Origin of the sequence: Collinsella sp. TF10-11AT (genome assembly GCF_003437565.1) — a bacterium.
GTDB lineage: Bacteria > Actinomycetota > Coriobacteriia > Coriobacteriales > Coriobacteriaceae > Collinsella.
Genome location: NZ_QSQW01000005.1, coordinates 52,092 through 109,762 on the forward strand (window position 1 = coordinate 52,092; position 57,671 = coordinate 109,762).

Below are 57,671 nucleotides of genomic sequence, written 5' to 3' on the forward strand. Positions count from 1 at the left end.
GGCTGTTTGCAGGCGATTGGGGCCCCGTTTTTGTGTTGCGTCACTCGAAAGGATGGATATGGAGAAAACCGCAGAGCAGCTGCGCCGCGAGCACATTGCCCTAGAGGGCGATACCCATGGCAAGAACAAATGGGCGATTCTGTTTACCGTGCTCATCATGACGTTTATGGCGTGTCTGGATTCGACCGTCGTGACCGTGGCACTGCCCGTGATGCAAAAGGAGCTGGGCGTGGGCCTCGACCGCATCCAGCTGGTGAGCTCGGTGTATCTGCTTGCGACATGCGTGGCTATGCTGCCGTTTGGCCGTCTGGGCGACGTGCGCGGCAAGGTGGGCGTATTCCAGCTGGGCGTCATCGTCTTTACGGTCGGCTCGCTGCTGTGCGGCCTTTCGGCCTCGCTCGAAGTTCTTATCCTGGCACGCATCGTTCAGGGCGTCGGTTGCGCGGCGGCCATGGCTAACAACATGGGTATCATCACCGAGTCGTTTCCGGCGCGCGAGCGCGGTCGTGCTATGGGTATCCTCGCGACCTTTGTGGCCCTCGGCATGACGTGCGGCCCCGTGCTGGGCGGCATGCTGGTGGCAAGCTTTCCCTGGGAGAGCATCTTCCTCATCAACCTGCCCATTGGCGTCATCTCGTTTATCGTGGGGCTTTACACACTGCCGCATGTTAAGCCGGAGGCCGGCGAGCGCCCCATGTCGCTGGCGGAGGCCGCGCGTCGCTGCTTTGCGAGTTCGGCTTTTACGATTAACTTGGCATGCATGCTTATCGTGTTCATCGGCATCGGTGCATCTGAGTTTGTGCTGCCGTTCTATTTCCAGGATGCCCATGGCTTTAGCTCCGATATTTCCGGACTGCTCTTTTTGGCGCTGCCGATGGTGAATGCCTTTATCGGCCCGCTTTCGGGTACGGTTTCGGACCGTGTTGGCTGCGAGGGTCCCACGGCGGTCGGCCTGGGTGTGTACGTATGCGGTCTCTTTGCGGTAAGCACGCTCAACGAGCATTCCTCCATCCCTGTGATCGTGTGCTGTGTCGCGTTTATGTCGTGCGGCACGTCGATTTTCCAGAGCCCCAACAACTCGCTGTACATGGGCTCGGCTCCGCGCGAGGCACTTGGCCTTGCAGGTAGCTTGGGCAGCTTGGCGCGCTATGCGGGCATGGCGCTGGGTATTACGGCAGGTTCGCATATCCTTTATGGGCAGATGAGCGTGGCGATGGGCGAGGCCGTGACCAGTTTTGTTGCAGGCCGTCCGGATGTGTTCCTATTCGGCTTTCGCTCGGTGTTCTACGTGCTTATGGCTGTGGCCGCTGTGGGCTTTGCGCTTGCCATGGTGCGTTTGGTGAAGATGCGCGCCCGCCATTAGCGTGTTGGGAGGCTGTCTGCCACGATTCGCGCCGTCCCAAAAAGACTGGTTTGTGGTGCGATGCGGCTTGTGGGGCGGGCGGGGGTCGGTCCGTGGTAGACTATCGAACAACGTTTATTAATCGCGCGGTATCGTTGCCGCGAGAAGGGGTTGCGCCATGCAGGAGCTTGAGGATCGTATTCGCCATGACGGCATCGTAAAGGCCGGTAACGTCCTTAAGGTTGATGCCTTCCTCAACCACCAGTGCGACGTTGAGCTGTTCGACCACATGGGCGCCGAGTGGGCCCGTCTGTTCAAGGATGTCGAGATCAACAAGATCCTGACGATCGAGGCTTCTGGCATTGGTATGGCTTGCATCGCGGCTCAGCATTTTGGCGGCGTGCCGGTGGTCTTTGCCAAGAAGGCACAGTCCATCAACCTCGACGGCGAGCAGTACGCCACGACCATCTACTCCTTTACCAAGCAGAAGGAGTACCCGGTCATCGTTGGCAAGCGTTTCCTGTCTGAGGGCGACAAGGTTCTGATCATCGACGACTTCTTGGCCAACGGCTGCGCGCTCGAGGGTCTTATCAAGATCTGCGAGGCTGCGGGTGCCGAGGTGTCCGGTATTGGCATTGCGGTGGAGAAGGGCTTCCAGGGCGGCGGCGATAAGCTCCGCGAGCGCGGCTTTCGCGTCGAGAGCTTGGCCCGTATCGCCGATATGGACTGCGAGACCGGCGAGATCACCTTCGCCTAAGCGCGCAACACAAGCGATTGGTATGCGATGTGACAAAGGGACTGTCCCTTTGTCACATTTTTTGTATGAGGGGAGGTGTTGATATGGATGAGAACAAGATGGGATGGCGCGAGTATGCGCTATGCCGAGATGTCGGCCGAGGAGTTGGCGCGCGATTGCGAGGTGCAGGTGTTTCGCGCGACGGGTCCGGGCGGGCAGGGCGTGAACACGACGGACTCGGCGGTGCGCATGAAGCATATCCCTTCGGGAATTACCGTGACGGCGCGCGAGAGCCGCAGTCAGTTCCAAAACCGTAGTAGCTGCCTGCGTAAGCTGCGCGCTGAGCTTGAGCGTCGCGGGCGTCCACCGCGCCGACGCGTAAAGACCAAGGTGCCTCAGCGCTCGCGCCAGCGGAGGCTCAATGACAAGCACTTCAACGCGATTAAAAAGGCCAACCGTCGCAAGCCGGGGAGCGACGAGTAGCCGATTGTTTCGCTGGTCTTGCTAGCGGGTGGGGTGCCAGACCTGGAGGGCGCCGGCGAGGATGTCGACCTCAATGCGCGAGGCGACAACGGGCTCGCCGTCGGCCTGGATGGGGTAGTCGGGCCCCTCAAAGGTGAGCTCGGCATGGCGGCAGCGGCGCATGCGTACCGGCGGAAGCTTGGTGTGGTGGCCGTCTTTGGCCGAAAGGAACATAGGCAGGGCAACCGCGCGAGGGACGGGGCCACAGGCGTAGCAGACGTCGAGTATGCCATCGCAGGGATCGGCATCGGGGCAGATGCGATAACCCGAGCCATACGTGGGGCCCAGCTGAATCGCCATGATGATCGCCCTCACGCGCTCGGCGGGCGCGCCGTCAAAGCTGACCGTCATGGGGTAGTTGCGATAGCGCAGGCCAAACTGCTCAAGTCCCGAGAGGGTGTAGAGCGGAGCGCCCGTCAGGCCGGTCTTTTTGCGCAACTCGGTGGTGCCCAGGCCGATGGCGGCATCGATGCCGACCGAGAGCGTCTGGTCGTAGTACTCAACCGAAGCCTCGCCGCTTCCGCTTGCGGGGTTCCATGAGCGAATGCGCCCGATATCCTGGTGCTGCAGCTCGCAGGTGAGCAGCGCGCCAAAATCCTTACCGGAGAAATCGTCGATTCCGAGCGTCTGGGCAAAATCGTTGCCGGAGCCCACGGGCAGGACGGCAAGGGCGGGGCGGGCGTCCTCCTTTTGCGTCATAAGCCCGTTGACGACCTCGTGAATCACGCCGTCGCCGCCAAGGGCGATAACGGTGCGGTATCCCTGAGCCTGTGCGGCAAGCTCCTTGGCGTGCCCCATGCACTCGGTCAGCACTAGGTCAAACTGGGACGGGCGCGCCGTCATGTCCAAAAAGCGTTGCAGGCGCTCGGCAACCTCGCGCGCGGCGCCCGACTGGGCGACAGGATTGGCGATGATGATCGTGCGACCAAAGTCAGTTGCGTGCATGGGGCGACTCCCGGCGTGTGGCATGACGGTGCGGTCGCGCTCGGGTCGAATTGCCCCCGATTGTGGCTGCACGGCGATTACTTACGTCTACTCTATCAGGTCGTTGTGGCGCTCGATAGCCTCTGCCACCGTTCCGCCCTCGTCCACGATAAGCGAGCGGCGCTTGGGCGACACGATGCGCTGCGCGGGGTACACGCCACGGTGGCCGCCGACGAGATAGCTAATAAACGAGACGATGACAAAGAAGCCCGCGGCTGTTCCATGGAACAAGTCGATAGCCATCATGCAGGTGGTGATGGGCACGTTGAGGCCGGCACAGAAGACGCCGAGCATGCCGAGGGCCGCCATAAAGCTCGGATCGAGTCCAGCGAGGCAGCCAATCCATCCGCCGAGCGCCGCACCGATGCCAAACAGGGGCGTGACCTCGCCGCCTTGGAAGCCCACGCCCAGGGTAAGCGCCGTGACGACCAACTTGATGGCTGCGTCCGCCAGGGTGGTGTTGCCTGCAAATCCGGCGCCGGAAAGCCACGTGGAAAGGCCGTCGTAGTCCCAGGCGTCAAGGAGGGCATAGGCGGCCAAAACCACGAGTGCGCCTATGAGTGCGCGGACGAGGTAATTGGCGATAAAGCGACCGTACAAGCTTTTGACGGTTCGAACCGACCAGGCAAAGAGGCGTGCCGTCAGGCCGAAGATAATGGCGCTGATAACAACGATGACAACCGTCCGTGGTGTCATGTTGGGAACGCTGGCGATGACATTCGCCTCGTACTCGGTTCCCAAGGCAAGCGACGTAAAGTAGCCGGTAAACGAGGCGACGAGGCAGTAGAGGCCCGCGGTGTAGTCGATTTTGCCGATAAAGCACATCTCCATACCAAAGAAAGCCCCGGCGAGAGGTGATCCGAACACGGCGCCAAAGGCAGACGAGATACCGGCGAGCATGAGGTCGTGGTGGTCGTGCTTTTTGAGATGGGCAAGGCTCGAGACATTGCTGGCGATGGTACCGCCGATCTGCACCGCGGCGCCCTCGCGGCCAGCCGAGCCGCCCGTCAGATGCGTGAGCGTGGAGCACACAAACGTGAGGATGGCCATGCGCGCATGGATGAGTCGTGTGCCCAGGGCAGAGTCGATGACCAAATTGTTGCCGCGTTTGGCGGCGAGACCGTGGTTCTTGTAGACCCACGCGGTGGCCACGCCCACGACGGGGAGCAGGGCGTAGATCCACGCATGGCTCTCGCGATAATCGGTCGCAATATCCAGTGAGGCCAAAAACGCCCAAGCGGCAACGCCCATGGCGAGCGAAACGACAACGACGAGCGCGAGCAGCTTGGCGCTCGCGAGCATGTTGTGGGCATTGCGGCGCGTGTCGGCGGCCAAGAGCTGTTCGGAGCGGGTGAGCTGGTTGCGACCGCTGATGATCAAGTCGGCCGGAGAGAAGGACCTGCCGTCTGTGTCCTGACGGGTGTCATCAGACGGGTCGAGTGTATTTTCACGTTTATCGATAAAAGCCATAACGTCCTCTTTTTTGTTGCGATGCATGCATTATAAGACGGCACCCCGTGCCTTAAGGCAATTGACAGGTTTCGGTTCTGTTACGAAAGGCGCATGGCCGACAGGTGTATTTGCCGTTGCGGGCCATGTCTTGAGCGGGCACCGGGGGATTATACTGAACCAAACATAAAGAATCGGCGCCACTGTTGCGCGCCGTGGCATGTAAGAGGTGTATATGGCTAAGACGCTCATCCCGCTGGAGGACGCGCAGGCAATCGTCCTTTCGCAGGTGCGCAGGACCGAGCTCGTCGAGATCCCGGTTTGGCAGGCGGCCGGTCTTCCCCTGGCTGAGGATGCCACGGCCGATATCGATATCTCGCCGTTTGCCAACAGCGCCATGGATGGATATGCCGTGCGTGCCGACGACCTCGCCAAAGCGTCCTCCGATACGCCCGTGACGCTTTCCGTCGTGGGGCACGAGGCGGCGGGCCATGTGTTTGAGGGCGCGATTGGCGCGGGCGAGACCGTCCGTATTATGACGGGTGCACCGGTGCCCGAAGGTGCGGATGCCGTTGTGAAATACGAGGTCGTCGAGGTGCTCGACGGCGACGGCAACGAGGGCTCACACGTGAGCTTCTCGGCACCGGCTAAGGTGGGGGAGAACGTTCGAGCTGCAGGCGAGGAGGCCCATGCCGGCGATGTTGTGATGCACGCTGGCGAGGTTGTGGCCCCGGCCGGCGCCGGTTTGCTGGCGAGCGCCGGTTACGCGAACGTTAGAGTGCACGCCGCCCCGCGTGTGGGCGTTATCTCGCTGGGCACGGAGCTGGTCGCGCCCGGCCAACTGCCGGCGCGTGGGCAGATTCGCGATTCCAATTCCTCGGCGTTAATGGCCGAGGCACTCGATGCTGGGGCCGACCCGGTGTTCTACGGCATTGCGCCCGACGACGAGCGGGCGATTGCCGAGCTGGTGCACCGCGCCGCGCAAGAGTGCGATTTTGTCATTACGAGCGGTGGCGCCTCGGCTGGCGACTACGACTACGTGACGGCGCTGGTTCGGCGCGAGGGTGAGGTGCTGTTCGATCGCATTTCGTTGCGTCCCGGCAAGGCCATTACGTTTGGCCTGCTCGGCGGCAAGCCCTATCTGGGGCTTTCGGGCAACCCCGCGGCGGCCTATGTGGGCTTTGAGATGCTCGCCCGCCCGGCGATTCGCAAGATGCGCGGCTTTGCCGAGGGTGCGCGTCCCGTGCAGCAGGCGGTTCTTATCCACGGCGTGAAGAAGCGACAGGACCGACGCTTCTATGATCGCGCCACGGTTGCGCGCGATGCGCAGACGGGTGAGCTTACGGTCACCGAGGCGCACAGCCAGAACTCGGCGCTGCTCGGAACCATGCAGCGTGCGAACTGCCTGTTGCGCATCAACGAGGGTCCGTGCGATCTTGAGCCGGGCGACGTCGTGGATGTCGTCCGAGTCGATCTGCCCGAGGGCACCGTGCTGTAGGAGGAATGCTATGGAGCTGAAGATATCGATCGTGATGTGCTCGGATACGCGCGATCTTGCCCAGGACGAGGCTGGAGCCGCACTCGAGGAACTTATCGAGGCGCAGGGCTGGACGGTCGCCTCGCATGTGGTCGTGCGCGACGACGTCAGCGAGATCGGTGATGCCATTGTGGAAGCCGCCGATGAGTGCCACGCCAATGTCGTGCTCACCTGCGGCGGCACGGGGCTTTCGATGCGCGATGTGACGCCCGAGGCGACGCGTGCCGTCTGCGAGCGCGATGTGCCGGGTATTGCAGAGGCAATCCGTGCGTACTCCATGACCAAGACGCGCCGCGCCATGCTCTCGCGCGCCGTGTGCATGCAGCGTGGGTATACGCTTGTCATCAACTTTCCGGGATCCACGAAAGCGGCCCGCGAAAGCTGGGAGGCCGTGAGCGATCAGCTGGAGCATGCGGCCCAAATGACGGCGGGCGGCGGGCATGCCAAATAAGCGCACTACCTGCGGCGGAGTAACCCTACGGGCTGCTCCGCCTTTTTTATGCAGCGACGGTGCGGGCCGTCTCGCGGTTATTGGTAAAAGAAAATTATCGGGCGAGAGCTATTCATCATAAACACTATTCGCGTGAAAGTATAATCTAGTAACAGAACAAAGCTCGCGGCGGGGCGCCCGGGTGTAGTCTTCGAAAGGGTTGAACATGTTCGATATGGTTTCTCGCCGCGGATTCGTCTCGCTTTCTGCTGTCGCCGCTGCCGGTCTTGGGCTTGCCGGCTGCTCCGGCAACAAGGAGCCTGAGTCGACCGGTTCCGATGCCGGCTCCGCCAAGATTTCGTCCAAGAAAGCTGTCGAGCTGCAGGTATTTGCCGCCAACTCGCTCGAGAAAGCTCTGCCCGAGGTTCAGAAGCTCTACACCGATCAGACCGGTACCACCTTTGCCGACACGCAGTTTAAGGCCTCCGGCGACCTCGTCGAGCAGATGCGTGCCGGCGCCACGGCCGACGTGCTCATCACTGCTTCCAAGGGCACCATGGATGACGCTGAGACCGCTGAGCTCGTCGACGCCGACACGCGTGAGGACATGTTCGTCAACGACCTCGTGATTATTCGTGCCGAGGGCTCCGGCACCAAGGTCGAGGCCATCGCCGACGTCGCGAACCTGGACGGCAAGATCGCCATTGGCGACGCCAAGACCGTCCCCGCCGGCAAGTACGCCAACCAGGCCTTAGCTTCTGTGGGTCTCTACACCGGCACCGAGGGCGACGACGGCGAGTATGCACCCGAGCTTGCCGACAAGGTGGCCCTGGCCGACAAGGTCGGCACCGCTGCGTCTTACGTCTCTACGGGCGACTGCGTGGCCGGTTTTGTCTACAGCTCCGATATCTTCCGCTATGACGGCATCGAGGAGGCCTTCGTGTGCCCCGAGGATTCGCACAAGCCCATCGTGTACCCGGGCGCCGTTGCCGAGAGCTCCGAGCACGCCGACGAGGCCAAGGCGTTTATCGACTTTTGCCTGTCCAACAAGAAGGCTCAGAAGATTTGGGCTAAGTACGGCTTTGAGCTTTCCGAGTAGTGCGGCTTGGCGCGATAATCCCATCGTTTTGTGTTTCACTCCGTCCTTGTATTCGCTTGGAGCTTTTCGTGCTTAAAAGATTCCGCATGCTTGTCGCCTGTGCTTTGACCTTCGCGCTTTGCTGGGTGCCGGGATTTGCGTTTGCTGGGGACGCTGAGGACGGGGCCCAGGTTGCTGCGACCGCTCATGGGCTTCCCTATGGAATCGAGGGTTTTGAGCGGTTGGCCAAGGGGACCGCTCGTGCCATGGAGGGCCAGCCAGAGGGCTACCGGTTTCCCGTTGACGAGGACGTGGACCTTGTAGTGGCGCCTGCTGCCGATCGCGTTGTGGTGTGGATATCGCCCAAGGCGGTCGAGAAGTACGGATTGGATCCGCAGGATAACGAGTGCGTATTGGGTCTCAAGGCCCTCGTCTGTGAGCTCGACAGCGCAAACTGCATGGGAGGTGCGCGGCTGGGGGACGTGGATCTTCCTTGGTATGTCACGGCGGAAACAACGTTTAATGCCGGCGGGTATACCTATGGCTTTGATGTGCGTGGTGCGGATGGGGACCGCTATGTGGTGATTGCATCGGCCTCGGGTGATGCCAAGGGCGGCGCGCGTTGGCTTGATAGCGCTCAAATGGTAGAGGCATCGTCTGTCGTGTTGCGGGATGAGCAAGGGCCGTTGACCTCTCTGGCTTCCTTTTTGGGCGACATCGACTATCGCCCGTTTTGGGTGTCCATTAAAACGAGCGGCCTTGCCCTGCTGATCTCCTTTGCGCTGGGCTTGTTTGCCGCGTGGAAGACTATGGGTACCTCGAGTCGCATCAAGGGCCTGCTCGATTCGGTCTTTACGATTCCTATGGTGCTGCCGCCCACGGTCTGCGGCTTTCTGCTCCTCATGCTGTTTGGCCGCTCGACCGGGGTGGGCCAGTGGCTCATCGCACACGGCATCTCGATCGTCTTTACCTGGCCCGCGGCGGTCATTTCGGCCGTCGTTGTGTCGTTTCCGCTGGTCTACCGCACGGCGCTCGGAGCCTTTGAGAGCCTTGACACGCAGATGCTCGATGCCGCGCGAACCCTGGGATGGTCCGAGCGTCGCATCTTTACCAAGCTTATGATGCCGCTTGGCTGGCCCTCGATTGCCGCCGGCGCGGTGCTTGCCTTTGCCCGCGCGATGGGCGAGTTTGGCTGCACCCTGTTCTTTGCAGGCAACTATGCCGGCATTACGCAGACCATTCCCATTGCGATTTACTTTGAGTGGATGGGCGGCAACACGTCGGTGGCCCTCTTTTGGGTCGTGGTCGTAATTGCGTTCAGCTTCCTGGTCATTCTGTTCATCAACATGTATACGGCGCATTCGCAAAAGTATCGCGAGCGTGGTCTCTCCCGTGCAGAGCGCAAGCAGGCCAAAGATCTCGCCGGACAGGGCGATTCGCTCGACCCGGTCGGCGGCGATGCGCTGCGTATCGATCGCGAGGCGTTGGCCGAGCTTATGCGCGATGACACGGTCGCAAAGGGAGGTCGATAAGCCATGTCGCTCGTTTTGGATATTAAGAAACGTTATTCCGGGTTTGTGCTCGACATGCAGCTTGAGGCCGGCGAGGAGCGCGTGGCGCTGCTGGGCGCCTCGGGTTGCGGCAAGAGCTGCACGCTGCGCTGCATTGCCGGTGTGGAGACGCCCGACGAGGGCAAGATCGTCGTCAACGGCGTGACCTTTTTTGACTCGGCCGCGGGCATTAACCTGTCGCCCCAGGAGCGAAAATGCGCCCTACTGTTCCAAAACTATCAGCTGTTTCCCAACATGACGGTGGCCGATAACGTGTGCGCCGGCGTAAAGGATGCGGGCGACGCTGCGGCGCGCAAGCAACTTGCCGAGCGCTACCTGAGTATCTTTGGACTGGCCGACTTTGCCGACCGCTATCCCGCGCGCCTCTCGGGTGGCCAGCAGCAGCGTGTGGCGCTTGCCCGCATGGTGGCGGCGCATCCCGGCATCTTTATGTTCGACGAGCCCATGAGCGCACTCGATTCCTATCTTAAGAGCGCCCTCGAACAGAACATGCTCGACCTGTTCGATGTATGCAACCGCACCGTGCTCTACGTGAGCCACGACATCGACGAAGCGTGCCGCCTGTGCGAGCGTATCTGCGTGATGCATGACGGGCATGTTGAGGAGATCGGCTCCGTCGAGGACGTGGTCCGCCGTCCGCAGACGCTGGCGGCGCTGCGCCTGACGGGCTGCAAGAACACAAGCCGGGCGCGCAAGATCGGCGACGAAGAAGTTGAGGCCCTCGACTGGGGCATGACCTTTAACGTGGGTCGCGAGGTTCCCGATAATGTGGCGTACCTGGGCATTCGCGCAAGCTACTTCCATGTTGACAATCGCGCGGAGCGGGGTCGCAACAGCTATGATTTGCACGTGGCCCGAGTGAGCGATTCACGCTTTGAGCGCCTGGTGCTGTTGGACGTGCCGCGTGCTGATGCGCCCACGCGTCTGCAGTGGAAGGTCAACAAAGTGAACGTAGCTGCCGACGGGCTGCCGCAGGCCGACGAGACCCTGCGCATGCACTTCGATGCGAGTAAGATCCACTTGGTTTGTCGATAGCGCCGGGTAATGCCGTCGGGGATATAAGCCTCGGCGGCTTTGTCTTGCCGTTCGCCGAATGAAGGATGACAAACTCTTATCAATCAAGATAATTATTTATTAAACGACGGCACACGAGGCTGTCGTACGAATGTCAACGGTGTTCGCATGGTCGATGACCGTTGATATAGTTGACCTTATCTTGTAAAGGAGGGTGCGCACATGCCGCAGACGACATACATTCGCCGCGTTGCCGCGCGTGCCCTGTATATGGCTCGGAGCCGCATATGAGCAGGTATGTTCACGGCTCCGGGAGAGACGACGCACAACTAAATAACCGTCCGCAAGGCAGGTTCCCTAAAATTCCGGGTTTAAGCACGGCCGGGCAATCGCCGTCCGTCGTGCATCGATACCGCCGTTATCCGTTTTTGGTTCGAGAGGGGAACCGTCATGGCTGAAGAATTCGATTTCCATCCGATGTGGGAGAGCCTCGGCATGAATCTTGCCGACCACGACATGCTGCTGGGCGCCGTGGGCCAGATGTACGGGGACATGTTCCTGTCGCAGAACAACCGCCCCAAGTCCACGTCCTACCTGGATTTTGTCGCCACCAACATCCACAGCGGCCGCATTAAGGAGATGCTCGACAAGAAGGAAGCCGGCGAGGCCACCAAGATCGTGGGCTCGTTCTGCGTGTACGTGCCCGAGGAGATCGTGCTTGCCTGTGACGGCATTCCCGTTGGTCTGTGCTCGGGTGCCGATTGGGCAACGGACAAGGTCGAGGAGCACTTGCCGCGCAACACTTGTCCGCTTATCAAGAGCTTTGCCGGCTTTAAGCTGGGTGAGGTCTGCCCCTACATTGAGTCGAGTGACTTGGTGGTAGGCGAGAACACCTGCGATGGCAAGAAGAAGGCCTACGAGTTCTTTGCAACGCAAAAGAACATGTACGTCATGGATATTCCCAACGTGCACGACGAGTCGACGCTCGTGACCTGGAAGGCCGAGGTCAAGAAACTCGCCGCCAAGATCGAGGAAGAGTGCGGCGTCACGATCACGCCTGAGCGTCTGAAGGCCGCCATCCACGCCGTCAATGAGAAGCGACGTGCCCTGCAGCGCCTTGCTGCCACGCGCGCTGCCGACCCTGCACCTATTAGCGGTCTCGACAGCCTACTGACCGTTCAGGCCGCCTTTATGGACGACACGCCGCGTCTGACCGGAGCCATCAACGATATGGCGGCTGAGTGCGAGCAGCGTGTCGAGGCTGGCGAGGGCGTGGCGCCCAAGGGGACCAAGCGCATCCTGTACACCGGCACGCCCATGGCCGTACCCAACTGGAATCTGTTCAACCTCATCGAGAAGGCCGGCGGCGTCGTGGTGGGCGAGGAGTCCTGCACGGGTTCGCGCTATTACAAGGACTTGGTCGATGAGTCCGGTGAGACGGTTGACGAGATGCTCGATGCTATCGCCGAGCGCTACTTTAAGATCAACTGTGCCGTCTTTACGCCCAACGACCAGCGTATGAAGGACATTGTCCAGATGGCCAAGGACCTGCACGCCGACGGCATCGTCGACGTGGCCCTGCAGTTCTGCACACTCTACGAGATGGAGTCGTTTGCCGTGGAGAAGGCCGCCGAGGAGGCCGGCATTCCGTTTATGCACATCACGACCGACTACGCCGGCGAGGACGCAGGCCAACTGCAAACCAGGATCGAGGCTCTCTTGGAAACCATTTAGGACTATCCGTCCTGGTGGCTTCCCCAGGCACCCGATCTTGCCGTTCAAACCGTTGATTGCGTACCAGAAGTACGCGGCGCTCTTCTTTCACGGCAACCTCGGGCACCTGGGAAAGCCGTTTCCTTGGTTGGTTAAAAGGTTTGTTAAGGAGTTATATGTCGGAAAAAACTGAGCAGCCGTTGCCGCGCACGTTTGAGGAGTTCAACGAGCAGCGCAAGGCCGCGTTTATTCGCGTCAAGGATTACAAGCAGGCCGGTAATCGCCTGATCGGGTATCTGTGCAGCTATACGCCGCTCGAGATTATCGATGCCGCGGGGGCTGCGAGCGTGGCGCTGTGCGGCACGTCCGACGAGGTGATTCCCGAGGCCGAGAAGGTGCTGCCGGCAAACCTCTGCCCGCTCATCAAGTCGACCTACGGCTTTGCCTACTCGCAAAAGTGCCCGTTTACGTACTTCAGCGACATGATTATCGGTGAGACCACCTGCGACGGCAAGAAGAAGATGTACGAGCTGCTGGGGGAGCTCAAGCGTACGTACATTCTGCACCTGCCGCAGGGTCGCGATCGTGCCTATGAGCGTGAGGGCTGGTACGAGGAGTGCCGCCTGCTCAAGGAGGAGCTCGAGGGTTTCTACGGCATCACGATCACCGACGACGACCTGCGCGCCGCCGTGCGTCGTCGCAACCGCCTGCGTGCCGCCCAGCTCGAGATGTTTGCGCTCCAGGCCAACCAGCCGGCGGCCATGAGCGGCGTCGACCTGATGAGCACCATGTTCGCCGGTACGTTCAGCTTTGATATCGAGGCCTATACGGACCAGCTCGAGCAAAAGGTTGCCAAGCTGCGCGAGGCCTACGAGGCTGGAGAGCGCCCGGTCGCGGCAGATGCTAAGCGCATCCTGATTACCGGCTGCCCCGTGGGCGGCGTGATCAACAAGATCGGTCGCACCATCGAGTCTAATGGCGGCGCGGTCGTGTGCATGGACGATTGCTCGGGCGAGCGCACGGCGGCCATGATGATCGACCCGGACGCGCCCGATATCCTGCGCGCTATCGCCGACCGCTACCTGGACATTAACTGCTCGGTCATGACACCCAACGACGGCCGCATGGAGAACACGCTGGCCATGTGCGAGAAGTACCACGTCGATGGCGTGGTGGAGAGCGTGCTGCAGGCGTGCCATACCTTTAACGTGGAGAGCGCACGCATGCAGGAGGCCGTCGAGGGTGCGGGCATTCCGTACATGAAGATTGAGACCGATTACAGCAACGGCGACATGGGCCAGATTGAGACCCGCATCGCTGCCTTCATCGAGACCCTCTAGCTTCCTCAGGCACCGGATCTTGCCCCTCAAACCGTCGCTTGCGTACCAAAGTACGCTGCGCTCCTCTTTCGGGGCAACCTCCGGCACCTGAGAAACCTAGAGCTAAGGCGCCTGAATGCGCCGCTGTCTTTGATGTTTGGATTAGGAGAGAGCCATGATAGGGATCGGGATCGATATCGGGTCTACGGCGGCTAAGGCTGCTGTGGTCGATGGCGCGGGTTCGGTGACGTGGACGTGCGTGCAGCCAACCGGGTTCTCCTCGGTCGATGCGGCCGAGCGTCTGCGCGGTGAGCTCGCCGCAGCCGGCTATGACGTGGCGGGCGACGATGCTCGCGTGGTCGCGACTGGCTACGGCCGTGTCGCCGTGCCCTATGCGCATAAGGTCGTGACCGAGATTACCTGCCACGGTACCGGTGCCGTGCACCTGTTTGGCGATCACGGCACGGTGATTGACGTGGGCGGCCAGGACACCAAGGTCATTCAGCTTAAAAGTGGCCGCGTGGCCAAGTTTGCCATGAACGACAAGTGCGCCGCCGGCACGGGGCGCTTTTTGGAGATCATGGCCGACCGCCTAGGCATTTCCCAGCAGCAGATGGCAGACCTCGCCCGCACCGGCGAGCCTACCAAGATCAGCAGCATGTGCACGGTGTTTGCCGAAAGCGAGGTTATCAGCCTGATCGGTCGCGGTGAGCCGCGCGAGAACATTGCGCGTGGCGTGATCGATAGCGTGGTCTCGCGCGTGGCGACCATGGCCGGGCAGGCCGCGGGCGCCCCGTACTACCTGACCGGTGGCCTGTGCGAGAACGCCTTCGTGGTGGAGCGGTTGGGCGAGCTGCTGGGGTCGCCGGTGACCACCTCGCCCCAGGCTCGCTTTGCCGGTGCCATCGGCGCGGCGATTCGCGCACAGGCGCTCGATTAATGCATCGGCCGTGGGCCTGCATTCATGCGTATACTGGGAGGAAATGATTGACCGATGAGAGGAGGTATCGATGGCTGACGATCAGATTAAGCTCACGTCTATGACTGCCGCGAGCGGTTGAGCCGCTAAGTTGGCTCCTGGAGCCCTCGCCCAGGTCCTGGGCGACTTACCCAATGTGCATAACGACAACCTGCTCGTGGGGTTCGATACCTCCGACGATGCTAGTGTTTTTCGTGTTGGCGAAAACCTGGGCCTCGTGCAGTCCGTCGACTTCTTCCCGCCGATGGTCGACGACCCGTTCCTGTTTGGTCAGATCGCGGCGGCCAACTCGCTGTCGGACATTTATGCCATGGGTGGACGACCGAGCCATGCCATGAACCTGCTGTGCATTCCCAGTTGCCTGGGCGTCGAGGTCGCAGGTGAGATTCTGGCGGGTGGCGCCGATAAGTGCGTCGAGGCGGGTTGCTCCATCGCGGGCGGCCATACCATCAACGACGACGAGCCCAAGTACGGCCTGTCCGTGAGCGGCTTTGTCTCGCTCGACCGCATGCTCGCCAACAGCGGCGCGCGCGCTGGCGATGTCCTGCTGCTGACCAAGGCGATCGGCTCTGGCATCATCACCACGGCCATTAAGGGCGAGCTCATCGAGCAGGACGAGGCCGCAGCCATGTTCGACTCGATGCGCACCCTCAACGAGGCCCCGATTCGTCTGGCCGAGGGCCTCGAGCTTCACGGCTGCACCGATGTCACGGGCTTTGGCCTGATCGGGCACGCGTGCGAGATAGCCGAGGGCTCAGGTGTGCAGATTGAGCTTGTGTCGGGGGCGGTGCCGCTCTTTGACCAGGTGCTCAATATGGCGCGTCTGGGCATTATCCCTGCCGGCGCCTACCGCAACCAGGATTTCTTTGGCCCGCGCGTGGCGGCCGACGATGACCTGGAGCCGGGAATGCTGGATGCGCTGTACGATCCGCAGACCTCGGGCGGCCTGCTCATCGCAGCGCCTGCTGCCGATGTGGATGAGCTCGCCCGCCGCCTGCATGCCGAAGGTCGCGTTGCCGCCACAATCGGCCGCGTGTGCGAGGCGGTGCCGGGTGGTCCTGCCGTTCACGTTGTGCATTAAGGAAAACCGTTTATGCGACCGTCTACTGTTCTGGGCGGTCCCTTTTGAAAGGATTTGCTATGTCTACCAAAATTGAAGTCAATGCCATGGGCGATGCCTGCCCGCTGCCCGTCGTCAAGACGCTCAAAGCTCTGAAGCAGCTTGATGGCGAGGGTGCTGTGGTGACCTCGGTCGACAACGAGACGGCCGTCAAGAACATCTCCAAGATGGCACAGGAAAAGGGCTGCACGGCCTCGGTCGAGAAGGTCGCCGATGCCGAGTGGCACGTGATCGTGGCGACCGCCGGCGCCGTTGCCGTGGCCGATCCTGAGCAGGACGGCGCCGCTTTCTGCGACGCCAGCGCCGGCAAGGGCAAGCTGGTCGTGGCCGTCTACACCGATTGCATGGGTCGCGGCGACGATGAGCTGGGCCACAAGCTCATGAAGGCCTTTATCTTTGCCGTGACGCAGCAGGAGGAGCTGCCCGCCACGATGCTCTTCTACAACGGCGGCGCCAAACTCACCGTCGAGGGGTCGCCGGTGCTTGACGACCTCAAGGGCCTGGCCGAGCAGGGTGTCGAGATCCTTACCTGCGGCACCTGCCTCGACCACTTTGGCATTAAGGACCAGCTTGCCGTGGGCGATGTCACGAACATGTACGTGATCGTCGAAAAGATGGAGCAGGCCGGCCGCGTCGTGCGTCCGTAGCGCCTGGGTGGGATTGCCATGAGAGAAAAGCGCCCGGCGCTTGTCATCACGTTTCCCACCACGGCGGCCGCCATGGGCTGCGAGTCTCTGTGCCGTGAGCGTGGCCTTCCCGGGCGAACGATTCCCGTACCCGGAGAGGTTGCTGCCGGCTGCGGCCTGGCATGGAAAGCCCTGCCTGAAAATGAACCACTGCTGCGAAGCGAGCTTGCCGCGGCGGACGTTCCCACCGAGGGCTTTACTGTGATCGATATGTGGGAGGTCGTGCGATGATCTACCTGGATAACGCGGCGACGACCATGCACAAACCTCAGGCGGTCATCGATGCCGTGGTGCAGGCGATGTGCTCGCTCGGCAATGCTGGGCGAGGCGCCACGTCGGGTGCGCTCGACGCGGCGCGCACCATCCACAGCTGCCGCACCAAGCTTGCGCGCTTGCTGGGCTGCCCGCGGGTGGACCATATTTGTTTTACGCCCAACTCCACGGCGGCGCTCAACACCGCCATCAACGGCGTGGTGCGCCCCGGCGATCGTGTGGTCACGACGGTGCTCGAACACAACTCCGTGCTGCGTCCGCTCAACCGCCTGGCGGCAGAGCAGGGCGTGACTGTTGAGCATGCGGGCTGCGACGCGAACGGCGTGCTCGACTACGACGAGCTCGAGCAGCTGGTCACGCCGGGCACGCGTGCCGTGGTGGTGACACACGCCTCCAATGTGACCGGCAACGCGGTCGACATTGCACGCGTGGCTGCCATGGCCCATGCGGCCGGCGCGCTTGTGATCGTCGATGCCTCGCAGTCTGCCGGCACGGCGCATATCGATATGCAGGTCATGGGGCTCGACGTGGTGTGCTTTACCGGCCACAAGGGGCTCATGGGCCCGCAGGGGACCGGTGGCCTAGCCGTGGCGGAAGGCATTGACGTGGCTCCTTGGGCCATGGGTGGCACGGGCGTGCGCAGCTTCGATGCGCTGCAGCCGCAAGAGTGGCCCACGCGTCTTGAGGCGGGCACGCTCAACGGTCACGGTATCGCCGGCCTTTCCGCCGGCCTCGACGTTATCGAGGCCCAGGGCGGGGTAGAGGCGATTGCGGCACGCGAACGTGCGCTTGCCGAGCGCTTCCTCGTCGGCGTTCGCGACATTCCCGGCATTGCGCTCTACGGTGCGTTTGACCAGCCCGTGCGCTCGGCGATCGTTTCGCTTAACGTGGGCGATATCGATTCGGCCGAGGTCTCGGACGCGCTCATGCAAGGGTGGGGGATTGCGACGCGCCCCGGCGCCCACTGCGCTCCGCTCATGCACCGCGCACTGGGGACCGAGCGCCAGGGTGTCGTTCGCTTCTCGTTTGGGTATTTCAACACGGACGAGGAAGTCGACACCGCGATTGACGCTCTGCACGATTTAGCCTGCTAAAGCGTATATACTTGCGGGACGGGTCTTTTGCCCGTCCCGTTTTGTTTCGACCCGAAAGGTGGTCCTATGGCATCATCCGCCCCGCGCGGTCTGCGCTCCGACCATGTCCTCACCGTCGGCATCGCCCTGTTCTCGATGCTCTTTGGCGCCGGCAACCTCATTATTCCGCCGCTGCTGGCGCTGCAGGCGGGCTCTGCCACGCCGCTCGCCATGCTCGGCTTTCTGATTGCCGCCATCGGCCTTCCCGTCATGGGCTTTATTGCCGTGGCACTTGCCGGAACGGCGCGCGAGCTTGCCGGTCGTGTGCACCCCAAGTTTGGCGAGTTTTTTGTCGCGGCGGTGTATCTGGCTATCGGTCCGTGTCTGGCCATTCCGCGCACGAGCTCCACGGCCTTCGAGATGCTGGTGCCGCTGCTGCCCGAGGGTGTCTCGCTCGGCACGGCCCGCCTGGTGTTTGCCGTCGCCTTCTTTGCCGTCGCCTTTGTGCTCACGCTGCGCCCGGGTGTCATTACGCGCGTGCTCGGCCGCATTACGGGCCCCGCGCTCATCGCCCTTATCGTATTGGTCGTGGGCGCTGCCGTGGTCTCGCCGCTGGGTTCCGCTGCCGCGCCGCAGGCTCCTTACGATGCCGGTGCCGCCGTGCAGGGCTTTTTGACCGGCTATCAGACCATGGACCTGCTCGCGTCGCTCGCCTTTGGCATCATCATCGCCGAGACCATCCACGAGCTGGGCGTTACCGACGACAAGCGCGTGGCCTTCGAGATTTCGCGCTCCGGCGTGATCGCTGGTGTGCTCATGGCCATCATCTACTGCGGTCTGGCGCTTGCCGGCACGCAGCTGAGCACCGTGATGCCCGATGCCACCAACGGAGCCGCCATCCTCGCCCGCTCGGCCTCCATGCACTTTGGCCTTGCCGGCACGGTCGTGGTCTTTGCGATCTTCTTCCTCGCCTGCATGAACGTATGCATCGGCCTCATCAGCTGCTGCTCGCGTTACTTCTGCGAGACGTATGTGGTCGAAGGGGGAGCAGAGGCTTCCGAGGAGGCCATGCGCCGTCCCTTTGCGATACTCGCCTTTGTGTTCGCGGCGTTTTCGTGCGTGCTCTCAAACGTGGGCCTCGACGTGATCCTCATGTTCTCGGTGCCCATGCTCAACGCCCTGTACCCTGTTGCAATTGTTCTGGTGCTTATGGGCCTAGTGCACGGTTTTTGCGACGCGCATCCGCAGGTGTGGGTCTGGGTCGGCGGCGTTGTCGCGGTGCAGAGCGTGATCACCTCGATCCGCGACGCGTTCTTTGCAGGCGTGTGGCTGCCGTTCGATGCGCTGCCGCTGGCCGACATTGGAGCCGCATGGGCGCCGGTTGCCGTGGTGGCGTTTGTGATTGGCCTGCTCCACAGCCGGTTTGTCGCACATTCGAGGAGCTAGGGTATCGTCGCTTGCACAGGCGGGGAGTCTCCCCTATAATTTCCTTCGCTTTGGGACACGCAAGGTTTAGACCTTAGCTGCTCAACACCTTCGGGACGTGGCGCAGTTTGGTAGCGCGCCTGCTTTGGGAGCAGGATGTCGCAGGTTCAAATCCTGTCGTCCCGACCATATCTTGCGGGCGTAGTTCAATGGTAGAACCCCAGCCTTCCAAGCTGATGACGCGGGTTCGATTCCCGTCGCCCGCTCCAAGTAATTTGCAGGTCAGAGGTACGTTTACTTCTGACCTGTTTTGTTTTGACCGTCCGACGCGGGGCCTTTGCATTGGCAATGCTCGTCCCTGCTGATTAGGAAAGAAGTGACTGACATGGCAGATTTCAAGGCAGAATATCCCACCCCCGATTGCCTGGCGCCCGCCGCGATCGAGGCCAAGACTGAGGCCGCCGGCGTTACCAAGGCTAACCTGCCGGTCTCGAAGGCCTTTTTGCTCGCTATGTTCGCCGGTGCGTTCATCGCCTTTGGCGGCCTGTTCTTCACGGTCTTTCTGAGCGATGCGTCCCTTGGCTGGGGCGCTCAGCGCTTTGTAGGTGGCCTTGCTTTTTGCCTGGGGCTGGTGCTCGTGCTTATTTGCGGCGCGGAGCTGTTTACCGGCAACTCGCTTATGGTCTGCGCGCTTAAGAGCAACAAGATCACGCTCGTCCAGATGCTCAAGGCTTGGGCTATTGTGTGGATCGGCAATTTTGCCGGCGCCCTGTTCGTTGTCTTTTTGATTTACATGGCAGCTATTTACAAGCTCAACGGCGAGGCCGTCGCCAACGCCATGGTGAGCGTCGCCGCCGGTAAGGTTACGATCGACGCCGTTACCATCTTCTTCCGCGGCATTCTGTGCAACATCTTTGTCTGCCTGGCCGTATGGATCGGCACTGCCGGCAAGACCGTGGTCGATAAGGTCGTGGGCATTTTGCTGCCCATTGCCGCCTTTGTGGCCTGCGGTTTTGAGCACTGCGTTGCCAACATGTACTTTTTGCCCATGGGTATTTTGATGCACTCCTGCGGCTATGGAGCCGATGTCGCTGGCGCCGATGCCCTCAACGCTGCCGGGTTGGCGCTCAACCTTACGGTCGCCACGCTGGGCAATATCGTGGGTGGCGCCCTGATCGTGGCGCTGGGCTACTGGTTTATCTACGCCAATAAGGAGGCCTAAAGCCACCAAGCCATAACCGACCAAAAAGGGACAGGTTTATTTTGGCAGGTTTTAGACGAGGCGCTTCGACGTCTTGTCACGAGCTGCCATAATGGACCTGTCCCTTTTGCGTGCGCGCCGGTATTTATTTGCCCGATGACGATCGCGGGGGACCAGCTTTTTATTGAACATGTCGAAAGGCTTTTCATGAGCGACTGCGAATCCATGTCTGCCGAGGTGCGCGGCCGCCTGCGTTCCATTCCCGCCGTTCACGAGCTGCTTGCCGAGTGGCCGGTCATGAAGGCTGCTGGCGATGCAGGCGACACGATGGTACGCGAGGCGATTGACGCCGAGCTCGATGCCGAGCGCGCGGCGATTCGCTCCGGCGTCCCTGCAAGGAACAAGCGCGAGCTCGCCTTGGCAATTGAGCAGCGGACCCATCGCCTGTCGCTGCCGACCCTGCGCCCTGCCGTCAACGCGACGGGCGTTGTGATTCACACCAATCTGGGCCGTGCTCCGCTTGCTCCCGCAGCGGTGCAGGCGGTGGCCGATGTCGCCCGCGGCTACAGCACGCTTGAGTATGACGTCGCGACCTGTGCCCGTGGGGGCCGCAAAGAGCATGCCGCGCGTCTGCTGCGCACGCTCACGGGGGCGCAGGACGCCCTGGTTGTCAACAACAACGCCGCGGCGGTGCTGCTGGTGCTTGCCGCGCATGCAAGCGGCAAAGAGGTCATCGTGAGCCGTGGCGAGCTTGTCGAGGTGGGCGGCAGCTTCCGCATTCCCGATATCATGGCGGCTTCGGGTGCCAAGCTTGTCGAGGTGGGCTCCACCAACCGCACGCATCTGGATGATTACCGAAGCGCCATTACGCCCAATACGGCGATGATCTTGAAAGTTCATCCTTCTAACTACCGTATCGAGGGTTTCCACGAGGAGGTTTCCGCGGCGGAGCTTTCTGCGCTGGCGCATGAGCACGGGCTGTTACTGTACGAGGACCAGGGCTCGGGCGCTTTGCTTACAGATGAGGTGCTCGTCGATGCTGGGGAGAAGCCCACGTCCGCCTCGCTTTGCGCCGGCGTTGACGTCGTCTCGTGCTCGGGCGACAAGCTGCTCGGCGCCTCGCAAGCGGGCATTATTCTCGGTAGCGCCCAGGTAATCGCCGCCTGTGCCTCGCATCCGCTTATGCGCGCGCTTCGCCCCGGCAAGCTCACGCTCGCGGCGCTCGAGGCCACTTTGCGCCTGTATGTGACCGGATCCGATACAGCGCATCGGGAGATCCCGGTGCTCAACATGCTTTCCGGCGCGCCGGCTCCGCTCGAGCGTCAGGCCAAGCGCCTGCATGACCGCATGCTGCGCAAGCTTCGCGAGTCTCAGTGTGAGGAGGCGGTGGAGCTGCAGGTTGTCGAGGGCGTGTCTGCTCCGGGCGGCGGTTCGCTGCCGACCGTCGAGCTCCCAACTTTTTGCGTTGCCGTCTGTCCCGTCGATGGGCGTCTATCCGCCGATGGCCTAAAGCGCGCTATGGTACAGGAGCCCGATACGCCGGTTGTGACGCGCGTGCGGCACGACCAGGTGCTTTTTGACGTTCGCACGCTTTTGCGCGACACCGACCTTGACCTGTGTGCGTCTGCGTTGGCGGATGCCGTGCGGGCAGGTTTGCGTCGATGACCGCGCGCGAGCTTGTCGAATGTCCCGTTATCGTCGGAACGGCAGGACACGTCGACCACGGAAAGTCGGCCCTTATCGAGGCGCTGACCGGCAAAAATCCCGACCGTCTGGAGGTCGAACGGCGCCGAGGCATGACCACTGAGCTCGGCTTTGGCGAGCTCGAGCTTCCCAGCGGCAAGCTTGTCGGCTTGGTCGACGTACCCGGGCATGCGCACTATCTGCGCGCCATGGTGCAGGGCGCCACCGGCGTGGACGTTGCGTTGCTGGCGGTTTCGGCCGTTGAGGGCGTGATGCCGCAGACCCGCGAGCACGTTCGGGTTCTGGAGCTGTTGGGTGTGACGCGCATGGTCGTCGCACTCACGATGCGCGATTTGGCCGACCACGAGATTGCCGCGCTGGCGGAGCTCGATGTCGAGGCGTTTCTGGACGGGACCGTGTTTGCGGGTGCCTCTATAGTGCCGGTGTCCTCCAAGACGGGCGAGGGCCTGGACGAGCTGCTTACGACGCTCGATAACACGGTTTGTTCGTGCTGGTCGGAGCATCTGGAGGCGACCGCTGGCTCGGGCGCCGCGCCCCGTCTTCCCATCGACCGTTGCTTTAGCATCCGCGGCACCGGAACCGTCGTGACGGGTACGCTGCACGACGGTCCCGTTTCGGTTGGCGATGAGCTCGTTGCGCTGCCGTCGCAAACGCGCTGTCGCGTGCGCGGGGTGCAGGTTCACGGGGATACCCAGTGCGCGGTTCCCGGCCAGCGCGTCGCCCTGAACCTGGTGGGCGATGGCGTGGCGGGCCTCAAGCGCGGCGAGATGCTCGGCGTCGAGGGTCGCGTGGGCCAGACGCTGCGCTTTTTGATGCAACTGACATATGTGGGGCGCGATGGCGTGCGAGCCGGCGTTCTTGCTTCGGGTACACGCGTGCACGTTATGGCGGGCACGGCTGAGGTGCTCGGCCGCATTATGCTTTTAGACGACGAGCCGCCTATTGCGGTCGGCGAGACGCGTGTGGTGCAGGTGCGCCTGGAACGGCCGCTGCCGTTGCGCGCCGGCGATCATGCCGTCATTCTGTCGTATTCGCCGATTTCGCTGCTTGGCGGCGGACGCGTCCTGCTATCGCGCTGTCGCCGCGCGCGGGTCCTGTCGGCGGGGGAGCGCGCGTTGTATGCGGCGCTTGAGTCCGGAGATGTCGCGGACGGCGTACACGCGTGGCTGGCGCTGCAAACGCTGCCTGTTGCTGCTGCCGGTGTTGCCGCAGCGCTCGATCTTGTTACCGGCGAGGTCGAGATCGTTTTGCGTGGGCTTGTGGACCAGGCTGCCGTGTGCGAGCTTGCTGCGGGCGGTGCGGTGCTCTACGCAGATGCCTCGGCTCTCGATGCTGCAATGGATGTGCTGGCTGCGGCCTTGTCCTCCATGCACGCGGCGGCTCCCAAAGAGATCGGCTTTACGTCCGGTGCGGTCGCGCACGCGGCTTGGCCGGGCGCCGGTAACGATGTCGCGATGGCACTTATTGCCGAGGGCTGTGCACGTGGCGTGTGCGCCGTCGACGGTGCCGAGGTGTTCGACCCGCATTCCGCCGCCGCGGCGATACGCGTGGTGCGCGAGGCTGGCCAGCGTATCGTGGCCCTGCTGGATGAGGCCGGTCTTAATGCGCCGACGCTTCCCGAGGTGAGCGAACAGTTGCAGCTCGATCGCGACACCATGACGCGTGTACTGCGCGAGCTTTCGCTCAACCACTCGATCGTTAAGGTCGAGCGCGACGTTGCCTTGTCCGCCGCTGCCGAGGCCCATGCGCGTGAGGTTGTTGCGACGGCTATCGAGGCTGCTGGCGGCGCCGCCACCACGAGTGTGCTGCGCGAAGCCCTGGGCGTGTCGCGCAAACGAACCATTAGCATCTTGGAGCACCTGGATGCCGTGCGCTTTACAGTACTCGACAAGGAGTCCGGCGGTCTGAGATCGCTGCGTTAGCGGTTTCCGCATCGCTCTTTTCGGTTGTGGTCTGTTGGGTTTGGTAAAATACCGCCACGTTTGGGAGCGGATGGGCTCCGGTGGGCCCCGCGGTCTTCAAAACCGTTGTGAGGCGTGCAAAACGTCTTGGATGTGTTCGATTCACATCCGTTCCCGCCAACGCATCTCGCCAAAACCACCACAAAGGTGCCTGTCCCCTTTGTGGTGGTTTCGAAACGTGCGGGAAACAGCTTCGAAACACGCGATTTGCTCGTCAGGCGGTCAAAAAGCTATCTACCTGCATCGTAATCAAAATGAAACATCCGCTCGTTGCCTTATTCGTAACTTTGTAGCAACAGTGCGATATTATCCATACTCGATAAAGCTCACGGCGCATGGGGCGCCGCGAACGACACCTTTCTTTTCCATCAATTGGAGGAAGCATGAGCTACACGCAGAAAGTTCTCGACGAGCTCAAGGCCCGCTATCCCGAGCAGCCTGAGTTCATCCAGGCCGCGACCGAGATCCTCGGCACCATCCAGCCGGCGCTCGACGCCCATCCCGAGTACGAGGAGGCCGCCCTACTGGAGCGCCTCGTCGAGCCCGAGCGCATCGTTATGTTCCGTGTTCCCTGGGTCGACGACCAGGGCAAGGTCCAGGTCAACCGCGGTTACCGCGTCGAGTTCAACTCTGCCATTGGGCCCTACAAGGGCGGCCTGCGCTTTAACCCGACGGTCACCCTGGGTATGCTCAAGTTCCTGGGTCTGGAGCAGATTCTTAAGAACAGCCTGACCACCCTTCCCATGGGCGGCGGCAAGGGCGGCTCCGACTTTGACCCCAAGGGCAAGTCCAACAACGAGATCATGCACTTCTGCCAGTCCTTCATGACCGAGCTCTACCGCCACATCGGCCCCAACACCGACGTTCCCGCCGGCGACCTGGGCGTTGGCGGCCGCGAGGTTGCCTACATGTTCGGTCAGTACAAGCGCCTGACCAACGAGTGGACCGGCGTCCTCACCGGCAAGGGCCTCTCCTTTGGCGGCTCGCTCGCCCGTACCGAGGCCACCGGCTACGGCCTGGTCTACTTTGTGGACGAGTACCTCAAGAGCCGCGGCGAGTCCTTCGGGGGCAAGAACGTCGTCGTTCACGGTTCCGGCAACGTTGCTATCTATGCCGTCCAGAAGGTCTCCCAGCTCGGCGGCAAGGTGCTGGCCTGCTCCGACACCCACGGCTGGGTCGAGGATCCCGACGGCATCGACTACACCGTGCTCGAGCACGTCTACAACAAGAAGCGCTCCGGCCACGACAAGGGCGTTACGCTCGCTATGTACGTCGACGAGAAGCCCAATGCCGTGTGGCACGAGGGCGACGGCCGCGGCGTGTGGCAGCTTCCCTGCGACATCGCGCTGCCCTGCGCTCGCGAGAACACGCTGCTGCTTGAGGACGCCCAGGCGCTCGTCGCCAACGGCTGCAAGGTGGTCGGCGAGGGCGCGAACATGCCCACGACCATCGAGGCCACGACCTACTTCCAGGAGAACGGAGTCGTCTTTATGCCCGGTAAGGCTGCCAACGCCGGCGGCGTGCTCGTGTCCGGCCTGGAGATGAGCCAGAACGCCGAGCACCTGTCCTGGACCTTCGAGGAGGTCGACGGCAAGCTCGAACAGCTCATGCGCGGCATGTTCCACAACGTGGACGACACCGCCAAGGAGTACGGCGAGGAGGGCAACTTTGTCATGGGCGCCAACATCGCCGGCTTCCTGAAGGTCGCCGACGCCATGCTCGCCCAGGGTGTCTGCTAGATTCAGCTCGACATAGCATTGATGAGGCTCCCAGCTATTTCGGCTGGGGGCCTTTTTCTGTGGCGGCGAGGGTCGTGCGTCCTCGTTTGGTACACTAAGAGGTACTGGACAAGTGAAGAGATGGGGGAGAACGTGCTCAAGTTCGGTACCTACGTCCGTGTTGGAAACGCGGCCGAAGCCTATGAGCTCTTGCAGAAGAACCGCAACAACAAGATTGTGGGCGGCGGCATCTGGATGCGCCTGGGATCGCGTCGCGTGGCGACGGCGATTGACCTTTCGGCCTGCGGACTCGATCAGATCGAGGAGACCGAGACCGAGTTTCGCATCGGTGCCATGTGCACCCTGCGCCAGCTCGAGTGCCATGCCGAGCTCAACGCGCTCGTCAACAACGTATTTGAGTTTGCCGTTCACGACATCGTGGGCGTGCAGCTTCGCAATACCGCCACGGTGGGTGGCAGCATCTACGGCCGCTTTGGTTTTTCGGACGTGCTTTCCGCCTTCCTCGCGCTCGATTCCTATGTTGAGCTGACGGGCGCCGGCCGCGTGCCGCTCGCCGAGTTTGTGAACATGGGCTATGTGCGCGACGTGATCGAGCGCGTCGTGGTCGTTAAGCACGATTACCGCGCGAGCTACGAGGCCGTGCGCAAGGCCGCGACCGACTTCCCCTCTCTAAACGTTACCGCCGCCTGGTGGGATAACAGCTGGCATGTCACCGTGGGTGCCCGCCCGCTGCGTGCGACCCTGCTGCAGGGCGAGGCATGCGGCCTCGAGAGCGAACAGCCTTCCGAGGACGAGCTGCGCGCCCTGGCCGCGTCCGTGCGCGCGCTGAGCTATGGCACCAACATGTGGGGCTCGGCCGAGTACCGCCGCCGCATCTCGGCCCCGCTGGCGATTCAGGCCGTGCGCCGCGCCGCCGGCATCGAGCTTTCGGCCGCGCTTGCCCGCGAGCTCGAGGGCGTGCAGATTCCCAAGCACGCCACGGACGAGTATTCCTGCCGCCGCGTGCCCGGCGTCGATTCTAGCGAGGTGCGCTAATGGCTGCCAAACTCATCGATCTTTCCTTTACGCTCAACGGCCGCAAAGTCAAGGTTCAGATTGCCCCCGACACCATGCTCTTTGCGCTGCTGCGCGAGCAGGGCTGCGCGTCGGTGCGCTGTGCCTGCGAGACCACCAACTGCGGCCTGTGCACGGTGTGGCTCGATGGCGACCCGGTGCTGAGCTGCTCGGTTCCCGCCGCCCGTGTTGAGGGCCGCTCGGTCACCACGCTCGAGGGCCTCAAGGCCGAGTCTGAGGCGCTCGCCCGTGCGATGGCTGCCGAAGGCGCTGAGCAGTGCGGTTTTTGCGCCCCCGGCCTCATCATGAACGTGCTGGCGCTCGCCCGCGCCGCCAAGGAGGACCCGAGCCTCGTCGCCACGCGCGAGGAGCTCTCGCGCCAGCTGGCCGGCAACCTCTGCCGCTGCAGCGGCTACGAGAGCCAGCTGCGCGCCATCGTCCGCTTCCTTAACGAGTCCGGCGTGCAGGTGGGCTTTGAGATGCCCGAGCTGCCGGTCAACGACACTAGCTGCGACGGTGTCTCGTACAAGCAGATCACCCATAAGCAGCCTAAGAAGGACTCGAAGGCCCTGCTCGAGGGCCGTCCCGTCTACACGGGCGATATGGTGCCCGCCGGCGCGCTCATCGTTAAGCTCAAGCGCAGCCCGTATGCCCGCGCCAAGATCTGCTCCATCGACACGTCTCGCGCCCTGAAGGTGCCGGGCGTCGTGGGAGTCTACACCTATGAGGACGTGCCCAAGCGCCGCTTTACCATCGCCGGTCAGAGCTATCCGCAGCCGAGTCCCTACGACCGCTTGATCCTCGAGAACCTCGTCCGTTACCAAAACGAAGAGGTGGCGATCGTCGCCGCCGAGACCGAGGAGGCCGCAGACAAGGCGCTCAAGCTCATCAAGGTCGACTACGAGGTGCTCGAGCCCCTGCTCGACTTTACCCAGGCGCTCGATAACGACATCGTGGTCCACCCCGAGGGCGACGTGACCTTTATGTTCCCGCAGGGCGGCGATGTCCCGCGCAACCTGGTGTGCAGCGGTACCAGCGATTTTGGCGACCTTGACGAGGCCTTCGCCCAGAGCGACATCGTCTTTGAGCGCACCTACACCAGCCAGGCCACGCAGACCGCGCCCATGGAGACCTTCCGTGCCTTCGCGACGACTGACGCATTCGGACGCATCTCGGTGACCACCTCTACGCAGGTGCCCTTCCACGTGCGCCGCATGGTCGCGCAGTCGCTCGACATTCCGCAGTCGCAGGTGCAGGTCATTAAGCCGCGCATCGGCGGTGGCTTTGGCTCCAAGCAGACGGGCTGCTGCGAGATCTTCGTTGCGTTTGTGACGCAGCAGACCGGCCGTCCGAGCTACTGCTGCTACACCCGTGAGGAGACCATCACTGCGGGCAACTCGCGCCACCAGATGCAGATGACCGTTAAGCTGGGCGCCATGAACGACGGCACCATCACGGCCATCGACCTGCACACGCTGTCCAACGCCGGCGCCTATGGCGAGCACGCCACCACGACGATCGGCCTTTCGGGCCACAAGAGCCTGCCCATCTACAACCACGTGAAGGCGAGCCGCTTTAGCTGGGACGCCGTCTACACCAATACCAACCGTGGCGGTGCGTATCGTGGCTACGGTGCCACCCAGGGCCAGTTTGCCGTGGAGAGCGCCGTCAACGAGCTCGCCGACATGCTGCACATGGACCCCGCCGACCTGCGCCTTAAGAACATCGTGCGCGAGGGCGAGATCATGCCGCAGTACTACAACGAGAGGCTCAACGCCTGCGCGCTCGACCGCTGCCTGCTGCGCGCGATGGATATGATCGGTTGGCGCGATAAGCCGCTGGCCGTCGATCTGGGCGACCGCGTGCGCGCCCTGGGCTGCGCGCTCACCATGCAGGGCTCGGGCATTTCCAACGTGGACATCGCCGGCATCGACATGCGCCTGGAAGAGGACGGCTTCATTACCATCGGCACCGGCGCCACCGATAACGGCATGGGCGTCGACACGATCCTGGCGCAGATTGCCGCCGAGGAGCTGGGCGTGGAGAGCTCGCTGATCGTGGTGCGCGGCGTGGACACCGACGTGTCGCCGTTCGACGCCGGCTCGTACGCGAGCTCTGGTACCTACGTGACGGGCCTTGCCGCCAAGAACGCCGCGACCGAGCTGCGCGAGAAGATTTGCGCCAAGGCCGCTCAGATGTGGGACGTTGACGCCGCCGACGTGGTCTTCGACGGCCAGTACGTGCGCCTGTCCGACGAGCGTGCCGCTCGTGAGCAGAACCGCTACCTCACGCTGCGCGAATTTGCCAACCTATGCGTCAAGAACATCGCGGGCGGCGACGCGCTGACCTCGCACGCCTCTGCCTGCCTGCCCGTTTCGCCCCCGCCGTTTATGGCCGGCATTGCCGAGGTCGAGGTCGACAAGGCCACCGGCAAGGTGACCGTGGTGGACTACGCGGCGGCCGTCGACTGCGGCACCGTGATCAACGAGGCGCTCGCGCGCGTCCAGGCCGAGGGCGGCATTGCCCAGGGTATCGGTCATGCGCTCTACGAGATCGTCGAGCACGACGACCGTGGCCGCCTGCGCACCGGCAACTTTATGAGCTACAAGCTGCCCACGCGCCTGGATATCGGCAGCATTCGCGTGGCCTTTGAGCCGAGCTACGAGCCGACGGGTCCGTTTGGCGCCAAGTCGATCGGCGAGGTCGTCATCAACACGCCGCTCGCCGCCGTGGCCTCGGCCGTCGCACACGCCACCGGCCACCAGGTGCGCTCGCTGCCCATCACACCGGAGAAGGCTCTGCTGGGGGAGTAGCGGGTCATCTAACAAGTCGTAGTTGGCGGGACGGGACAACTCGCCCCGCCTTTTGCACTCGTGGTGAGGTCGTGAGCCTGTAAAAGGTGTGCGTGCGCTTGTCGTTCGTATCTGCTATCATTCCTAGTCTGTGCGCTCATGCGGGCGTGGCGGAATTGGTAGACGCGCCAGATTTAGGTTCTGGTGGGATTCCCGTGAAGGTTCGAGTCCTTTCGCCCGCACCAACGCATCTGCGTCGGCTCTGGCCGTCGCGACACTTTGTTGCATAAAGGTACCAGCACCTCAGATAAGCTGGGCAGTATGAGGAGGAACGTGTTGAACATCACCGCTTCTGACGTCAAGGACGCCAAGCTCACCGCTACGGTCACCATCCCGGCCGCCGACGTCGACGCCGCGATCAAGAAGGCCTACAAGGACACCGCCAAGAAGTACCGCTTCCCGGGCTTCCGTGCCGGTAAGGCTCCCCGTCCGGTCATCGACTCCGCTCTTGGCGCCGAGGCTACCCTCGCTCAGGCCACCAACGACCTGATCGCCGCCAACGAGCCCGCCGTCCTCAACGAGCTGGACATCGTCCCCACCAAGAACGGTGACTACAAGGAGCTCGACCTCGCCAAGGATCACGAGGACTACACCTACACCGTCGAGTTCTCTCTGCGTCCTGCTGCTGAGCTCTCCTCCTTCGACGCTGTCGAGATCGAGATGCCCCCTGCGGAGGTCACCGAGTCCGAGATCAACAACCAGGTCGAGATGCTCCTCAACTACCGTGCCACCTTCGAGGACGTCGAGGGTCGCGCCGTCGAGGCTGACGACTATGTGACCGTCGACCTCAAGGCCGTCGAGAACGCCGACAACTTTGCCGCCGAGGGTCGCATGCTCATCGCCGGTAGCGACAGCAACCCCAAGGAGTTCAACGAGGCCCTGATCGGCGCTAACGTTGACGACGTCAAGACCGTCACCTGGACCGACGAGGTCGAGGAGGGCGAGGAGGCCGAGACCCACACCGTCGAGGTCACCGTCAAGGGCATCAAGGTCCGCAACACCCCCGAGCTCACCGACGAGCTTGTCAAGTCCGACTTCGGCTTCGACAGCATCGACGCCATGCGCGACGCCATCAAGATCGAGATCGAGCAGGACAAGGCTTCCCGCCTGCCGGCCGAGAAGGAGAACCGTTGCGTCTCCGCTCTCGCCGAGCGTCTGCAGCTCGACGAGATGGACGCCGACTACGAGCAGTCCGTCTTTGAGGAGCTTGGCCAGAACTTCCTGTCCAACCTCGCTGCCCGCGGCATGACGCTGGACACCTGGCTGCCCGCTTCCGGCCTGACCATGGAGCAGTTCATCGGCGACCTGCATAAGCAGGCCAACGACGTTGCCCGTGAGTCCCTGGCTCTGGACGCCCTCGCCCGTGAGCTCAAGATTGAGGTCACCGAGGACGACATCAACGCCGAGTTCGAGAAGGCCGGCGTCAAGGACGTCGAGGCTTCCAAGGCCGAGTTCATCGCCGATGGCCGCATGCCTGCCGTCCGTGAGTCCATCCGTCGCTCCAAGGCCGTCGATCACCTGGTCGAGAACGCCAAGGTGACCGAGGTCGACGAGACCGCCAAGGACGCCGAGTAATTCTCGCCACCTTGTCCACGAGCGCATGCATGCGCCCGTGATGGGGTAAAGTTATAAGCCGGTTATCCGGTTGCTTCGTACGGTGCCAGCCAATGCATAGCATGCGGGCACCGTACGTTTATCTAGAACCAATTTGGTCCGCAAGAGAGAAATGGAGATGCGTATGATCGCTAAGTTCGATTCCGCCCTCGTGCCATACGTTATCGAGCAGACGCCGCGCGGCGAGCGCAGCTACGATATCTATTCGCGCCTGCTCAACGATCGCATCATCTTCTTGGGCGAGGAGATCAACTCCGTCAGCGCCAACCTGGTCGTTGCCCAGCTACTGCATCTTGAGAGCCAGGATGCCGAGAAGGATATCTCGCTCTACATCAATTCGCCCGGCGGCGAGGTTTACTCCGGCCTGGCGATTCTTGACACCATGAACTTTATCAAGCCGCAGGTCTCCACCATCTGCGTCGGTATGGCTGCGTCCATGGCCGCCGTGCTGCTTTCGGCTGGCGCCAAGGGCAAGCGCTTCTGCCTGCCGCACTCCAAGGTCATGATTCACCAGCCCAGCGGCGGTGCCCAGGGCCAGCAGACCGAGATCGAGATCGTTGCCGAGGAGATCAAGAAGACCCGTCGCGAGCTCAACCAGATCCTGTCCGATGCCTCGGGCCAGCCCATCGAGAAGGTCCAGGCCGATACCGAGCGCGACAACTACCTGACCGCTGCCGAGGCCCTCGACTACGGCCTGATTGACCGTATCGTCACCTCTCGCGATCTCGCCGCGAAGGACGCCTAGGATGGCAGGAAACATGCAGGACAACTTTGACGAGAACGGCAACCCCATCCGCTGCTCCTTCTGCGGAAAAGAGCAGGGCCAGGTCCGACGCCTCGTAAAGGGCCCGACCAACATCTTTATCTGTGACGAGTGCGTCGCCGCCTGCTCCGAGATTCTGGAGGAGTCGCTGGCTTCGGACTTTATGGACGCTGCCCGCAATGGCAAGCTGCCGGGCTTCCTCAATGACCACGGCCAGGCTGCCGGGCAGCCCGCTGTGGACCCCGAGACCGAGGGCTTTGAGCTCGAGGACGACCGCCAGGTCATCACGCACGTGCCGACGCCGCACGAGATCTATGACGAGCTTTCGGCTTATGTCATGGGCCAAGAGGACGCCAAGCGCGCCATGTCGGTTGCCGTGTACAACCACTATCGTCGCGTGATCGAGGGCGGTGCTGCGCTTTCGGCCTTTGACGACGGTTTGGACTCGCAGCTTGACGATGACATGGACGAGGTGGAGCTCGCCAAGTCCAACATCCTGCTGCTCGGTCCCACCGGTACCGGCAAGACCCTGTTGGCCCAGACGCTCGCGCGCATCCTCGAGGTGCCGTTTGCCATCGCCGATGCCACCGCGCTCACCGAGGCTGGTTACGTTGGCGAGGACGTGGAGAACATCCTGCTCAAGCTCATCAATGCTGCCGATGGCGACATTGAGCGCGCTCAGGTGGGCATTATCTACGTGGACGAGATTGACAAGATTGCCCGCAAGGCCGAGAACCTCTCCATTACCCGCGATGTCTCGGGCGAGGGTGTGCAGCAGGCGCTGCTTAAGATTCTTGAGGGCACGGTGGCCAGCGTTCCGCCTACCGGTGGCCGCAAGCATCCCCAGCAGGAGCTGCTGCAGATCGACACGACTAACATCCTGTTTATCTGCGGCGGTGCCTTTGTGGGTCTGGACAAGATCATCGCCGACCGCGTGGGCAACAAGGGCGTGGGCTTTAACTCCGAGATCGCCGGCCCCACCTCGGTCGACGAGAACGACCTGCTGCGTCAGGTGCTCCCGCAGGACCTCAACGCCTTTGGCATGATCCCCGAGTTCGTGGGCCGTACGCCCGTTGTCACCCAGACGCAGGCGCTCGACGAGGACGACCTGGTGTCGATTCTGACCGAGCCCAAGAACGCCGTGGTGCGTCAGTACCGCAAGATGTTCCAGCTCGAGGACGTTGAGCTTGAGTTTGAGGCCGCGGCCCTTCACGAGATCGCCCGTATGGCGCTCGCCCGCAAGACCGGCGCCCGCGGCCTGCGTTCCATCTGCGAGGACGTGCTTCAGCAGACGATGTTCGACCTCCCCAGCGAGGAGGGTGTCGCCAAGGTCATCGTGACCGAAGCGGCGGTTAAGGGCGAAGAACAGCCCCAACGCATCTACGGGTAAACCTGCCAAAAACGTGCTTGCAAATAGCCTCCGACCATCCGCGGTCGGAGGCTATTTTATATATACGCAAAACACCCAACTACCTGTGTTATTCTGTGTGTTTGGTTAAGCCTCAGCGAAGTCATATCAGACTGAAGTAATCGATACCTAAGGCGCGTCCGCCTGCTTGGTTTTCGTAGATTCCGCACGAGCCGAAGAGCACTTAATGTGCTCTTCGTGCGAGCCAGGACCTGACCGAGCGAAAACCAAGCAGGTGGACACGCCGGCGGGACAGGGAGAGATATATGGAAGAGATGCCCAAGAACTACGATCCGTCGACCAACGAGCCGGCGATCCTGCAGAAGTGGCTCGACGGCGGCTACTACAAGCGCCGCGAGGGCGTGGGCGACTGCACCGTCACCATTCCGCCTCCCAACGTGACCGGCAAGCTCCACATGGGTCACGCCACCGACGACTCCATCCAGGACGCCATCATCCGTATGGCCCGCATGCGCGGCAAGTCCACGCGCTGGGTGCTGGGCACCGACCACGCCGGTATCGCTACGCAGACCAAGGTCGATAAGAAGCTCAAGAGCGAGGGCATCAGCCGCTTGGAGATCGGCCGCGACAAGTTCGTCGACGCCTGCTGGGACTGGACTCACGAGTACGGCGGCATCATCGTCGAGCAGATTAAGCGCATGGGCTGCTCCGTCGACTTCGACAACGAGCGCTTCACCATGGACGAGGACTATGCCCAGGCCGTGCGTAAGGTCTTCTGCGACTGGTACCACGACGGCCTGATCTACCGCGGCAAGCGCATCGTCAACTGGTGCCCCAACTGCACTACCGCTATCTCGGACGACGAGGCTGAGTACAAGGACGAGAAGGGCCATCTGTGGCACCTGCGCTACCCGCTGACCGAGCCGGTCAACGGCCAGGACTACATCGTCGTCGCTACCACCCGTCCCGAGACCATGCTCGGCGACACGGGCGTTGCCGTCTCCCCGAAGGACCCCGAGAAGGCCGCCTTTGTGGGCAAGACCGTCATGCTGCCGATCGTCAACCGCGAGATTCCCATCTTTGAGGATTGGCATGTCGACGCCAACTTTGGCTCCGGCTTCGTCAAGGTCACCCCGGCCCACGACCCCAACGACTACGCCATGGGTCAGGCCCACGACCTGCCGCAGATCAACATCTTCGACGAGCACGCGGTGGTCGTCGAGGGCTACGGCGAGTTCACCGGCATGAACCGCGACGAGTGCCGCGAGGCCGTCATCAAGTGGTTCGACGAGCACGGCCTGCTCGACCACGTCGAAGAGCTCGACCACTCCGTCATGCACTGCTACCGTTGCGACTCCGCACTGGAGCCGTGGCTGTCCGAGCAGTGGTTCGTGGCCGTCGATAAGCTCAAGGGGCCGGCGCTCGACGCCGTCAACTCCGGCAAGGTCACCTTCCACCCCGCGCGCTGGACGCAGACCTACACCACCTGGATGGAGAACCTCAAGGACTGGTGCATCAGCCGCCAGCTGTGGTGGGGCCACCGCATCCCCGTGTTCTACTGCGAGGACTGCGGCTGGGAGGACGCCCTCACCGAGGACACCGACGTGTGCCCCAAGTGCGGCGGTCATCACGTGCATCAGGACGAGAACGTGCTGGACACCTGGTTCAGCTCGCAGCTGTGGACCTTCGCCACGCAGGGCTGGCCGCAAAAGCCGGAGCTGCTCGAGGGGCATCACCCCACGACGGCGCTGGTCACCGCGCGCGACATCATCGCGCTGTGGGTCGCCCGCATGGTCATGAGCTCGCTGTACTTCCTGGATGAGGTGCCGTTTAAGGACGTCGTCATCTACCCGACGATCCTTGCCAAGGACGGCAGCCGCATGTCCAAGTCCAAGGGCAACGGCGTTGACCCCATGGACCTCATCGGTATGTACGGTGCTGACGCCATGCGTTACAACCTGCTCACGCTGTGCACTAACAACCAGGACGTCAAGTTCGACGCGAACATCGATAAGAAGACCAAGAAGCTCATCGACAGCCCGCGCACCGAGCAGGCCAAGAGCTTTGTGACCAAGATCTGGAACGCCAGCCGCTTCCTGCTTATGAACATGGAGGGCTACACGCCCGGCGAGCCCGTCGTTGAGACGCCGGCCGACGCCTGGATGTTCAGCCGCCTGGCCAAGGCCGTGAAGATGGTCACCGAGGGTATTGAGAAGTACACCTTTGGCGACATGGCGCGCGGCGTGCAGCAGTTCTTCTGGAACGAGGTCTGTGACTGGTACGTCGAGGTCACCAAGGCTCGCCTGAAGGGCGAGGGCCGTCTGCAGGCGCAGCGCAACCTGATCTTTGTGCTTGACACGTCCATTCGCCTGATGCACCCGCTCATGCCGTTCGTGACCGAGGAGATCTGGGACAACATGCCGGCGAGCGTGCTCGATCTGGACGCCGAGGGCAACGTGGACCGCGCCGAGGCGCTCATGATCGCCAAGTGGCCCGAGCCCGCCGACTACGCCAAGTATGTTGACGAGGACGCCGAGCGCGCGTTTGAGCTGTGCCGTACCGTCGTGTCTGCCGCCCGCGCCACGCGTTCGCGTTATCGCTTGAGCCCCAAGGCCGAGCTCGACGTGGTCGTGCGCGCCGGTGCCGAGGACATCGAGAAGCTCGAGAGCTTGCGCTCCACGATTGAGCCGCTGGCAAACACTGCCTCGCTGGTCATGGGTACCGACGTCGAGAAGCCGGCTGCGAGCATTGCCGTGGTCGATAGCGGCGTCGAGGTCTTTGTGGTGCTCGAGGGCAAGGTCGATCTTTCGGCCGAGAAGGCACGCCTGGAGAAGGAGATCGCCGCGGCCCAGAAGGAGCTTGCCGGCTGCGAGAAGACGCTGTCCAACGAGGGCTTTGTGGCCAAGGCCGCGCCCGCGGTGGTCCAAAAGAAGAGGGACCGTGCAGCTGAGCTCAAGGAGATCCTGGCGGCGCTGACCTCGCAGGTTGCTGACTTCTCGTAAGCGGTACTGGGGGACGCGGTTTGGGGCATTGCTCGCTACTGCGGACAGTCCTGCGCAAGACGGACAGCACATTAAGTGCTGTCCTTTGCGTGCGGAACTTGCGGCGAGCAAAGCGTCGGGCCGCTCCTAGTGCGGTTACGTGGTTGTTTGCATCTGGCGTGTTAGGGCCACTTGGTTGTGGCCTTGATCTCGCTGCAAGCGGATAGAGGCTGATATTGTCAACGCGAGGGGCTCATTCTTTTTGGTGGGCCTCTTTTTCTGTTATGGGGGACTTTGGGTTATGGCTAAGCGTTCTGGGTCGTATGTCGTTCCTTTCTCGTTTGAGTTGCTTTCGTTTGATGAGGCTGTTGGGCTGGCTGCTGATACGGGGCGGATTTCTGGGGATGCTGGTCCTCTGCTCGAGACGGTTGTCGATATGCTCGATGAGCTGGGGCGTCCGGACGAGTACTTTGATTGCATTCAGGTTGCCGGTACTAATGGCAAGACTTCGACTACGCGTTTTTCGGCTGCTATTCTTCGCGGCGAGGGGCTCAAGACCGCGCTGTATACGTCGCCGCAGCTGGTGCGCTATCCCGAGCGCATGGAGGTCGATGGGCGCGTCGTGAGCGATGAGGCCTTTGCTCGTGGCGTTTCTGCCGCCGTCGAGGCGGGGCATCGCGTGAATGCCCGTCGTGTGGCGGCGGGGGAGCGCGCCTATACCATCACGCCGTTTGATCTGTTGACGGCCGCCGCGCTTGTAGTGTTTGCCGAGGCTGCGGTGGATGTTGCCGTGCTTGAGGTTGGCATGGGCGGACGCTGGGATGCTACGAGTGCGACCGATCCCGTGGCCGTCGCCATTACGGGCATTGGACTCGACCATACGAAGGTCCTGGGCGATACGCTCGAGGCCATCGCGGGGGAGAAGGCTGCGGTTATTAAGCCTGGGCGCCTGGTTGTTTTGGGCGAGGGTACGCATGAGGCGAGCGTTCAGCGCGTGATGGATGCCCGTTGCCGTGAATGCGGTGTGGTGCCGCTCGTGGTGAGTCACGCCACGACTAAAGTGCCGGCGCATGTGGGCGACACGGTTGAGTTTAGCTGCACCACGCCGCGTGCGATTTATACGTCGAGCATGGTCAAGCCGGCCTATCAGCCGCAGAATGCCGCGTGCGCGATTATGCTTTGCGAGGGGTATCTGGGTCGTGAGCTCGACCACGATGCGCTGGATGAGTCGCTTATGGGTTGCCCCACACCGGGTCGCTTTGATGTGCTGGGAACCGATCCGCTTAAGTTGATTGACGCCTGTCATAATCCCCAGAGCTGCGAGAACTTTGTGAGCGCGCTGGACGAGATCGATCCGTGCGTGGAGAACCGCCCCACGCTGCTGTGTGCCGCGCTGGCCGATAAGGACGTGGCGGGTATCGTTGACGTTCTGGTTCCGGCATTCCCCCGCGTGGTCGTGACCCAGACCGATTCCGATCGCGCCCTGCCGGCAGAGGAGCTCGCCTCCCTGGTGGACGCCGACAAGCTCGCGGGCGTGTACCCCAGTGTATCCGAGGCCCTCGCGGCTTTCGATGCCGCGGGCGAGCCTTTCGTAGCAGCCGGTACCATCACCCTAGCCGGCGAAGTAGCGGGGCTGCTCCGTTAACCCATCCCCTCATCAGTTGCGGTGAAATACGGACTGTTTTACAAGCCAGAAGCCTCAAACGGTCCGTATATCACCGCAACTCAAAAGCAGTCAATTTGGGACGGGGCTTTTTTGGCTGCCCTGCGCCTCGAGTTGACTTGCTCGCCACGAAATGGGCCTATTTACTACGTTTGACCGGTAACCCTCGACCATACCGAGAATTGCGAAATCAAAACCGCAGGTAAAGGGCTTGCCAGTTTTGCGAAAACACGGGTATGGTCGACCCACGCGGGCTAAACGTAGTAGATAGGCCGTTTTTGTGGCGGCATTCATGTGATGCGGCAAAGGGACAGCCCCTTTGCCGCATTGCCTAGTCTAAGCGGACCGGATCGTGGGGGTAGGCGTTGAGAATCTCGACGCCGTTCTCGGTCACCAGGGCTAGGTCCTCGATGCGGACGCCGGTGTGACCGGGGAGGTATATACCCGGTTCGATAGAGAACGTCATGCCCGGCTCTACGACCTGCTCGTTGGCGAGCGAGACATCGCCCGGCTCGTGGTCTTGCAGACCGATTGAGTGACCCAGACGGTGCGTAAAGTACTGCCCATAGCCCGCATCCTCAATCACGTCGCGTGCGGCGCGGTCCAAGTCGCACATACGAACGCCCGGCGTGATGAGCGCCTCGGCGGCCTCGTTGGCGCGGCGCACGATGTCGTAGACGTGCGCGGTCTCCTCGTCCGGCTGGCCCCAAAAGAACGTGCGTGTCATGTCCGAGCAGTAGTTGTGACGGCGTCCGCCAATGTCGAACAGCACCACGTCGCCATGCTTGAGCACGGTATCGTCGGGTTCGTGATGCGGGTCGCCGGCGTTGGCGCCAAAGCTCACGATGGGCGGAAAGCTAAAGCCCTCGCAGCCGTGCTTGCGGTACAGGCCGAGCATCTGGTCGGCGATTTCGCGCTCCGTCACGCCCTCGTGGACGAGTTTGATGGCATCGGCCATCACGGCGTCGTTGGCGGCCGAGGACACGCGCATAAGCTCCTGCTCGGCGGCATCCTTGTAGGTGCGCGCGGCGGTGACGGCAAAGTCACCCAGGAAAAACTCGCTTGCGGCGTGGTGCTCTATGAGCGGCATCAAAAAGCCGGAACGCATGACAGTGTCGACGCCAAGCGGCTTGGCTGGGTCGATCTCACTCGCGATGGCGTCGGTCACGACGTCGGTGTCGTTGTGGTAGGCCACGCGGGCATTGTCGTACTCGGGCAGCTGATGCAGGGCGTTAATCAAGATTACCGGCTCGGCATCGCGTGCGAGCAGCACGCCGCAAAAACGCTCGAACATATCGGCATAAAAGCCGGTCAGGTAATAGATCGACCACGGGTCGTTTACGAGCAGCTGCGCGCCGGGGTGCTGAGCCTCGAGCGCATCGAGCACGCGCGCCACACGCTGGTCATCGACATGTGCCATACATCGTCCTTTCGCTAGGTTGCCACCATGGTATCCCCAATGCCGGCGTAGTCAATTTGGGACGGGGCTATTTTAGCTGCATCAAACATGCGGAATGATAGGTAAAAGTAGTCATAAGAGGGTCGTCCCAAATTAGCTGCTTTCAAAACTATGGCGGATTACGGGGCTGGACCTGTATTACTTGACCATGGGAAAAATCGCGAAATTAAAACCGCAGGTAGACGGCTTATCAAAAATCGAAAAATGCCGGTATGGATGGGGGTCTCCGAATCAGCCCCGTAATCCGGCATAGTTTTGAAATGGCACTAAAGTAGGCACAATCTAAATATCGATCCCAAGGCAAGTTGCGGTGGAATAGTTCCTGGATGCCGGGGTTTTGGCGGAAATCAGGAACTATTTCACCGCAATTGAGGAGGGGCGGGGTGGATGGCGGGGTAGCTAAAAGAGCCCCGTCCCAAATTAGCTGCTTAGGCTGGGTCGATGTCCATGCTGGCGATGAGGTCGATGCCCGTGTTGAGGGGGTCTTCCAGAACGACGTCGCCCATGCGGATGGGGGCCTCGACGACCACGCCGCGGATGAGGTCCATCGCCTGGGCATGGAGTGCCAGCGGGATGGCTTCGGCCGTGCGCACGGGCAGCAGCGCCTCGTCGCCGCCGGATACGGCAACGGTGGTGGTGAGCACGCGCATGGGACAGGTGAGCTCCTGATGTGCAAACTTATCACCGCGCGGGCAGCTGTTGCCGGTTACGGAGCGTACCTCTACCACGGCGCCGTCTGCGCTGCGCTCGACCTCCACGGTCAGGAGGCACTCGGAGGGGCAGGTGGTGCAGTTGAACTGCAGCGTTTCAATCGCGTTTGTGCTCATGACTCTACGCCTCCTCAACGGGGTCGACGGACAGGACTATCTCGCTAACGCCCAGGTCGAGTGCGCGCTGAATTACCTTTGCCGGTAGTGGGAAGCTCTCCATTACGCTCGGTTTAAACGGGCGGACCTTGCCTGCAAACAGCTCCTCGTCGCCTGCCAGAATGCGCACGCGGGCAGCATCGACCGGCCGACGTACGCGGAAGTTGAGCTTAGTGAGTGACACGGCCGTGATGCGTCCCGGCAGTGCGTAGCCTGCGATGCCAGCGGGGGAGACCGTGAGCTGGCAGCCCGCGCCCGCCACTCCCGCCGCGGTGCCGACAGCCCCCAACGCCCACGCCGCCGCAGCCGCACCGGCACGTTCGGACTCGGTCGTCACGTTGTCGGCCAGGTCGTGCACGTGCAGCACGTTGCCGCAGGCAAATATGCCCGGCACGCCCGTCTGCAGGCTCTGGTCCACCACGGCACCGCGCGTACGTGGGTCCAGCTCCACACCCGCGGCAACCGAAAGCTCGTTTTCGGGAATCAGGCCCACCGAAAGCAGTAGCGTGTCGCACGGAACAACACGCTCGGTCCCCGGAATGGGTGCTAGGTGCTCGTCGACCTGACTCACCTCGACGGCCTCCACACGATCGTGCCCGATCACACGCGTGACCGTGGTAGACAGATGCAGTGGAATGCCAAAGTCTTCCAGGCAGTTCTTAACATTGCGACGCAGGCCGTTGGCGTACGGCATGAGCTCGTACACACCCTCGACGGAAATCCCCTCGAGCGTGCAGCGGCGCGCCATGATCAGCCCGATGTCACCTGAGCCCAAAATGACGGCGCGCGAGCCGGGCTTGAGGTTTTCGATATTGATGTATCGCTGCGCCAAGCCGGCCGTAAACACGCCGGCGGGTCGGCTACCAGGGATCTTGATCTCGCTGCGCGTGCGCTCGCGGCACCCCATGGCAAGGACGACCGCACGCCCGGTGAGCTTCAGCATGCCGGCACGGTTCATGAGCGTGACGGTATGGATGGCGGCATCTCCCGCGCCCTCGTTCGTGCCCGGGTCGGCCGCGCCCGCGCCCTCGCTCGAATCAATCCCAAGCACCATGCTGCCCAGGAACAGCGCAATGTCGGTCGAGCGCACCTGGTCGATAAAGCGCTGCGCGTACTCGGGGCCGGTGAGCTCCTGCTTAAAGTGCGAAAGGCCAAAACCGGGGTGAATGCACTGGCGGAGGATCCCGCCCAGATGCTGCTCGCGCTCCGCGATGGCCACCTGCGCGCCGGCCTTATGCGCGGCAAGCGCGGCCGCCATACCGGCGGGACCGCCGCCGATAACGATCACGTCGAACGCCTGCGTCTGCACCGCCTCTGTAGCTCCGGTCTCCGCGCGTTCGTCGCGCATATCAAACGTCGCCATCCTAGCGCACCCCCTTCAGCGGTCCCTGGACCAGCCAAGATCCGGCATCCTCCAACAACACCTCGCTGGGGTCGCAGCCCAGTTCGCGCGCCAGGATCGCTACCACGCGGCTCTGGCAAAAGCCGCTCTGGCACCGACCCATGCCGGCGCGGCAGCGGCGCTTGACGCCCTCGACCGAAACCGCGCCCGGGTGGCGTCGGATCGCGGCAACAATCTCGGCCTCGGGCACCGTTTCGCAGCGGCAGACGATTTGCCCCCAAGCGGGGTCGGATTCAATGAGCTCTTCCTTGCGCGCAAGCGGCACGCGGTCAAAGTCGTCCGGCGCGCGGCGAATCGGGTCCCAATCGGCCCTTTCGCGCAAAGCAACGCCCGCCTCGCGCATCACGCGCTCCATGCGCTCGGCAATGGCCGGCGCGCTCGCCACGCCCGGCGACTGAATACCTGCCGCCTGGAACAGCCCCGGCACCACGGCCGACTGCCCAATAAAGAAGTCGTTCGTTCCCTTAATGACCGGTCGACCGCCGGCAAACGCGCGCACCACGCGACGCGTGTCCAGATCGGGCACCAGCTTGTGCGCACCGGTCAGGAGCGCGTTGACATCGGTCGCGTAGGTCTGCGTGTCGCCTGGCTCGCGCGCGGCAGCCGTCGCGGTAATCACGGTGTTGCCATGTACGGTACCCGTGACGATAACGCCCTTGGACACTGGCGTGGGAACAGGGTAGAGCGGCATGAGCGTGCGCGGTTCCTTATCCAGCACCACGATGTTGCCCTGACGCCAGACCATCTGGAACTCCTCGGCGCCCACCATATGCGAGATGTCGGCGGCGCCGTTGCCCGCGGCGTTGATCAGATAGCGGCAGTGCACGTCTCCGGCGGGCGTCGCCAGCGTAAAGCGCGCGTCGTCGCCCGAGCCCGCGACTTCAATCGCCTCCACGGGTGCGGAGCGCATAAACGTCACCCCGTTGGCCACGGCGTTCTCCAGTGCGGCGATGGCAACCTCAAACGGGTCGACAAACCCAGTCGAGGGACACCACAACGCGCACGTTGCATCGGCACTGGCGCGCGGCTCTAATTCGTGGATGCGCTCGGGGCCGATAATCGACAGCTCGGGCACACCGTTGGCCAGGCCATTGCACCGCAGCTGCTTAAGATGTGCGCGGTCCTCGTCGTTAAAGCCCAACACCATCGACCCGGTGCGGCGGAACAGAAAGCCCAGCTCCTGCGCCCACGTACCGTACAACTCGCAGCCACGGGCGTTGACCTGCGCCTTTACGGTGCCCGGCGCCGGATCGTAGCCAGCGTGCACCAGGCCGCCGTTGGCCTTCGACGCGCCCAGCGCAATATCGTTAGCCGCCTCGACCACGCAAATGGACAGGTCATAGCGCGCGAGCTGCCGCGCGATGGCGCATCCGGTGATGCCCGCGCCGACAATCGCGATATCAAACGTTTCTGTCACAGTGCCTCCCAGACAAGTTGACAGGATGTCAATAAGACTATCCTACGGTCTGCGCGTCCACAGGGCGGCGTCAATGCGGCGAACAGTCCCGCAACACCCGCCAACGGCAGACGAGGTGAGACCCGGTAACGTCGACAACCTCGTCTGCCGACAACTATGGAAACCGTTCGTCTCGATCTGTAACACCTAGACCCGGATTCCGCTCCCACCTGTTACAGATTGAGATGTTTGTGTCCGCACCAGCCCCGCCCCTAGCCGTGGTCCCATATAAACAAACCCCGTGGTAAACTTGACCGGACTGTTAATATTCCGAAAGGTACCCGTAATGTCCAAGTACATCTCCGAGCTCATGTCGCCGCAGCTTATGGGCGTCGTCTATGCCTTTGTTGGCTTTATCATCGCCCTGTATGTGCTGTCGGTCGTCTATGTGTTCATCGACGCTCGCCGCCGCGGCGCCAGCGCCTACGTGGCATGGGGCATCATCGCCCTCATCCCGTTTGTAGGCCTCATTGCCTACCTGGTTCTGCGCCCGCACTCCTATGCGTCCGACCGCGAGGAGCAGGAGCTGGACATGGCGCTGCGCGAGCGCCAGCTTGCCCAGTACGGCACCTGCCCGCAGTGCGGCGCGCCCATCGAGAAGGACTTTGTCGTCTGCCCGGTGTGCGATACCCAGGTTCGCAACGTATGCCCCAGCTGCCATCGCCCGCTCGATGCGCACTGGAAGGTCTGCCCCTACTGCCGAACTCGCATCCAGTAACGCATCCATCGCCGGGCCGGCCGCAAGTCACGGGCACGCCGAAAGCCACGCGCGCCCCACACCCCGCGCCCACGCGATGAAGCATGCGTAGAAAATCGCCCGCCGTGCCATTAAGGTGCGGCGGGCGCTTGTATACCAAGGCAACCTGCCTATAATGATGCAAGTTAAAACGCCGAGCGCATCGCACGCACTTGCATCAGGCATCCGAGAGGAGAAAACATACCCATGAAGGCACTCTACAATGACGGTTCGGTGGCCGAGCTCCCGCAGGACGAGGTCACGCACGTCATCCGCCACTCCGCCGCGCACATCATGGCGCAGGCCATCAAGCGCCTGTACCCCCAGGCCGACTTTGCCTACGGTCCCGCGACCGACAACGGCTTCTACTACGACGTCGACCTGCCCGAGGGCGTCAAGATCAGCGAGGACGACTTCCCCGCGATCGAGGCCGAGATGAAAAAGATCGTCAAGGAGAACCTCAAGTTTTCCGTGTACGAGAAGCCCCGCGCCGAGGCCATCGCCCTTATGGAGGAGCGCGGCGAGAAGTACAAGGTCGAGCACATCGGCGACCTGGACGACGACGCCCGCATCACCTTCTACCAGCAGGGCGACTACATCGACATGTGCGTCGGCCCCCACATCTGCTACACCAAGGCCCTCAAGGCCTTTAAGCTCACCGGCGTCTCGGGCGCCTACTGGAAGGGCGACAAGGACAACAAGATGCTCACCCGCATCAACGGCGTCGCCTTTGCCACCAAGGAAGAGCTCGACGAGCACATGCACATGATGGAGGAGGCCAAGAAGCGCGACCACCGCAAGATCGGCCGCGAGATGGACCTCTTTATGATGCGCGACGAGGCCCCCGGCTTCCCATTCTTCCTGCCCAACGGCATGATCCTTAAGAACACGCTGCTGGACTACTGGCGCGAGATCCACCACAAGGCCGGCTACGTGGAGATCTCCACGCCGCTCATCATGAACAAGCAGCTGTGGAAGACCTCGGGCCACTGGGACCACTACAAGGACAACATGTACTCCACCGTCATTGACGACGAAGAGTACTGCATTAAGCCCATGAACTGCCCGGGCGGCGTGCTGGTGTACGCCTCCAAGCCGCACTCCTACCGCGAGCTGCCCATCCGCGCCGGCGAGATTGGACTGGTGCACCGCCACGAACTGCGCGGCGCCCTGCACGGCCTGTTCCGCGTGCGCTGCTTTAACCAGGACGACGCCCACCTGTTTGTGCGTCCCGACCAGCTGACCGACGAGATCGTGGGCGTGGTCAACCTCATCGACTCCGTGTACCAAAAGTTTGGCTTTAAGTACCACGTTGAGCTTTCCACCCGCCCCGAGGACTCCATGGGTTCCGACGAGGACTGGGCTCGCGCCGAGGAGGGCCTGCGCACCGCTCTGGAGAAGCTGGGCATGGACTACGAGGTCAACGAGGGCGACGGCGCCTTCTACGGCCCCAAGATCGACTTCCACCTGGAGGACTCGCTCGGTCGTACCTGGCAGTGCGGTACCGTGCAGCTCGACTTCCAGATGCCGCTCAACTTTGACCTGGAGTACGTGGACGCCGACGGCACCAAGAAGCGCCCCATCATGCTGCACCGCGTGTGCTTTGGCTCCATCGAGCGCTTCATCGGTATTCTGATCGAGCACTTTGCAGGTAAGTTCCCCACTTGGCTGGCTCCCGTGCAGGTCAAGGCGCTTCCCGTCTCTGAGAAGAGCCGCGACTACGCCCATGAGGTGTGCGCCAAGCTGGAGGAGGCCGGCATTCGCGTGGTCTGCGATGACCGCGACGAGAAGATCGGCTATAAGATCCGCGAGGCCCGCAGCATCGACCGCGTGCCCTACATGCTCATCCTGGGCGAGAAGGAGGTCGAGGCCGGCAATATCTCCGTCCGCGATCGCTCCAACGAGACCGTTCAGATGAGCGTCGACGAGTTTGTTGCCAAGGTGACCGAGGAGATCAAGACTCGCGCCTAGCACAAACAAAACAAGAATTAACAAAGGCGATCGTCCTCGCGGGCGGTCGCCTTTTTTGTTATCTATAGAAGAAAAGCCGCTGGTTAGGGCGGCTTTTTTTGTTGTGCAAAAAGGTACAGGTTTTTGTAGAGGCGTATGGAGATGTGTCCGTTCGCGCTGCAATTTGTGTAATCTGGGAAAACGTGAGCAGTTTGCTCGTATAATGAGCAACGTCGAAAGATACAAAAACCTGTACTTTTGCGACTGCGCCTAGCTGCGAGCGAGAAGCCTGTTCTTAACGCCCCTGCATCCGCGTGCGTCGCGGATGCAAGTTAAGGGGGCGAGAGATGGAACAGACGATGCGGCGCCAAGAGCAGCTGCCCGGTGCCTTTAACGGCGCCATCACCAACAGCCAGCAAGGCCGCGTCCGCTGGTATCTGGTCCATACCCCCAATGGTAAAGAGCGCGAGACCTGTGAAAAGGTCCGCCGCATTATCCCGCACGAGCTGATGCAGGACGCTTTTGTGATGCAAAAGGAGTTCTGGTTTAAGCGGGACGGCGCCTGGTCGCTCCAAACCAAACCCATGTACAAGGAATATTTCTTCGTCGCCACGCGCGATGCAGCCCTGCTCGACAAGGCCCTGGCCCAGTTGAGCTTTGGCTGCCGTATTGCCGGTAGCAGGGAGCGGGCCTATGCACCCATGCCGGACGATGCGCAGGACTGGTACCGCAGCGTGCTCGACGACAGCGGCGTGGTGCGCAACAGCGTCGCCCGTATAGAAGACGGCGTGCTGCACATAGAGCAGGGGCCCTTGGTGGGGCAAGAGGCCCGTGTAAAGAAGATCGACCGTCATAAACGCTGGTGCCTGGTGGACGTGGGCGAAGGTGGCTCCGCTTTTAGGGAGTTACTTCCGCTCGACGTACCCAGCAAAACGTAAGGGAGACGTTGCACCGGCAATTCGTTCGCATTTTGATTCATGGACGGGGGGGGGTTCCTGGGGACAGGGACGTAAGTTTTATTGTGGCTGCTAATAAAGAAGTGACAGAGAGTAATGCGCCCGCGGGGGCGGCGCTGATTGCACAGGCTATGAGCCAGCGTGAGGGCGTCGGCCGCTATAAGGCTGTGCAATCCATCATGGACTGGGACAACTCGCGCCTGGCCTACCGCGCCGTCAAGCGCGCGTTCGACATCGTGTTCAGCGGCTGCGTGCTGGCCGTCATCGCCGTACCCAGCCTTGTGCTTGCCGCGGCCATCCGCCTGGAGAGCGAGGGCAACCCGTTCTACAGCCAGATCCGAGTGGGTCGGACCCGCCCCGATGGCAGCCTGTCCACCTTCCGCATGTGGAAGTTCCGCTCCATGTACAGGGACGCCGACGAACGCCTCGCCGAGCTCAAGGGGCAGAACGAGATCGCCGGCGCGATGTTCAAGATGAAGGAGGACCCCCGCGTCACCAAGATCGGGAAGTTCATCCGCAAGCACTCCATCGACGAGTTCCCGCAGTTCCTCAACGTATTCCTGGGCCAGATGTCCGTCGTGGGCCCGCGCCCGCCGCTGCCGCGCGAGGTGGAGCAGTACACCGAGTATGACCTGCAGCGCCTGGCCGTGAAGCCCGGCATCACCGGATGGTGGCAAGTCACAGACCGCAACGACACCGACTTCGACGGCATGGTCCGCCGTGATTTGGAGTACATCGCCAAGCGCGGCCTAATCACGGACCTGAAGATTGTTCTCCTCACGGTCGTTGAGGTCTTTACCGGTGGCGGTGCTTGCTAGATGACTGAACCGATTAGGGTAGCCCAGGTTGTTGGCAAGATGGTTGGCGGCGGCGTCGAGGCCGTTGTCATGAACTATTATCGCCATATTGACCGAAGTAAAGTCCAGTTCGATTTTCTTGTCGATTCAGATTCGACGCTCGTGCCACGTGAAGAGATCGAATCGCTTGGTGGTCGAATCTTTGAGATTCCGCCCTACCAGCATGCGATTGAATATCAGCGAGAGCTTCAAAGCCTCTTTACGCAAGAGGGCTGGAAGATAGTGCACAGCCATATCAACGCGCTTTCCGTCTTTCCGCTTCGCGCCGCGAAGAAGGCAGGGGTACCCGTGCGTATCGCCCACAGCCACTCGACGAGCGGCAAAGGCGAGTTTGCAAAAAATGCCCTTAAAGGCTTTTTGAAACTGTTTTCGACAAGGTATCCAACTGATTTGGCGGCCTGTACTGAGTATGCAGGTAAATGGCTGTTCGGCTCATCCCATTTTACTGTCTTTAATAATGCTATCGATTTGAGCAGTTTTTCTTTCAATCGATCGATTAGGGATGAGCAACGTGCTGGGCTTGGAGCGCAGGACGATACGCTGGTATTGGGGAATATCGGTAGGTTCATCCCCCAGAAGAATCAGCTGTTTTTGCTTGATGTTTTCAAGGCGGTTTATGCTCAGAATCCTGATTCCATCCTTGTTATCTGCGGCGATGGAAAGTTGAGACCGCAGGCGGAGGAAAAGGCGCGCTCGCTGGGAATTGCGTCTGCGGTGCGTTTTCTCGGTCAGATTTCCAATGTACAGGACGTCTATCAGGCGCTTGATTTATTCGTTCTCCCTAGTCTGTACGAGGGCCTCGGAATGGTCGCGATTGAGGCCCAGGTCTCCGGTCTCCCGTGCATCTGCTCTGAGAGGGTCCCCAACGAGGTCGCGCTATCCGGTCGGTGCAGCTTCGTTCCGTTGAGTGCGGGCATTGAGGGCTGGTCCAATGCTGTCCTTACCACACGCACGGATGTCGTTAATCGTTCCGATCCCCAAGCATCTCTGGGGCTTGAATCTTATGACATCTTTAGGGCAGCGCCCAAGCTCGAAGAGTACTACCTGAAGTTATTTGAAACGGTGAATTAATGAATATTTGTATTTTAACGTGGCTCCATAATCAAAATTTCGGTACGTTGCTTCAGGCTTATGCCCTACAGCAGTTTTTGAAGGCAGAAGGGCATGACGTTGTCGACGCCGACTATCTTCCCTGCGTTAAAGAAAAGCTACTGAACTGGGCGATCAACCGGAACTCCTTCGATTTATTTGCTGGCAAAGCACGTGAGCTATTCAATCGCAAGAAGGAACATGATGACTTCGGATCCTCGACGGCTGACGTATTCAATCGCTTTTTGAGCCAGAACATCGAGACCACTGATCGGATTGTCGATACAGACGGACTGGTCGATTTACGGGGAAAATACGATGCATACGTCTGCGGATCTGATCAAATCTGGTCCCCTTATCTTTTGAATAGGAATTTCTATCTCTCTTTTCTAAGCGACAGCGATAAGAGAATCGCGTATGCACCCAGCTTCGGTGTCACGAGCACCACGCAGAGGAAGAAAAAGATCATTACCGATCTGATTAAAACGTTCAGCTCTGTGTCTGTTCGTGAAGATGCGGGCGCGGATTTTGTCGAATCCCTCGGTCTCGAGCGCCCTTCACAGGTTGTGGACCCTGTCCTGCTCCTGTCGAAAGAGGACTGGGCCCCGCTCATCAACGGTAAATGTCCTGAGCCCGGGAAAATCGTCTGCTATTTCCTTGGGAATAGGCCGTTTTACAGGAAAGCTGTCGATTCGATTTCAAAAGAGCTCGGCTGCGAGGTCGTGACGCTTGTCGGTTCAGGTAAAAATGCTGTCGACGAGCAGCTCAATCCGCGTTACGGGCTTGGTCCCGATGAATGGCTCGCTTATCTGGCGAGCGCGCGGTTCGTGTTAACCGATTCGCTGCACGGTACGCTGTTTTCTCAAATTTTCCGCAAAGACTATTACTGCTTCAAGAGATTTGAGGAGACCGACAAGCGCTCTCAAAACTCTCGAGTCGAGAGCCTCTCGAGGCTCTCGAATACCGAGGATCGTCTGCTAGATGGCTATGACAGTCACATGAACGCTACGGAAATCGAGGGCTATGAGAAGCGACTGTCCGACGTGGAGTCGCTCATCACATTTTCGAAAAAATGGCTCTTGGATGCTCTTGAGCAATAGGGGGAAGTTAGCTTGAGCAAGAACATCGACACAGTTTCTCACCGGGCCTGCTTTGGTTGCGGAGCTTGCGCGGCCAAATGCCCTTTTTCCGCTATTACTATGCGTACCTCGCCCGACGGTTTCGAATATCCCGTGGTGGACGCAGCGAGATGCACCTCCTGCGGTCTTTGCCTGCGTACCTGTCCGGCGGAAAACCAAGTCGACGCGGACTCGGAGGCCATTCGCGCCTCTGTCTTGCAGAGCGATGACCCGGACGAGCTCGCGCAAAGTTCGTCCGGCGGCGTCTTCTCCCTTCTTGCGAAACGTATACTATCGGACGGCGGGCGCGTTTACGGCGCCGCCTGGGATGGCGTCGATCACGTCAGGCATATCGGTATATCCGAGCTTGCCGAAATCGCGCTCCTGCAAAAGTCCAAATATGTCCAGAGCGATGCTAGCGAATCGTATCCCGAAGTGCTCAGCGATCTCAAATCCGGCAAGCGAGTCCTCTTCAGCGGTACTCCTTGTCAGGTTTCCGCGCTGCGTCTCTATTTGGGTAAACCGATGGATGGGCTGACAACCGTCAGCGTTGTTTGCCACGGTGTACCAAGCTCTTCCATGTTTCGTTCCTATGTTGACTGGCTCGAGCTTCGGGAGAAGTCCGATGTCACCGCACTGACTTTTAGAGATAAATCGAAATTCGGATGGGGCCATAACATAAAAATCGAGTTATCCGACGGCAGGATTATTAAGAGGCCCGCTGCATTCGATCCCTTTTATGGTTCCTACATCAAAGGCCTGATCAGCAGATCGTCTTGCTACGGCTGTCCTTTCAGAGGGAGCGACAGTCCTGCCGACATCATCCTCGGTGATTCCTGGCGTTCTGAGTCTGTCCAAGACTGCGGACATCCCGAGAAGGGTGTTTCGGCCGTTATCGTGAAGACCGAGCGCGGGGCAAAATTGATCGATGAAATAAGCGATTGCGTCGCCTACTCTAACAACGGCCTTGCTCCGGATGATGTGCTGCTGCATGAAGATCCTAATAAGCGCTCGGATCTTGAGGAGAGGCGCGATGCCGTTATCGAGCATTTCGAGGCTACAGGATTACAAGTCTTTGATTCCGTCCTGGCGCCGAATGCGACCCTTTTCGACCGTCTGAAAATGCTGCTCCCCCCGTCGATGCGCCTGCGTGTAAAGCGGTTTGTCCGATCTATCAAACCTAGGACCGTGCATGAGTAACTTCACCACAGTGATAACGATTTGCGACCGTCCCCATATCGGGGGCGGAGCTTCAAAAATCGCAATCGAAACAGCAGCTGCTCTGGCGAGGATAGGTGTCAACAGCTATTTCTTTTCAGCGTTGGGTGACCCCGATCCCTCCTTAATCGAATCGGGTGTTGTTTGTGTCAATTGCGGGCAGAACGACGTCCTGAACGGGGGCATCTCCGGCGCTGTCCAGGGTATCTGGAACAGGCGCTCGGAAACGGCGCTGGATGATCTACTGAAGCAGCTCGATCCGAAGACGACGGTCGTCCACGTTCACTCTTGGACGCACTCCCTTTCTCCCTCGATATTCACGGCCATAGGGCGACGGGAGTTCAAGTGCCTGATCACAGCCCATGAGTACTTCCTCGTTTGTTCCAACGGTGGACTCTACGATTATGTGAATCATTGCAACTGCGGAATTGCCCCCGGTTCTCCGAAGTGCCTGCTGCACAACTGTGACAAGCGCTCATATATCCAAAAACTGTATCGATCCGTTCGCTTTTCCGTGCAGGGCTATGTTTTGAGAGCGCTGCGCCCGGCCGTCGCCTTCGTTTCAGATTCCAGTCGTCGGTTGATTGAGCCCTATCTAACCTGGGATGCCGAGCGATTCGACTGTTTAAATTACGTCGATGCGGACAAATTCCAGCATGGGTTTGATGCAGATTGCGAGGCTTACCTATTCGTTGGTCGCCTGAGTCCTGAAAAGGGCTGCGATTTATTTTGCGAAGCCGCCAGTAGGGCCGGTGTGGACGCTATCGTCATCGGTGACGGTACCGAACTGAAGAGGCTGTCGGACAGCTATCCGGATATCAAATTCATGGGCGCGCTGTCCCATGATGAAGTGCTTTCCGTTATGGGACGCTCACGTGCGATCGTTATACCTTCGGTTTGTCGAGAGACGTTTGGGCTCGTCGCCTATGAAGCAATGATTGCTGCCGGCCTGCCGTGTATCGTTTCGGATGTCGGCGATGCGGCCTCCTTTGTGAGGTCGAAAGGCCTCGGCGAAATTTTCAGCGCGGGCAGTTCCGAGTCGCTATCTGACGCAATGGTCAATATGCTTGACCCTGATGTTTGTTCTCGTTATAGGAAAGCGGTTGAGAAGGCGGACTTCAGCTGCCTTGAAAAGACCGCATATGTTGAACGTCTTATAAGTATTTACGATCAGCTAATAGCTGAGCATTAATTGGATGAAGGTTTTAATGGTTACGGTTGTGATGTCAGTCTATAACGGCACACGATATCTTACTGAGCAGCTAGACAGCTTGCGACTTCAGACCGTGTCTCCGGACCGAGTACTAATCGCGGATGATTGCTCGACAGACGAGTCGTTCGATCTCATTGTCAAATATATCGAGGAACACGGACTCGATAATTGGACCATCAACAAGAACCGCTCTAATTTCGGCTGGCGCAAGAGCTTTAAGCGGCTTCTCGACCTTGCATCTATAGACGATGGAATCGTCTTTCCGTGCGACCAGGATGATATCTGGGAACCCGATAAAATAGCTGTGATGTCCTCAATCCTCGAGAAGGACCCCTCGATTGAGGTTCTCAGCTGCGCCGTCGAGCCGTTTTATGAGAGCGGCGGTAAAAAAGTAACAGTCTATGGTGCCGTCGATGATTCCAAACCTCTGGACGATTTGGAGACTCCGGTTTTCGATAGCAAGTTTATGTCGGTACGGCGCCCCGGATGTTCCTATGCCGTTAAATCGAGTTTTATAAGGGAAATCATGCCATATTGGCAGGATGATTTTGCGCATGATGGTATGTTATGGCGCTTCTCATTACTGAAGGGGACCCTCAGACTTCTAAATCAGCCCTTGATTCGGTTCCGCAGGCATGACTCTAATGCAACTGAGATGCGACATATTGACAAGAAATCTCGTGTTGCTGAGATAATGATGTGCTTGAGATTTTCTGAGGTTTTAGGAGAATACTGCAGTAGTAATCCTGGCGATTATCGTATATCTTCTGCGCATATAGAGCATTACGGTTCTGTTTTAAATGCCCGTCTGCACTTGCTCGTAGGCGGCCTAAAACTAAGTGATTTAGGCACCATTCTAAAATATCGTAAGTATGAACTGTCAAATCGTTCCCTGCTTGGTGATTTTAAGGCCTTAATCAGTCCCTGTGACAGTAAGTAGGTGTTTAGAATGCTTGAGCTATTTACTAATGAATTCACTATTTTGATTTTTGCCGCAATCTTAAGTGTCATTTCTCCCGTTAAAGGACTGTTTTTTTCTGTTCTAGGATTGCTTGTTTTCAAAGAAGTTCTTTCTGGGCGTCTCTACAAAGTGTTTTTAAATAACGCCATTCCCATTGTCGTTATGGGCGCGATGGTTTTCTTTTCTGCCATTGCGTTTACGTCCCGAAGTATTAATGAATCCCTCCTTACGGTCTGCTCGTATTTCTTTTGCATTCTTCTTGGTTATATTTACGGTAAAGCAAAGAACGATGACTGGGTTGAGTCTGCATTGCTTATGCTTCGCAACGTTATGGTGTTCGCTTGCCTATTTAGCTTTGTCCTTGAAATTGCTTTAGGTCAACGACTAGTTACAAATGGTTCCTTTTCTTTTCTACAAACTGTAACGATTGATAATCCATCCATGTATCGACTGCGTAGTTTTTTCGGTCATGCAATCGTATTTGGCCAAATGATAGTTATTGCTGTGGTAATTAACTATAAATTGGAGACGTGCAGGATGAAACGTCTCTTATGCTCTGTAGTTCTTTTGGTCGCTCTGCTTCTGACAAAGAGTCGTAGCGCGTGGATTATTCTCATTGCTTTAGCATCGGTTTACCTGATCTTTCGCCTAAAGAACCCCGAGTATTCTAAATGGAATTTAATTGCGCTTTTAGTTCCAGCTGTATTGCTACTCGTTTTCATTCTCTACAAGTTTGGACTGTTTAACTTTGTGGCTTCTCGATTTGGTGAGCTTGAAACTGATGTTTCATATAGCCAGCGTTCCGGAGCCATTGCCTATATTATTCATAGCTTTTTAAGCAGGCCGCTGTTTTGGCTTACTGGAAATGGTTATGGCAGTAGTCGCATGACTATGCTGGGCACGACGGTTGAAATTAGCGGTTTTTCAACGGTGGATAATGGTTTCCTTGCAATGCTGTATGAATATGGTTTTCTTGGAATTTGTAGTTTTGTATTTTTGCTAATTTCCGCTGGCATCGGTTCGTTCAGGTCGGGTTGCGAACTCGATCAAGTACTATTTTCCGTTTCCTGTATATGCTGCGCGGAGCTCATGTTTTATTGCGAGCTTGGTTGGTGGGTGCCAACGGTCATCTTGTTTGTTTCCTGTGGACTCGTTCTGGGTAGAACGAGTGCTCGGTATTCAGATTTGTGCGAGTCGGGCCCTATTTTGATTTCTGAATAAATCAAGGTTGCTAGTTTAAACAAACGAGGTTGAATGAATTATTCGTCTATTGCACGCAACACTATGATTGCGTTTGCTGCACAGTTTATTTCTCTATCGGTCAGTGTCGTCATGTCGCTGCTCGTGCCGAAAATCGTTGGCGTTGCTGATTATGGATACTGGCAACTGTTCATGTTTTATACGACCTATTCCGGCTTTTTTCACCTTGGCCTGAATGATGGTGTCTACCTGATTAACGGGGGTCTCTCTCGTGATGAAATCGATAAGAGCTCAATCAAATCCCAGTATATCTTCGGTGCTTGTTTCCAGGCAGTGATTTGCCTCGGCATCACTTTTGTTTCGCTGCCTCTTGTCGATGACGCAAATCGTGTATTTGTTATCGCGTCTTTTGCGCTTTACACCGTCGTCTATAACCTGACAAGTTATTTAGGCTTTGTCTTTCAGGCCATGAACGAAACTAAGCTTTTTTCGTTTTCTACAATGTTAGACAGGCTGGTGTTTCTGGCACCGCTCCTTGTTTTAATTGGATTTAAGGTTTCGGACTACCATCCCTATGTCTACGCGTATCTCGTTTCGAAAATTATTGCGCTCATATATTGCTCTTGGATGGGCAGGGATATCCTACGCGCCAAATCAGTGTCTTTTGGTAATTCGCTTAAGGACGGTATCCGCAGTATCTTCGTCGGCGTGAAGCTGATGATTGCGAACATCGCCGACACACTGATCCTCGGGGTATCTAGGTTTCTTATCGATCATTTTTGGGGTATCGTCGCCTTTGCAAAAATTTCGTTCTCCCTCTCTCTGGTGAATTTCTTCATCACCTTCGTCTCACAGGCGAGTATGGTTTTATTTCCTGCCCTTAGGACAGGCTCTGAAGATGAGAGGGTTCGTTTTTACATCGGCATAAGGAATTCTATCGAGCTTATTTTCCCTGCGATCTATTTACTCTATTTCCCTATGGTTTGGTTTTTGGGGATATGGCTTCCTCAATATGCCGTAAGCCTCAAATACTTTGCGCTCTTACTCCCGATATGCGTCTTCAACACTAAGATGAGCCTTTGCTGTACGACCTACTTCAAGGTTCTTCGTAAAGAGCAGCTGCTCCTGAAGTTGAATATCGTCACTGTTATTTGTAGTGCTGTTTTTTCGATATTCGGTGTTCTTGTCCTTAACTCGCTCGACGCCGTCCTGTGTGGCGCCGTTATCTGCATTATTGGCAGGTCGTTGTGGTCCGAGCTCTATCTGAACGAACAGCTTAGCGCCCCGGGTTCAACGAGGCCGTTTCAGGAGATCCTGCTTACAGTCGCTTTCGTCTTGTTCACTGAGCTTTTATCTTGTGGGACTGCGGCGATTCTGTATGCATTAGTCTACGTTGGCTATCTCTTGCTCAATCATTCTGCGCTGAAAAGCGTTGCTTCGTGTTTGACCAAACTGAAGAAGCAGCGATAGTCACATCAAAATGGATTGGATTTTAATATGAAAGGTATCATCCTCGCTGGCGGGTCCGGTACCCGCCTGTACCCGCTCACGCTCGTGACCTCCAAGCAGCTGCTGCCGGTCTACGACAAGCCCATGATCTACTACCCGCTGTCCACCCTCATGCTGGCGGGCATCCGGGACATCCTGGTCATCTCCACGCCGACCGACCTCCCCAACTTCGAGCGCCTGCTCGGGGACGGCTCGCGCTACGGCGTGAACCTGTCCTACGCCGAGCAGCCGAGCCCGGACGGCCTGGCGCAGGCCTTCACCATCGGCGAGGAGTTCATTAACGGCGAGCCGTGCGCCCTGGTGCTCGGCGACAACATCTTCTACGGCAACGGCCTGTCCCGCCACCTGACGCGCGCCGTCCAGAACGCCGAGTCGGGTCGCTCCACGGTCTTCGGCTACCACGTGGACGACCCCGAGCGCTTCGGCGTCGTGGAGTTCGACGGCGAGGGGAGGGCCGTTTCCATCGAGGAGAAGCCCGAGCGCCCCAAGAGCTCCTACGCCGTCACCGGCCTGTACTTCTACCCGGGCGACGTGGCCGCCAAGGCGCACAAGGTGGAGCCGTCGGCCCGCGGAGAGCTGGAGATCACCGACCTCAACCGGATGTACCTGGAGGAGGGGACGCTGTCCGTGGTCACCCTCGGACGCGGCTACGCGTGGCTGGACACCGGCACCATGGAGAGCCTGCACGAGGCCGCGGAGTTCGTCCGCGCCGTGGAGCACTCCCAGGACCTTCCCGTGTCCGTTCCCGAGGAGATCGCCTGGGAGAACGGCTGGATCACGACCGCCGGGCTCGAGGAGGCCGCGGAGGCCTACGGCAAGTCGGTCTACGGCCGGCACTTGAAGAAGGTCGCCGCCGGCGAGATCGTCAACAGCCCGCGCGAGTACTAATCCGATCCAATGGGAGATAGAAACATGTCTGAAGAGCTCTTCGAACCGAAGAACATCATCGTCACGGGCGGCTGTGGCTTCATCGGCAGCAACTTCGTCCACTACGTGGTGAACAACCACCCAGAGGTGCACGTGACGGTGCTGGATAAGCTGACCTACGCCGGCAACCCCGAGAACATCGCCGGGCTTCCCTCCGACCGCGTGGAGCTCGTCGTGGGCGACATCTGCGACGCCGAGCTGCTGGACAGGCTGGTCCCCGGCCACGACGCGATCGTGCACTACGCCGCCGAGAGCCACAACGACAACTCCATCGCCGACCCGGAGCCTTTCCTGCGCACCAACGTGGAGGGCACCTTCCGCCTGCTGGAGGCCGTCCGCAAGCACGGCATCCGCTACCACCACGTCTCCACCGACGAGGTCTACGGCGACCTGGCGCTCGACGACCCGGCCAAGTTCACCGAGGAGACGCCGTACCACCCGAGCTCGCCGTACAGCTCGACCAAGGCGTCCTCCGACATGCTCGTGCGCGCCTGGACCCGCACCTACGGCCTTCGCACCACGATCTCCAACTGCTCCAACAACTACGGCCCCTACCAGCACGTGGAGAAGTTCATCCCCAGGCAGATCACGAACATCGTCGAC

General features: G+C 60.4%; 46 protein-coding genes and 4 tRNA genes (1 of these 50 only partly in view). 44 read left to right on the forward strand and 6 right to left on the reverse strand.

Annotated elements, in window-relative coordinates; genetic code table 11:
- The first annotated feature begins 58 nt into the window (after window positions 1–58).
- From DXC99_RS04790 to DXC99_RS04800, 3 genes are all read left to right on the forward strand, one after another.
- Window positions 59–1,363 (forward strand): MFS transporter, encoded by a 1,305-nt coding sequence (locus DXC99_RS04790; protein ID WP_117629415.1) that lies wholly within the window; start codon window positions 59–61, stop codon window positions 1,361–1,363.
- A 157-nt stretch (window positions 1,364–1,520) separates the two neighbouring features.
- Window positions 1,521–2,099, forward strand: a complete 579-nt coding sequence (locus DXC99_RS04795; RefSeq protein WP_117629416.1) for a xanthine phosphoribosyltransferase — start codon at window positions 1,521–1,523, stop codon at window positions 2,097–2,099.
- Between the two features lie 87 nt (window positions 2,100–2,186).
- Entirely contained in the window at window positions 2,187–2,561 is a 375-nt protein-coding gene (locus tag DXC99_RS04800) for a peptide chain release factor-like protein (RefSeq protein WP_369831451.1), read from the forward strand.
- A 21-nt stretch (window positions 2,562–2,582) separates the two neighbouring features.
- On the opposite strand, the gene DXC99_RS04805 is transcribed toward DXC99_RS04800, so the two are convergent.
- Entirely contained in the window at window positions 2,583–3,545 is a 963-nt protein-coding gene (locus DXC99_RS04805) for a diacylglycerol kinase family protein (protein WP_117629417.1), read from the reverse strand.
- 87 nt (window positions 3,546–3,632) lie between these two features.
- Window positions 3,633–5,054, reverse strand: a complete 1,422-nt coding sequence (locus DXC99_RS04810; protein WP_117629418.1) for a chloride channel protein — start codon at window positions 5,052–5,054, stop codon at window positions 3,633–3,635.
- Between the two features lie 214 nt (window positions 5,055–5,268).
- Between DXC99_RS04810 and glp the strand changes: the two genes are divergently transcribed.
- The 28 genes from glp to DXC99_RS04945 all read left to right on the forward strand — a co-directional run bounded on the left by glp (window position 5,269) and on the right by DXC99_RS04945 (window position 38,133).
- The gene (gene glp, locus DXC99_RS04815; protein ID WP_117629419.1) at window positions 5,269–6,531 is read left to right on the forward strand and encodes a gephyrin-like molybdotransferase Glp; all 1,263 of its coding nucleotides are present in this window, start codon (window positions 5,269–5,271) and stop codon (window positions 6,529–6,531) included.
- Between the two features lie 10 nt (window positions 6,532–6,541).
- Entirely contained in the window at window positions 6,542–7,021 is a 480-nt protein-coding gene (locus tag DXC99_RS04820) for a molybdenum cofactor biosynthesis protein B (RefSeq protein WP_117629420.1), read from the forward strand.
- Window positions 7,022–7,226: 205 nt separating this feature from the next.
- Entirely contained in the window at window positions 7,227–8,099 is an 873-nt protein-coding gene (gene modA, locus DXC99_RS04825) for a molybdate ABC transporter substrate-binding protein (RefSeq protein ID WP_117629421.1), read from the forward strand.
- Window positions 8,100–8,167: 68 nt separating this feature from the next.
- Complete coding sequence (modB, locus tag DXC99_RS04830; protein WP_233505672.1) at window positions 8,168–9,610, forward strand: molybdate ABC transporter permease subunit; 1,443 nt, start codon at window positions 8,168–8,170, stop codon at window positions 9,608–9,610.
- A gap of 3 nt (window positions 9,611–9,613) precedes the next feature.
- Complete coding sequence (locus tag DXC99_RS04835; protein ID WP_117629423.1) at window positions 9,614–10,684, forward strand: sulfate/molybdate ABC transporter ATP-binding protein; 1,071 nt, start codon at window positions 9,614–9,616, stop codon at window positions 10,682–10,684.
- Between the two features lie 429 nt (window positions 10,685–11,113).
- Window positions 11,114–12,397, forward strand: a complete 1,284-nt coding sequence (locus DXC99_RS04840) for a double-cubane-cluster-containing anaerobic reductase (protein WP_117629424.1) — start codon at window positions 11,114–11,116, stop codon at window positions 12,395–12,397.
- Window positions 12,398–12,552: 155 nt separating this feature from the next.
- Window positions 12,553–13,716 (forward strand): double-cubane-cluster-containing anaerobic reductase, encoded by a 1,164-nt coding sequence (locus tag DXC99_RS04845; RefSeq protein ID WP_117629425.1) that lies wholly within the window; start codon window positions 12,553–12,555, stop codon window positions 13,714–13,716.
- Between the two features lie 154 nt (window positions 13,717–13,870).
- Window positions 13,871–14,635, forward strand: a complete 765-nt coding sequence (locus tag DXC99_RS04850; RefSeq protein WP_117629426.1) for an acyl-CoA dehydratase activase — start codon at window positions 13,871–13,873, stop codon at window positions 14,633–14,635.
- 70 nt (window positions 14,636–14,705) lie between these two features.
- Complete coding sequence (gene selD, locus DXC99_RS04855) at window positions 14,706–15,755, forward strand: selenide, water dikinase SelD (protein WP_117629427.1); 1,050 nt, start codon at window positions 14,706–14,708, stop codon at window positions 15,753–15,755.
- A 59-nt stretch (window positions 15,756–15,814) separates the two neighbouring features.
- Complete coding sequence (gene yedF / locus DXC99_RS04860) at window positions 15,815–16,441, forward strand: sulfurtransferase-like selenium metabolism protein YedF (RefSeq protein ID WP_117629428.1); 627 nt, start codon at window positions 15,815–15,817, stop codon at window positions 16,439–16,441.
- A gap of 18 nt (window positions 16,442–16,459) precedes the next feature.
- Entirely contained in the window at window positions 16,460–16,711 is a 252-nt protein-coding gene (locus DXC99_RS04865; protein ID WP_117629429.1) for a DUF3343 domain-containing protein, read from the forward strand.
- Window positions 16,708–17,847: an aminotransferase class V-fold PLP-dependent enzyme gene (locus DXC99_RS04870; protein ID WP_117629430.1), complete on the forward strand. Its 1,140-nt coding sequence runs from the start codon at window positions 16,708–16,710 to the stop codon at window positions 17,845–17,847. The genes DXC99_RS04865 and DXC99_RS04870 overlap by 4 nt, the downstream gene beginning before the upstream one ends.
- Before the next feature lie 66 nt (window positions 17,848–17,913).
- The gene (gene brnQ / locus DXC99_RS04875; RefSeq protein WP_117629431.1) at window positions 17,914–19,272 is read left to right on the forward strand and encodes a branched-chain amino acid transport system II carrier protein; all 1,359 of its coding nucleotides are present in this window, start codon (window positions 17,914–17,916) and stop codon (window positions 19,270–19,272) included.
- Between the two features lie 91 nt (window positions 19,273–19,363).
- Window positions 19,364–19,440 (forward strand) — tRNA-Pro (locus DXC99_RS04880).
- A gap of 6 nt (window positions 19,441–19,446) precedes the next feature.
- Window positions 19,447–19,520: transfer RNA gene (locus tag DXC99_RS04885), tRNA-Gly, on the forward strand.
- Window positions 19,521–19,636: 116 nt separating this feature from the next.
- Entirely contained in the window at window positions 19,637–20,473 is an 837-nt protein-coding gene (locus DXC99_RS04890; protein ID WP_117629432.1) for a formate/nitrite transporter family protein, read from the forward strand.
- 186 nt (window positions 20,474–20,659) lie between these two features.
- Window positions 20,660–22,117, forward strand: a complete 1,458-nt coding sequence (gene selA / locus DXC99_RS04895; RefSeq protein ID WP_158551648.1) for an L-seryl-tRNA(Sec) selenium transferase — start codon at window positions 20,660–20,662, stop codon at window positions 22,115–22,117.
- Entirely contained in the window at window positions 22,114–24,078 is a 1,965-nt protein-coding gene (gene selB / locus DXC99_RS04900) for a selenocysteine-specific translation elongation factor (protein WP_117629434.1), read from the forward strand. Before selA ends, selB begins: the two co-directional genes overlap by 4 nt.
- Before the next feature lie 62 nt (window positions 24,079–24,140).
- Window positions 24,141–24,237 (forward strand) — tRNA-Sec (locus DXC99_RS10345).
- 263 nt (window positions 24,238–24,500) lie between these two features.
- The gene (gdhA, locus tag DXC99_RS04905) at window positions 24,501–25,856 is read left to right on the forward strand and encodes an NADP-specific glutamate dehydrogenase (RefSeq protein WP_117629435.1); all 1,356 of its coding nucleotides are present in this window, start codon (window positions 24,501–24,503) and stop codon (window positions 25,854–25,856) included.
- 132 nt (window positions 25,857–25,988) lie between these two features.
- Window positions 25,989–26,891, forward strand: a complete 903-nt coding sequence (locus DXC99_RS04910; RefSeq protein ID WP_199408869.1) for a xanthine dehydrogenase family protein subunit M — start codon at window positions 25,989–25,991, stop codon at window positions 26,889–26,891.
- On the forward strand, window positions 26,891–29,722 hold the full coding sequence (locus DXC99_RS04915) for a molybdopterin cofactor-binding domain-containing protein (protein WP_117629437.1): 2,832 nt from the start codon (window positions 26,891–26,893) through the stop codon (window positions 29,720–29,722). Before DXC99_RS04910 ends, DXC99_RS04915 begins: the two co-directional genes overlap by 1 nt.
- 140 nt (window positions 29,723–29,862) lie before the next feature.
- A tRNA-Leu gene (locus tag DXC99_RS04920) sits at window positions 29,863–29,946 on the forward strand.
- An 88-nt stretch (window positions 29,947–30,034) separates the two neighbouring features.
- Window positions 30,035–31,336, forward strand: coding sequence for a trigger factor (gene tig, locus DXC99_RS04925; RefSeq protein WP_233505673.1), 1,302 nt, complete (start codon window positions 30,035–30,037; stop codon window positions 31,334–31,336).
- A gap of 163 nt (window positions 31,337–31,499) precedes the next feature.
- Complete coding sequence (locus tag DXC99_RS04930; RefSeq protein ID WP_022095182.1) at window positions 31,500–32,120, forward strand: ATP-dependent Clp protease proteolytic subunit; 621 nt, start codon at window positions 31,500–31,502, stop codon at window positions 32,118–32,120.
- A 1-nt stretch (window position 32,121) separates the two neighbouring features.
- Window positions 32,122–33,528 carry an ATP-dependent Clp protease ATP-binding subunit ClpX gene (gene clpX, locus DXC99_RS04935; RefSeq protein WP_117629438.1) on the forward strand — a complete coding sequence of 469 codons (1,407 nt, stop codon included), beginning with the start codon at window positions 32,122–32,124 and terminating at the stop codon, window positions 33,526–33,528.
- Window positions 33,529–33,812: 284 nt separating this feature from the next.
- Complete coding sequence (locus DXC99_RS04940; protein ID WP_117629439.1) at window positions 33,813–36,509, forward strand: valine--tRNA ligase; 2,697 nt, start codon at window positions 33,813–33,815, stop codon at window positions 36,507–36,509.
- Window positions 36,510–36,789: 280 nt separating this feature from the next.
- Window positions 36,790–38,133, forward strand: coding sequence for a folylpolyglutamate synthase/dihydrofolate synthase family protein (locus DXC99_RS04945; protein WP_117629440.1), 1,344 nt, complete (start codon window positions 36,790–36,792; stop codon window positions 38,131–38,133).
- Window positions 38,134–38,482: 349 nt separating this feature from the next.
- Here DXC99_RS04945 and DXC99_RS04950 read toward each other — a convergent pair whose 3' ends face one another.
- From DXC99_RS04950 to DXC99_RS04965, 4 genes are all read right to left on the reverse strand, one after another.
- A complete protein-coding gene (locus DXC99_RS04950) occupies window positions 38,483–39,571 on the reverse strand; it encodes a Xaa-Pro peptidase family protein (RefSeq protein WP_117629441.1) in 1,089 nt (362 codons plus the stop codon).
- A 467-nt stretch (window positions 39,572–40,038) separates the two neighbouring features.
- Window positions 40,039–40,437 carry a DUF1667 domain-containing protein gene (locus DXC99_RS04955; protein ID WP_117629442.1) on the reverse strand — a complete coding sequence of 133 codons (399 nt, stop codon included), beginning with the start codon at window positions 40,435–40,437 and terminating at the stop codon, window positions 40,039–40,041.
- Window positions 40,438–40,441: 4 nt separating this feature from the next.
- Window positions 40,442–41,824: an NAD(P)/FAD-dependent oxidoreductase gene (locus DXC99_RS04960; protein ID WP_369831452.1), complete on the reverse strand. Its 1,383-nt coding sequence runs from the start codon at window positions 41,822–41,824 to the stop codon at window positions 40,442–40,444.
- Window positions 41,825–41,840: 16 nt separating this feature from the next.
- The gene (locus tag DXC99_RS04965) at window positions 41,841–43,295 is read right to left on the reverse strand and encodes an NAD(P)/FAD-dependent oxidoreductase (RefSeq protein ID WP_117629444.1); all 1,455 of its coding nucleotides are present in this window, start codon (window positions 43,293–43,295) and stop codon (window positions 41,841–41,843) included.
- Window positions 43,296–43,620: 325 nt separating this feature from the next.
- On the opposite strand from DXC99_RS04965, the gene DXC99_RS04970 reads away from it, so the two are divergent.
- From DXC99_RS04970 to rfbB, 13 genes are all read left to right on the forward strand, one after another.
- On the forward strand, window positions 43,621–44,052 hold the full coding sequence (locus tag DXC99_RS04970; protein WP_055251579.1) for a zinc ribbon domain-containing protein: 432 nt from the start codon (window positions 43,621–43,623) through the stop codon (window positions 44,050–44,052).
- A 225-nt stretch (window positions 44,053–44,277) separates the two neighbouring features.
- Window positions 44,278–46,041, forward strand: coding sequence for a threonine--tRNA ligase (gene thrS, locus DXC99_RS04975; protein ID WP_117629445.1), 1,764 nt, complete (start codon window positions 44,278–44,280; stop codon window positions 46,039–46,041).
- A 326-nt stretch (window positions 46,042–46,367) separates the two neighbouring features.
- A complete protein-coding gene (locus DXC99_RS04980) occupies window positions 46,368–46,958 on the forward strand; it encodes a hypothetical protein (RefSeq protein ID WP_117629446.1) in 591 nt (196 codons plus the stop codon).
- An 83-nt stretch (window positions 46,959–47,041) separates the two neighbouring features.
- Window positions 47,042–47,794, forward strand: coding sequence for a sugar transferase (locus DXC99_RS04985; RefSeq protein ID WP_233505674.1), 753 nt, complete (start codon window positions 47,042–47,044; stop codon window positions 47,792–47,794).
- Entirely contained in the window at window positions 47,795–48,904 is a 1,110-nt protein-coding gene (locus DXC99_RS04990; RefSeq protein ID WP_199408870.1) for a glycosyltransferase family 1 protein, read from the forward strand. It abuts the gene before it with no gap.
- Window positions 48,904–50,022 carry a polysaccharide pyruvyl transferase family protein gene (locus tag DXC99_RS04995; RefSeq protein ID WP_117629447.1) on the forward strand — a complete coding sequence of 373 codons (1,119 nt, stop codon included), beginning with the start codon at window positions 48,904–48,906 and terminating at the stop codon, window positions 50,020–50,022. The genes DXC99_RS04990 and DXC99_RS04995 overlap by 1 nt, the downstream gene beginning before the upstream one ends.
- Window positions 50,023–50,034: 12 nt before the next feature.
- Window positions 50,035–51,240: a Coenzyme F420 hydrogenase/dehydrogenase, beta subunit C-terminal domain gene (locus DXC99_RS05000; protein ID WP_117629448.1), complete on the forward strand. Its 1,206-nt coding sequence runs from the start codon at window positions 50,035–50,037 to the stop codon at window positions 51,238–51,240.
- Window positions 51,233–52,450, forward strand: coding sequence for a glycosyltransferase family 4 protein (locus DXC99_RS05005; protein ID WP_117629449.1), 1,218 nt, complete (start codon window positions 51,233–51,235; stop codon window positions 52,448–52,450). Before DXC99_RS05000 ends, DXC99_RS05005 begins: the two co-directional genes overlap by 8 nt.
- A 16-nt stretch (window positions 52,451–52,466) precedes the next feature.
- On the forward strand, window positions 52,467–53,411 hold the full coding sequence (locus DXC99_RS05010; protein WP_158551651.1) for a glycosyltransferase: 945 nt from the start codon (window positions 52,467–52,469) through the stop codon (window positions 53,409–53,411).
- A 9-nt stretch (window positions 53,412–53,420) separates the two neighbouring features.
- A complete protein-coding gene (locus DXC99_RS05015) occupies window positions 53,421–54,653 on the forward strand; it encodes an O-antigen ligase (protein WP_117629451.1) in 1,233 nt (410 codons plus the stop codon).
- Between the two features lie 33 nt (window positions 54,654–54,686).
- Window positions 54,687–56,102 (forward strand): hypothetical protein, encoded by a 1,416-nt coding sequence (locus tag DXC99_RS05020; protein WP_117629452.1) that lies wholly within the window; start codon window positions 54,687–54,689, stop codon window positions 56,100–56,102.
- 27 nt (window positions 56,103–56,129) lie between these two features.
- Window positions 56,130–57,029 (forward strand): glucose-1-phosphate thymidylyltransferase RfbA, encoded by a 900-nt coding sequence (gene rfbA / locus DXC99_RS05025; protein ID WP_117629453.1) that lies wholly within the window; start codon window positions 56,130–56,132, stop codon window positions 57,027–57,029.
- Between the two features lie 24 nt (window positions 57,030–57,053).
- Window positions 57,054–57,671, forward strand: the 5' portion of a protein-coding gene (gene rfbB, locus DXC99_RS05030; protein WP_117629454.1) for a dTDP-glucose 4,6-dehydratase. 405 nt of this gene lie beyond the right edge of the window; the window shows 618 of its 1,023 coding nt (coding positions 1–618); the start codon lies at window positions 57,054–57,056; its stop codon lies beyond the right edge, outside the window.

Bases quoted from the DNA above. Each gene is read 5' to 3' on its own strand.
- DXC99_RS04790 (WP_117629415.1), top strand. From the start codon at position 59: ATGGAGAAAACCGCAGAGCAGCTGCGCCGCGAGCACATTGCCCTAGAG.
- DXC99_RS04795 (WP_117629416.1), top strand. From the start codon at position 1,521: ATGCAGGAGCTTGAGGATCGTATTCGCCATGACGGCATCGTAAAGGCC.
- DXC99_RS04800 (WP_369831451.1), top strand. From the start codon at position 2,187: ATGAGAACAAGATGGGATGGCGCGAGTATGCGCTATGCCGAGATGTCG.
- DXC99_RS04805 (WP_117629417.1), bottom strand. From the start codon at position 3,545: ATGCACGCAACTGACTTTGGTCGCACGATCATCATCGCCAATCCTGTC.
- DXC99_RS04810 (WP_117629418.1), bottom strand. From the start codon at position 5,054: ATGGCTTTTATCGATAAACGTGAAAATACACTCGACCCGTCTGATGAC.
- glp (WP_117629419.1), top strand. From the start codon at position 5,269: ATGGCTAAGACGCTCATCCCGCTGGAGGACGCGCAGGCAATCGTCCTT.
- DXC99_RS04820 (WP_117629420.1), top strand. From the start codon at position 6,542: ATGGAGCTGAAGATATCGATCGTGATGTGCTCGGATACGCGCGATCTT.
- modA (WP_117629421.1), top strand. From the start codon at position 7,227: ATGTTCGATATGGTTTCTCGCCGCGGATTCGTCTCGCTTTCTGCTGTC.
- DXC99_RS04835 (WP_117629423.1), top strand. From the start codon at position 9,614: ATGTCGCTCGTTTTGGATATTAAGAAACGTTATTCCGGGTTTGTGCTC.
- DXC99_RS04840 (WP_117629424.1), top strand. From the start codon at position 11,114: ATGGCTGAAGAATTCGATTTCCATCCGATGTGGGAGAGCCTCGGCATG.
- DXC99_RS04845 (WP_117629425.1), top strand. From the start codon at position 12,553: ATGTCGGAAAAAACTGAGCAGCCGTTGCCGCGCACGTTTGAGGAGTTC.
- DXC99_RS04850 (WP_117629426.1), top strand. From the start codon at position 13,871: ATGATAGGGATCGGGATCGATATCGGGTCTACGGCGGCTAAGGCTGCT.
- yedF (WP_117629428.1), top strand. From the start codon at position 15,815: ATGTCTACCAAAATTGAAGTCAATGCCATGGGCGATGCCTGCCCGCTG.
- DXC99_RS04865 (WP_117629429.1), top strand. From the start codon at position 16,460: ATGAGAGAAAAGCGCCCGGCGCTTGTCATCACGTTTCCCACCACGGCG.
- DXC99_RS04870 (WP_117629430.1), top strand. From the start codon at position 16,708: ATGATCTACCTGGATAACGCGGCGACGACCATGCACAAACCTCAGGCG.
- brnQ (WP_117629431.1), top strand. From the start codon at position 17,914: ATGGCATCATCCGCCCCGCGCGGTCTGCGCTCCGACCATGTCCTCACC.
- DXC99_RS04890 (WP_117629432.1), top strand. From the start codon at position 19,637: ATGGCAGATTTCAAGGCAGAATATCCCACCCCCGATTGCCTGGCGCCC.
- selA (WP_158551648.1), top strand. From the start codon at position 20,660: ATGAGCGACTGCGAATCCATGTCTGCCGAGGTGCGCGGCCGCCTGCGT.
- selB (WP_117629434.1), top strand. From the start codon at position 22,114: ATGACCGCGCGCGAGCTTGTCGAATGTCCCGTTATCGTCGGAACGGCA.
- gdhA (WP_117629435.1), top strand. From the start codon at position 24,501: ATGAGCTACACGCAGAAAGTTCTCGACGAGCTCAAGGCCCGCTATCCC.
- DXC99_RS04915 (WP_117629437.1), top strand. From the start codon at position 26,891: ATGGCTGCCAAACTCATCGATCTTTCCTTTACGCTCAACGGCCGCAAA.
- DXC99_RS04930 (WP_022095182.1), top strand. From the start codon at position 31,500: ATGATCGCTAAGTTCGATTCCGCCCTCGTGCCATACGTTATCGAGCAG.
- clpX (WP_117629438.1), top strand. From the start codon at position 32,122: ATGGCAGGAAACATGCAGGACAACTTTGACGAGAACGGCAACCCCATC.
- DXC99_RS04940 (WP_117629439.1), top strand. From the start codon at position 33,813: ATGGAAGAGATGCCCAAGAACTACGATCCGTCGACCAACGAGCCGGCG.
- DXC99_RS04945 (WP_117629440.1), top strand. From the start codon at position 36,790: ATGGCTAAGCGTTCTGGGTCGTATGTCGTTCCTTTCTCGTTTGAGTTG.
- DXC99_RS04950 (WP_117629441.1), bottom strand. From the start codon at position 39,571: ATGGCACATGTCGATGACCAGCGTGTGGCGCGCGTGCTCGATGCGCTC.
- DXC99_RS04955 (WP_117629442.1), bottom strand. From the start codon at position 40,437: ATGAGCACAAACGCGATTGAAACGCTGCAGTTCAACTGCACCACCTGC.
- DXC99_RS04960 (WP_369831452.1), bottom strand. From the start codon at position 41,824: ATGCGCGACGAACGCGCGGAGACCGGAGCTACAGAGGCGGTGCAGACG.
- DXC99_RS04970 (WP_055251579.1), top strand. From the start codon at position 43,621: ATGTCCAAGTACATCTCCGAGCTCATGTCGCCGCAGCTTATGGGCGTC.
- thrS (WP_117629445.1), top strand. From the start codon at position 44,278: ATGAAGGCACTCTACAATGACGGTTCGGTGGCCGAGCTCCCGCAGGAC.
- DXC99_RS04980 (WP_117629446.1), top strand. From the start codon at position 46,368: ATGGAACAGACGATGCGGCGCCAAGAGCAGCTGCCCGGTGCCTTTAAC.
- DXC99_RS04990 (WP_199408870.1), top strand. From the start codon at position 47,795: ATGACTGAACCGATTAGGGTAGCCCAGGTTGTTGGCAAGATGGTTGGC.
- DXC99_RS04995 (WP_117629447.1), top strand. From the start codon at position 48,904: ATGAATATTTGTATTTTAACGTGGCTCCATAATCAAAATTTCGGTACG.
- DXC99_RS05005 (WP_117629449.1), top strand. From the start codon at position 51,233: ATGAGTAACTTCACCACAGTGATAACGATTTGCGACCGTCCCCATATC.
- DXC99_RS05010 (WP_158551651.1), top strand. From the start codon at position 52,467: ATGGTTACGGTTGTGATGTCAGTCTATAACGGCACACGATATCTTACT.
- DXC99_RS05015 (WP_117629451.1), top strand. From the start codon at position 53,421: ATGCTTGAGCTATTTACTAATGAATTCACTATTTTGATTTTTGCCGCA.
- DXC99_RS05020 (WP_117629452.1), top strand. From the start codon at position 54,687: ATGAATTATTCGTCTATTGCACGCAACACTATGATTGCGTTTGCTGCA.
- rfbA (WP_117629453.1), top strand. From the start codon at position 56,130: ATGAAAGGTATCATCCTCGCTGGCGGGTCCGGTACCCGCCTGTACCCG.